The organism is Polaromonas sp. YR568 (genome assembly GCF_943369415.1).
Lineage (GTDB): Bacteria > Pseudomonadota > Gammaproteobacteria > Burkholderiales > Burkholderiaceae_C > Polaromonas.
The window spans coordinates 1-57,671 of the sequence record NZ_CALRNF020000030.1; the positions used below are offsets into that span (position 1 = coordinate 1).

Sequence of the window (57,671 nt, forward strand, 5' to 3'; positions counted from 1 at the left end):
ATCGGCGCGCTGACCAACGCCGGCGCCGCGGCCTCGCAGGCGGCGATGGCGGCCCAGGACATGCTGCAGCGCGACCGCGCGGCGGCGCGGCAGAACCTGCCCTCGGTGTTCACCGTGCGTGTGGTTGGCTTCGGCAACGAGCCCATGGAAGCGGGTCCGTCGGGGCCGCGCAAGGACGGTTCACGGCCAGTGAGTGCCAATCCGCAAGGTGTGGTGGAAGTGCTGGGCCAGATGGACCTGCCGCCTTCGCAGATGGAGCTGCTGACCGCCACGGAGCGGCGCAACCTCAAGCGCTGACGGGATGGGGTGGGATAAAGCAGTCCCGGCCCATGGCGTTGGATTAAAAATGGCGGTTTTGGGCCCGTCTATCCGTCTATACAACATGGCCTTCCCAGAAAACACCCCTGCCCAGGCGACCAGCCGGGCGCGCATTGCGGGCGCCGCCGCTCCGCGCTGGCTGCTCACACGGGATGGCTCAGCCACCGTGCCCGAACAGTGCAATGAAGTTCAAGACCCGCTGCCGCCGCAAACCCAAGCCCCGTTGTCCACGCCACTGCAGTGGAGGAGCCCCTGGTGGTTGTGGCAGGGCGTCGCCTGCGCAGCTTCGACTTTGCTGGCGCCGACCTTCCTGGCCATAGGCGGCTTGCTGCTGCGGGATGCCCACAGCGACCACCCGGTGTTCTGGCCCTCGCTGATGCTCAGCGTCGCGCTGGCCAACCTGCTGGCCATGGCGGCCATGAACCAGCTGCACCACCGCCGTCCCTTCAGCGGCCGCAAGCGGCTGGCCGCGGGCTACGGCGTGTTCAGCATGCTGGCGGGCGGCGTGCTGTTCCTGCTGCTGGGCTGGGCCAGCGGTTTTTTGCCCGATTTTGTGCTGCCCCTGTTCGGAGGTGGCGGTTCCCCGCTCAAGGCCCTGTTCTGGAGCCTGGCGTTGGCCCTCTTTTACAGCCTGCTGTCGTTTGCGCACGCGAGCATGTTGTATGCGTGCTTGTGTTTTCGAAATCCGGGGCAAGATGACGGGTGGCTCGACGGGATCGGCTGGCGCCTGGGTTAGCCGGAGCGGCTCAAGCAGGCCCGATGTCAAAATCGGCCCAGATCAGGTGATGGTCCGACGCCTCATCGGCTTTCCCGGTGACGGTGTCAAATGCCTCCCAGGTCCCGGGATGGTAGGAGCCTCTTCTTTCCACGCCCGTGCCCGTCAAGGCCGCCCGAAGTTCCGGTGACATGATGAGATAGTCAATCTTGTCGGAGGGGCGTCCCGTGCCGAAGGTACCCGGCCTGTCGACGGGGTATGACGCATGGTCCTGGATGTCGTGCCAGCCGTCCTGGAACAGCGGCTGGAGGGCCTCGCTTTCCGGCGTGTCGTTCAGGTCGCCGCCTATAAGGACGAATGGGCTGACCTGATCCTTCGCCGTTCTTGCAATCCCGGCCGCGCGGATTCCCTGGGCCCTTCGCCGCTCCTGCGCATCAAGGTCATTGCCGCCGCGTTTTGACTTGAAGTGGTTGGGGCACAGCACGATCAGTTGGCCGTTCGGCAACTGCACCACATACTCGGGACAGTCGCGTGAAAATATGAGTTTCCCGTCGGCCTGGTCGTCCACGTGAGAGCGAATGCCCGTGATAGGGAAACGGCTGAGGATGCCGACATCGATGCCGCGCGAGTCATTGCCGTCTATCACCATCACAAAGGGGAAATCATGGTGAAATTCCCCGCGCAGAACCTGTTCGTTGAAGCGCTGCAGCGCGGGCCGGTTCTCCACTTCCACGCATAGCAGGATGTCGGGATTGACCTCGGTCACCACCCGCGCGGTGTTGAATATCGCAGGCCAGCGCACATCCGTGCGCCTCAGTTCAAACCACCCCGTCCAGTCGCCGACCCCCGCGGCCACGACACTGACCACGCCCGCCCGCGTGCGTTTGAACAGCTGGCCGCGAACCTTGTTGAGATAGACGAGTGCGTTGGCCGGCGGGTTCAGCGAAGAGAATTTGTAGCGTTTGTCCAGCCGCAGCAATTCCGCCTTGTCGGCGTCTGTATACGATGGTTTGCCGGCAATCGCATTGAGGCGGGCATGGTCGTCAATGGCCTGCTGGCCGGTTTGCCCCGCACCTTCTTGCATGGCCGTGGGGCGGGTAAAAAGATTTTCGAGATTGTAGGAAGCTACCCGAACTTTCATCGCTGTCCTCCGGCAAAAGGTGTTTCAAGGTCGAACCGTACCCGGCGGGCTGGTGAGGACACCGTCGCGGCGATGCTGCCGCCAAAAAATGTCCGCGTTATGACACGCGTGTGCGATCAGGACTTTGAAAGAACGGTGTCGCCGTCAACGCATCAGAGTTCGGTGACTTGAACCGCGAGGTCGTGCAGCCTGGCTTTGCCCATGTAATAACGGTCCAGCCGCCACGCCTTGAGTATGTCGATCGCCAGGTCGAAGGCGTCGTAGTCCAGCTGGTAAAGATCGTTCAACTCGAATTTTTCGTCCGACTCGAGGGCGCGTACCAGGCGCGCCAGCGCCGCGGCTTCCGCCGTGGTGGGGTCTTTGGCAATCAGCCTGCGGGCAGCTTGAAATTATGTCGAGCCCATGACGGCGCTGTCTATCGTGAACCGCCAGAAGTAAGGAAATACTTTGTATGCATGCCAATGCCAGTACCCGTCCGATGAGGTGCTATACGCGCACGAGAGAGGCAATCGCCGGTCAATTTCCACTATAGGGATCGAGTTTGCTTAGCCCGAACCCATGGGATCACCCAGGATGCGGATGCGTCGCTTGTTACAAACCCCGACAGACCCTATTCCACGGAGGCAATATTTGCGCGCACTTCGGAGGGCTTCCGACAGCCTTTCAGAACTTTCCGTAACTCGTGATTTCCTGGGCAAAAGTCCGACAGACCCTATTCCCACGGATCAGAATGCCGCCGGCGAAGCCGCCAGGTTTCTTGGTTTGGGGGACGCTCACTTCGCGTAGCGAAGTTATGCGGCCAAGCTCTGCCAGTGCCAGCGGCCTGTCAATGCGGCGGGAGATCGCGTAGCCCACGCCTCACATCCAGGCACCCGAGCGCGAGTTGGGCGTCGAGCTGTTCGAACGCGACCAAAGCGCCCTGAAGCTGAGGTCGGCAATCGGTGGCCGCTTGGTCTTGACTCCGTGTGGTCGAGTTCGGGGAGCTCACTCCAGGCCCGAGTCTGGCTTCAACGCGGCTCGACACGTTTGGCTTCTCGCCATGCGGCCGGAGTCGATCCCACTTCTCGCCGGAACACCGCGTTCAGGTACTGCACTGAGCGGAACCCGGAGGCCTGCGCAATCTCTGCGATGCCCGTGTCTGTGTGGGCCAAAAGCTCGAAGCAGTGTTCCAGTTTGCGCTGCAGGATTTGGTCGTGCACCGAGCGATTGAGGTCGCGGCGGAAATACATTTCCAGCGATGAACGCGACATGCCCATCATCTCGGCCACCTGCTCGGTCTTGATGCCCTGGCAGGCGTACTGGCGTATGTAATAGAGCCCCCGCATCACCGCCGGGCTGTGCTTGACGTCGCGGGCGGTCGACGCCCGGCTCTGGACACCGGCCGGCGGCACCACCACGCGGGTGCCGCGAACCGGCGAGCCGCTCAGCGCCTGATGCAGCAGCTGCGCCGCGCGGCGGCCCATTTCGGCCGTGCCCTGGCTCACGGAGCTGAGCTCGATGCGGGTGAGGTGCTGCCCCAGCGTATCGTTGTCGATGCCGATGATCGCCACCTCGTCGGGCACGGCGATGTCGGCGACGATGCAGGCCTGCAGCAACTGGCGCGCGCGCGCGTCGCTGACGGCGACGATGCCGATCGGCTTGGGCAGGCTGTCCAGCCAGGCGATCAGCTTCTTGGTGGCGCTCCCCCAGGTAGGTGCGCTGGTGGCGAGGCCGCGGTGAATCTCGCCCGAAGCGCCGTTGCGCAGCAGCCATGCCGAAAAAGCCCTCTCGCGCTCCTGGGCCCAGCGGTTGAGCGGGGATTCCGGGAGGCTGTAGCACGCGAATCGCGTCACGCCGGCTTCCACCAGGTGCTCCAGCGCGTGCGCGACCAGCAGCTGGTTGTCCGTGGCCACGTAAGGGACCTGGCCCGGGTAGCTGGAGGGATCCTCGTACGAGCCGCCGATGGCGATGACCGGGACATGGGCGCCCGTGAGCGCCCGCGCGACGGCGGGGTCGTCGTAGTCCGCGATGATGCCGTCGCCCTCCCACTCGTGGATGCCGTCCAGCCGGAAGCGGAAGTCCTCCTCCAGGAACAGGTCCCAGGCCACCCGCGTCTGTTTCACATAGTCGCCGATGCCGATCAGGATCTCGCGGTCGTAGACCTTGCTGGCGTGGAACAACAGGGCCACGCGCAGGACCGCGGGGCCGTTTTTCCGGCCGGGCCGGCGCGGGGTCGGGCTTTTTGTCATGGAGGGCCGATCTTGGCACATCAAGCCAATTGCTGCGATGCAGAAAGAAATTTCGTAAGCCGCACTCGGCAATTTCGCAAGCCGCGGCGCGGGCGCACCCGCTAGCATCGCCACTCTGCTTGTCGCGGTGGGGCACTCCTCCCATCGCGCGAAGGCGCGCCCTCCATGGGCGCGAAGCAGAAAACGGCTTCCGGGGAAACCAACGAGGAAATCGATGACTGAGCCAACCCGCTACCCGAGTCTCAACGGCAAGAGCGTGCTCATCTCCGGCGGCGCTACGGGGATAGGCGCTTGCCTCGTGGAGCATTTCGCCGCGCAGGGCGCCCGGGTGGGGTTTGTCGACATCGACACGGAAGGCGCCGTGGCTTTGCTGGCCAGGCTCGAAGGTGAAGGGCTGCGCGGAGTCCATTTCGAGGAATGCGATGTGACCGACATCCCCCGCCTGCGCGGCGCCATAGGCGTGCTCCGCCGGCACATCGGCCCCATCCAGGTGCTGGTGAACAACGCGGCGAATGACCAGCGCCACCTGATTGAAGAGACCACGCCCGAGTCATGGGATGCCGGCGTGGCAGTCAACCTCAAGCATTACTTTTTTGCCGCGCAGGAGGTTTTCAAGGACATGAAAGCCCTGGGCGGGGGCTCCATCATCAATTTCGGCTCGGTGAGCTGGATGGTCAAGACGGGCGGGATGCCTGTGTACACCACCTGCAAGGCCGCGGCGCAGGGACTCACCCGAAGCCTTGCGCGCGACTTCGGCCCGCATCGCATCCGCGTCAACACGGTGGTCCCGGGTTGGGTCATGACCGAAAAGCAGGTCCGGCTGTGGGTGACCCCGCAAACGAAGATCGAACTGGCGAAGGCGCAATGCCTGCCCGGCGAACTGGCGCCCGGGGACCTCGCGCGCGCCGTGCTCTTTCTTGCCTCCGATGACAGCAGCATGATGACGGCGCAGGACCTGGTCGTCGACGGTGGCTGGACATGAACGCTCCGGCGGCGCGCGATCTCATCCTGGTGACGGGCGCGGCCGGAAAAGTCGGGCGGGCCTTCATCGAGCGTCTGCTGGGCGATGCACGCTACGACGGGTTCCGGCTTCGCGCGCTGTGCCACAAGCGGACCTTGCCTCCGCATCCCCGGGTCGAATCGGTGCAGGGCTCCATCCAGCATAGAGACGACGTCCGCCGCGCGCTGGAAGGCGCCACGCACGTGCTGCACCTGGCGACCAGCAAGGAGACGCCGGACGATGTGATGGATGTGGCGGTCAAGGGCATGTTCTGGCTGCTCGAGGAATGCCGCGCCAGCAGCACATTCCGGCAGTTCCTGCTGGTGGGTGGAGATGCCGCGGTGGGCCACTTCTACTATCCGCACAGCGTTCCCGTCGTCGAGAGCCAGCCGCACAGCGCCTACCCGGGGTGTTATGCCCTGTCCAAGGTGATCGAGGAAGTGATGCTGGAGCAATACCAGATCCAGTACGGGCTTAACGGCTGCTGCCTGCGCGCGCCCTGGATCATGGAAAAGGACGATTTCCGTTATTCGCTGTCCTTCGGCGACGACGTTTTCGGCGGTCCCCGCTGGCACGAGCTGGTAGGGGCGGCGAGGGCGCTCGAATACATGGCCGCCGAAGCCATCCCTGTGATGCTGGATCCGCAAGGCAAACCGGTGAAGCGCAACTTCGTGCATGTGGACGACCTGGTGGAGGCGCTTGTGTTGGCGCTCGATGCGCCGCAGGCCAGGCACCAGCGCATGAACGTCTGCATGGATGAGCCCGTCGATTACGGGGCGCTGGGCGACTACCTGGCGCGCACGCGCGGAACGCCGCTGGTTCCCGTGCCCACCCCCTACCACTCGACCTGGCTGGACAACAGCAAGGCGAAATTTCTCCTGGGCTGGCGTCCGCGCTACGACATGGCGCGCCTGGTGGAGGCCGCGTGGGCCTACCAGCGTTCGGCCGGGGAGCCCCGGGTCGTCTGGTATCCCGGATAGGAACACCCGCTCCACCCGCCGCCGCACCGGGAGGAGCAGGGAAAGCAGAAAGATCGGGTGCCGGCGCGCTTAGCCCAAACCAATATCAGGAGACAAGACATGAGACTTCTTACGCGACGCACATTCACGGCAGGCCTGGCCGGCGCCGGCCTCGCGCTGGCATGGAGCCCGTTTGCCCGGGCCCAGGCCGCAGGCAAAAAACTGGTGATCGGCTTTGCCCAGACGGGCGCCGAGAGCGAATGGCGCACCGCCAATACCGACTCGGTCAAAGCCGCGGCCAAGGCGGCCGGCCACGAATTGAAGTTTTCCGATGCGCAGCAGAAACAGGAGAACCAGATCAAGGCGATCCGCTCCTTCATCACCCAGAAAGTGGACGTCATCATCCTGGCGCCGCTGGTCACGACAGGCTGGGACACCGTGCTGAAGGAGGCCAAGGCCGCGAAGATTCCCGTGATCCTGGAGAGCCGCAACGTGGTGGTGAAGGACCCGTCCACCTGGACCACTTTCATCGGCTCCGACTTCGTCGAGGAAGGCCGGCGGGCGGCGAAATGGCTTCTCGACAACACGAAGAGCACCACAGGCCCCGTCAACATCGTCGAGCTCCAGGGAACGGTCGGTTCGGACCCCGCGATCGACCGCAAGAAAGGATTCGACGAGGTCATCAAGACGAATCCGCGCTACAAGGTCATCCGCTCCCAGACCGGCGACTTCACGCGCGCCAAAGGCAAGGAAGTGATGGAAGCCTTCCTGAAGGCCGAGGGCAAAAAGATCAACGTCCTTTACGCGCACAACGACGACATGGCCATAGGCGCAATCCAGGCCATCGAGGAGGCGGGCCTCAAGCCCGGCAAGGACATCCTCGTCATCGGTGTCGACGCCGTGAAGGGCGCTTTCGAAGCCATGATCGCGGGCAAGATGAACGTCAGCGTGGAGTGCAACCCGCTTCTGGGGCCGCAACTGATGGAGGCAGCGGCGAAGGCCGCCGCGGGCCAGCCCCTGGAGCGCTGGATCAAGACCATAGAGGGCGTATTCCCCGCGGAAATCGCGGCCAAGGAGTTTCCCAACCGCAAGTACTAGTGAGTACCAGCGAAGTACTGGCGAAACGGTTTTGCATTCGTAGGGCGACAGGAAAGCGGCTGGCCTGGAAGTCGCGGCCCATTACGACCCACCCGCGCGGTTTCGCGATCGCGCGCATGCCGCCAGGCCGGCAAAAAAACGATCAGGAGACAGCCATGCATACAAGACGAGACGTCCTTGCCGCAAGCGCCGGTGCAGCACTGGTGGGTATTGCGGGGCGCGCGGCGGCGCAGACCTACGAACCCGCCTGCTTCAAGCCTTTTTCCGCCGGCACCAGGACCATCCAGTACCCGGCCAGGAAGGGCCCCTACCGCATCGCCCTGGCCAACGGCTACGCGGGCAACAGCTGGCGCATCCAGATGATCAAGTCGCTCAAGGCCTACGCGGCGACGCCTGAGATGAAGGCCCACATCAAAGAGCTGAAGGTGGTTTCCACCGGCACCGACGTCGCCGCGCAGCTGGGCGCCGTCGACAACTTCATCAACGCGGGTTTCGACGCCATCCTCACCATCGCGGTGTCGCCCACGTCCTTCAAGCCGGTGATCAAGCGCGCCAGGGACGCGGGCGTGGTGCTGATCCCCTTCGACAACGTGCTGGACACCGACGAGGTCATCCAGGTCAATGAGGACCAGTTTGAGATGGGCCGCCTCATGGGGCGATGGCTGGAGAAAAACGGCGTCACCAGCGGCAAGGTGCTTGAAATCCGCGGGCTCCCGGGAAACTCGGTCGACCGCGACCGGCATCTGGGTTTTCGCGAGATCATGGAAAAGCACAAGGGCGTGCAGATCGTCGAGGTGGTCGGCAACTGGGACGACGGCACTTCCCAGAAGGTGGCGGCGGACGCCATCGCCGTGCACGGCCGCTTCAACGGCATCTACACCCAGGCCGGCTCCAACGGCACGGTCCGCGCGCTCATCGAGGCCAAACATCCCTTCGTGCCTATCGGCGCCGAGGGTGAGAACGGCTTTCGCAAGATGGTCTACGCGCATAACAAGGACGGGCTCAAGGGCGCTTCGGCCGCGCAGTCGCCCGGCCTGGTGGCGGTGGCGTTGAAGGCGGCCATCGCCGCGCTGCAGGGGCAGAAGCTGCCCCAGTACATCTCGGTGCCCATCCCCTATGTGGAATACCAGCAGATGGAGCCGGGAAAGAACTTCTACCCCGAGCTGCCGGATACCTTCTATGTGGCCAATGAGTTCCCGCCGTGCAACATCAACATCACGGCGCCGGACATCATGAAGCAGAGCGAAGGCAACACCTGAAGGAAGGCGCCATGCTCGAGGCCTTGCTGCAGCTCCAGGGAGTCTCCAAGCGCTATGCGGGCGTGCGCGCGCTGGACGGCGCGGACCTCACCTGCCATGCCGGTGAAATCCATGCCGTTCTCGGTGAAAACGGCGCGGGCAAGTCCACCCTGATCAAGACCATCGCCGGGGTGGTGCAGCCCGATGCCGGCCGCATCCTCATGGAGGGAGCCGAACTGCGCCTGGTTTCGCCGAACGTGGCCCGAGACCACGGGATCGCCTGCGTGTTCCAGGAGTTGTCCCTGGTGCCTGACCTCTCGGTGGCGGAGAACATCTTCCTGGCGCGGCCGCCGCGCCGGCGCGGGCTGATCGACGCCAGGGCCCAGCAAGAGCAGGCGCTGGCGTTGCTGGACAGGCTGGGTTGCGGCGACATCCATCCCAGGGAGCGCGTGCGCGACCTGCCGCTTTCCAGGCGCCAGCTGATCGAGATCGCCAAGGCGCTGAGCCTTCAGCCGCGGCTGCTCATCCTCGATGAGGCGACCTCCGCCTTGAGCGGTGAGGACGTGGAGCGGCTCTACAAGCTCCTGTTCGAGCTGCGGGCGAGCGGTGTGGGCTGCCTGTTCATTTCACACCGCATGCATGAGGTCAAGGCGCTGGCCGATACCTGCTCGGTGTTTCGCAGCGGCCGGCGCGTGGACACCTTCCCCAGCGCAAGCCGCTCCGATGAGGAGGTGGTGCAGCTGATGATAGGCCGCGATGTCGCCAGGTCCTATCCGCCGAAAACCGGTCCCGCGCCCTGGGCCCAGCCCGCCATCAGCGTGGAGGGCCTGAGCTGGCCCCCCGAGCTCCACGACATTTCGCTGGAAATCAAGGCGGGTGAAATCGTCGGGCTGGGAGGGCTGGACGGGCAGGGCCAGCGGGAGCTGCTGCTGGCCCTGTTCGGTGTGCTCAAGGGCGTCCAGGGAAAGGTGCGGGTGTTCGGCGAACAACGCGGCCTGGCGCCGTACAGATGCAGGGATCCGGAGCTGGGCATCGCGCTGATCCCGGAGGACCGCAAGACGGAGGGGCTGATCCTGCCCATGAGCATCCGGGAGAACATGAGCCTGGCCAGCTTGCCGGCGCTCGGGCGCCTGGGCATCCTCAGCGCGGCGGCGGAGCACTCCGCCGTGGCGCGGATGGTGGAGCAGCTGCGCATCAAGATCGGCTCCACGCAAGACCCGGTGCAGACCTTGTCGGGCGGGAACCAGCAGAAGGTGGTGATCGCCAAATGGCTCATGACCCGGCCGCGCGTGCTGCTGCTCAATGACCCGACCCGCGGCATCGACGTGGCCACCAAGCAGGAGCTGTATGCGCTGCTGCGCCGGCTCGCCGGCGAGGGCGTGGCCGTGCTGCTGTATTCCACCGACTACGAGGAGCTGGTCGGCCTGGCCGACCGTGTGCTCATCATGTATGAGGGCCGGATCGCCCGCACGCTGGCCGGCGGCGAGATCAGCGAGCATGCGATCGTGGCCTCTTCGCTCAATGTTTCGCTCAACGACTCGCTTGACGTTCCCTCCGGCGGCCGGGAGGCCGCCATGGCATGACCCGCCGCGGCGAATGGGCCATGGCATTGCGGCGCAACGGCGGGCCGCTGGCCGCCCTGGCGGTGTTCGCCCTGATGTTTGCGCTGTTCCTGCTGGAGCATCCGCGCTCGATCTCCGTGGCCATCGTGACCACCGCCTCCAACAAGGCGGTGCTGCTGGCCATCGTGGCGATGGCGCAGACCTTGCCTGTCATCACCCGGGGACTGGACCTTTCCGTCGGCATGGTGATGGTGCTGACCGGATGCCTCGCCTCCACGGTGGTGAACGGTGCGCCCTGGCAGGTGGCCCTGGGCGTCGTGCTGGTGCTGGCCTGCGGCGCGGCGGCGGGCGCCCTCAACGGCGCCATCGTGGTGTTCGGGCGCCTTCAGCCCATCATCGTCACGCTCGCCACCGGCGCGGTGTACTTCGGCTTTGCGCTGCTGCTGCGGCCCGCGCCCGGCGGCGAGGTCAGCGAGGGGCTGGCGGACGCCCTGACCGGCCGGCTGTTCGGGGTGGTCCCGGCCACCCTGGTCCTGCTGGCCGCGCTGCTCGTGTTGGGGTGGATGCCTTTGCGGCGGACGGTGACAGGGCGCGCATGTTATGCCGTCGGCTCGTCGGAGCAGGCCGCCTACCTTTCCGGCGTTCCGTCCGGGCGCGCCAAATTCCTCGCCTACACCCTCGCCGGGCTGCTGTCGGGTGTCGCCGGGCTGCTGCTGTCGCTGATCGCGCTGTCGGGCGAGGCCAGCGGCCCGCAGGCGGGGCTCTATACCCTCAACTCCATCGCGGCGGTCGTGATAGGCGGCACCTCGCTGTACGGCGGCACCGGCGGGATGGTCGGCTCCATCCTCGGCGCCTTCGTGCTGCGCACCATCGGCGACCTGCTGTTCGTCTTCAACGCGCCGGCGCTGTGGCAGCCGCTGTTCGAGGGCCTGATCCTGCTGGGCGCCGTGTGCATGGGCGCGGCGCGCGTGCTGCGCGTCAGAAACCGCCTGGAGCTTTTCTGATGAACGCGAGTGAAGTGATCGCCGCACAGCATTCGTCCGTGGCCGGCGAGCGGCCCCTGCGGCCCTTGCGGCGGCTGCTGCTGAACCCGCCCGCCGTGGTCGCGCTGTGCTGCCTGGCGCTGCTGCTGGCCGGCAGTGCCGTGAACCGCAACTTCCTGATGCCAGCCTACCTGCTGCAGCAACTGCAGATCGCCGCTTTCCTCGGGCTTGCCGCGGCGGGCTTGATGGCCGTCATCCTGCTGGGCCACATCGACCTGTCCGTGCCGTGGACCATCACCACCGGCGCCATGATGGCCGCCGCCGCGGGGGCGGCCTTCGGGCCCGGGTGGGCCATTCCCGCCGGCCTGCTCTGCGGAGCGCTGATCGGATTGGTGAACGGCCTGGGCGTGGCTTTCCTGCGGATTCCCTCGATGATTTTCACGCTCGGCGCGAATGCCGTGCTGCAGGGCCTGATGGTGCTGTACACGGGCGGCCATGCACCGCAGGACGCGGCCACCCCGCTGATGCGCGACCTGGCCGTGGGCAGGACGGTGGGCCTGCCCAACGCGGTGCTGGCCTGGGCGGCCGTCTCGCTGCTGGTGTACCTGCTGCTGACGCGTACGGCGGCCGGCCGCTACGTCTACGTGATCGGCAACAGCGAGCGCGCCGCCTACCTCAGCGGCGTGCGCACCGCCGGGATGACGGTCGCCTGTTTCGTCGCCTGCGGCACGCTGGCCGCATTCGCGGGCGTGCTGCTGGCCGGGTATTCGGGCAACGCCTACCAGGCCATGGGCGATCCCTACCTGCTGCCGGCGATCGCGGCCGTGGTGCTGGGCGGCACCAACATTCTGGGCGGGCGCGGCAGCTACCTGGGCACGGTCGCCGGTGTGGTGTTCATCGTGTTGTTGCAAAGCATGCTGGCGGTCTTGCAGATGCCCGAAGCGGGCCGGCAGATCATTTATGGAGCGCTGATCCTGGCCATGCTGCTCTTGTATGGAAGATCGGCCAAAGTGAGATAAGGTGAGGTAAGGCAAGGTGAAATGAGCATGGGTGAACACTACGGCATTCGCGGCGAGTTCCGCCTGTACGACGCGCGCTTTCGCGGCGTGGCGCCGCCCAACGGCTTTGTCGAGAAGCTCTACACCGGCGCGCGCTGGGCCGAAGGGCCTGTATATTTCCCCGCGGGCGATTTCCTGCTGTTCAGCGATATCCCCAACAACCGCATCCTGCGCTGGGTGCCCGATGGCGCCGGGCCCGGATGTGTCGTGGAGTTCCGCAAGCCCTCTGATTTCACCAACGGCAACACGCGCGACGGCAAGGGCCGCCTGCTGAGTTGTGAACATGGCACGCGCTGCGTCAGCCGCACCGAACATGACGGGCGCCGCACGGTGATCGCCTCCTCGTTCCAGGGCAAGAAACTCAACTCGCCCAACGACCTGGTGGCAGGACCCGACGGGGCCCTGTGGTTCTCCGACCCGACTTACGGCATCCTTTCCGACTACGAGGGTTATACGGCGGAGCCCGAGTACGGAGGCCGCTACGTGTTCCGCGTCGATCCCGCCAGCGGCCGGGTGGACGCGGCCGCGACCGATTTTGTCCAGCCGAACGGGCTGGCATTCTCGCCTGACGGAAAGCGGCTGTACATCGCGGACTCGGGGGCCTCGCACGACCCTGGGGGGCCGCGCCATATCCGTTCGTTCGAGGTGGAAGAAGGCCGGTTGCGCGGAGGCGAAGTGTTCGCAACGGTGGACACCGGTATCCCGGACGGGCTGCGCGTGGATGCCCTGGGCAATGTGTGGACCAGTGCCGGCGACGGTGTCCACTGCTTCACGCCGCGGGGCGAGCTGCTCGGCAAGATCCTCATTCCGGAGCCGGTGGCCAATCTCGAGTTCGGCGGTCCCCGGGGTAACAGATTGTTCATCACGGCGACCACTTCACTGTATGCCTGCTACCTGGCGGTGTCCGGCGCCGGCGCCCACGCACCACGGCCCGGCTGAGGCGTGTTCCGGTGCCGGGCCAGGCACCCTCACGCCGATTTGCACAGGTTCACGTCAATTGCTGCAATGCAGAAAGAAATTTCATAAGCCGCGCTCGCCAAATTCGCAAACTTGCGCGGCGGCGCAGGGGCTAGCATCGCCACTTTGATTGTTCCGGCGCAGACATGACCTCCTTCGAATCCCTACCTCAGGTCCTCTATGAGGGCCCGCAGTCAACGAATCCGCTGGCCTACCGCCATTACGACGCCAAGGAGCGCGTGCTGGGCAAGACGATGGAGCAGCATTTGCGGCTCGCCGTCTGCTACTGGCATACCTTTGTGTGGCCGGGTAACGACGTGTTCGGGCAGGCGACCTTCGCGCGGCCCTGGCACGTGCCCGGCGACGAGCTGACGCTGGCGCGCCGCAAAGCCGACGCCGCCTTCGGCCTGATCTCGCGGCTGGGCGTGCCCTTCTACACTTTTCACGACACCGACGTGGCGCCGGAGGGCGCGAGCCTGGCGGACTACCGCGGCAACCTCTCGGCCATGGTGGACGTGCTGGCGCAGAAGCAGCAGGAGACGGGCATAGCGCTGCTGTGGGGCACGGCCAACCTCTTCAGCCATCCGCGCTACGCCGCCGGGGCCGCGAGCAATCCCGACCCCGAAGTCTTCGCCTATGCCGCGACGCAGGTCTTCAGCGCGCTCAATGCCACCCACCGGCTGGGCGGCGCCAACTATGTGATGTGGGGCGGCCGTGAAGGCTACGACACGCTGCTCAACACCGACCTGCGGCACGAGCGCCGCCAGCTCGGCCGCTTCATGCAGATGGTGGTGGAGCACAAGCACAAGATCGGTTTCCAGGGCCAGTTGCTGATTGAGCCCAAGCCGCTTGAGCCCACCAAGCACCAGTACGACTACGACAGCGCCACGGTCTACGGTTTCCTCAAGGAATTCGGCCTGGAGCACGAGATCAAGCTGAACATCGAGGCCAACCACGCCACCCTGGCGGGCCACAGCTTCCAGCATGAAATCGCCACGGCCGCTTCGCTGGGCATCTTCGGCAGCATCGACGCCAACCGGGGCGATCCGCAAAACGGCTGGGACACCGACCAGTTCCCCAACAGCGTGGAAGACCTCACCCTGGCGATGTATGAAATCCTGCGCGCCGGCGGCGTCGGCAGCGGCGGCTTCAACTTTGATGCCAAGGTGCGCCGCCAGAGCATGGATCCGGTGGACCTGCTGCATGGCCACGCCGGCGCCATCGACGCGCTGGCCCTGGCGCTCAAGAGCGCCGCACGGCTCATAGCGGCCGGTGAGCTCGAGCGCTTTCGCGCCGAGCGTTATGCCCGCTGGGAGGGCGACCTGGGCCGCGGCATCCTGGGCGGGGACATGAAGCTCAGCGAGGTCGCCGAATACGCGTTTGTGCAGGACCTCAGGCCCCGGCCGGTGAGCGGCCGGCAGGAGTGGCTGGAAAATCGCGTGAACGCCGCGATCTTCGATCCCGTCGCCTGAACGGAGCTCCCGCCATGAACCCGGCCGTCGGCTTCCAGCAGGTGACAAAGCGCTTCGGCCCCGTGCAGGTGCTGCACGGTGTGAGCTTCGCTTTCGCGCCCGGCCGCGTGTACGGCGTGCTGGGCGAGAACGGCGCCGGAAAATCCACGCTGATGAAGATACTGGCCGGCTACGAACAGGCCAGCGAGGGTTCGGTGGAGATCGCCGGCCAGGCCGTGAGTTTCCGCGGCCCGCGCGACGCCGAAGCCGAAGGCATCGTGATGATCCACCAGGAGTTCAACCTCGCCGACGACCTGACCATCGCCCAGAACATCTTCCTCGGGCACGAGTTGATACGCCATGGTTTTCTGGACGAGGCGGAGATGTCGCGCCGCGCCGAGGCGGCCATGCGCTCGGTGGGGCTCACCTGCAGCCCGGGCCGGCGTGTGCGCGACCTGATCGTGGCCGAAAAGCAGCTGGTGGAGATCGCCAAGGCGCTGAGCCGCAATGCCCGCGTGCTGGTGATGGACGAACCCACCGCCACGCTCACGCCGTCGGAAACCGACCGGCTGTTCGGCCTGATCGCGCAATTGCGCGGCCAGGGCGCCACGGTGCTGTACATCTCTCACAAGCTCGATGAAGTCGAGCGCATCACCGACGAGGTGCTGGTCATGCGCGACGGCCGCCTGGTGGCGCAGCGTCTCACGGGCAGCGTGAGCCGGCACCAGATGGCCAGCCTCATGGTGGGCCGTGAACTCAGCGACCTGTTCCCGCCGCGGCAGCCCGTGACGGCCGGCGCGCCCGTGCTGCTCAAGGTGGAGGGCCTGCAGGTGCCCGGCTGGGCAAAGGACGTGAACTTTCAGGTGCGCTCCGGTGAGATCCTGGGTTTCGCCGGGCTGGTCGGCGCCGGGCGAACCGAGTTGTTCGAGGGCTTGCTGGGCCTGCGCCCGTCGAGCTGCGCGGCGGTGGAAATCAAGGGCCGCACCTGGACGCGGCGCAGCCCGCGCTCGGCCGCGCGCCTGGGACTGACCTACCTGAGCGAGGACCGCAAGGGCCGCGGCCTGCACCTGCGCATGGGCCTGGCGGAGAACCTCACGCTGATGGCGCTGGAGCAATACGCCCGGCCCTGGCTAGCCCCCGCGGCGGAGCGCGCGGCCCTGAAGCAGGCCAGCGAGGCCTTCGGCATCCGCGCGCCGGCCGGTGTGCCGGCCTCGGCGCTGTCCGGCGGCAACCAGCAGAAACTGGCGCTGGCCCGCGTGCTGCAGCCGCAGCCGCAAGTCGTGGTGCTTGACGAGCCCACGCGCGGCGTGGACGTGGGCGCCAAGCGCGACATCTATTTCCTGATCCAGCGCCTGGCCGCCGAGGGCCGCGCCGTGGTCATCGTCTCGTCCGAACTGCTGGAGCTCATCGGCCTGTGCCACCGCGTCATCGTCATGCGCCAGGGCAGGCTGGCGGCCGAGCTGCCGCAGGACCAGCTTACCGAAGAACTGCTGATCGCCCATGCAACTGGAACCCACTAAGCCCATGGCCGGCGCAGCGCCGGCGCCTATGGCCGCGCGCCGGTGGTCCGGCCTGCGCGGCGGCGGCCCGCTGGCGGGCCTGGTCCTGGTGTGCCTGCTCGGCGCCATGCTGAACGAGAACTTCGCCAGCCTGGACAACATCATGAACGTCCTCACGCGCACGGCCTTCATCGGCATCATCGCCGTGGGCATGTGCTTCGTGATCATCTCCGGCGGCATTGACCTTTCCGTGGGCTCCATGGCGGCATTGATCGCGGGCACCATGATCCTGCTGATGAACGCCGCCGCGGGCGCCGGCTGGCCGCCGCTGGCCGCCATCCTGGCCGGCATGGCCTGCGCCATCGCGCTCGGTGCGCTGTTCGGCCTGGCCCATGGCCTGCTGATCACCAAGGGGCGCATCGAACCCTTTATCGTGACCTTGGGTACCCTGGGCATCTTCCGCGCCTACCTGACCTACTTTTCCAACGGCGGCGCGATCACGCTGGACGGCACGCTGGCCACCGCCTACGGCCCGGTCTACTACGGCAGCTGGCTGGGCGTGCCGGTGCCGGTGTGGGTCTTCATCGTGGTCGCGTTGCTGGGCGGTTTGATCCTGAACCGGACCGCCTACGGCCGCTATGTGCAGGCCATAGGCTCCAACGAGCAGGTGGCGCGCTACGCGGCCGTGGACGTGGACCGCGTGAAGGTGCTCACCTACATGCTGCTGGGCATCTGCGTGGGCATCGCCACCGTGCTCTACGTGCCGCGCCTGGGGTCGGCGTCGCCGGCCACGGGCCTGCTCTGGGAGCTCGAAGCGATCGCGGCGGTGATCGTCGGCGGCACGGCGCTCAAGGGCGGCGCCGGCAGCATCACCGGCACCGTGATCGGTGCGGTGCTGCTTTCGGTGATCAGCAACATCCTGAATCTCACCAGCATCATCAGCGTGTACCTGAACGCCGCGGTGCAGGGCTTCGTGATCATCGCCGTGGCGTTTTTCCAGCGCGGGCGCAAATGAGGCATTCCACCGGCGGCACTGCCGTCTTTTCAGCCAACCCAAAGAGGAGACAAACCATGAAACCGATCACCCAACTGCTCGCGGCAGGCGCCGCGGCCCTGGCCTTGTTCGGCACCGCGCCGGCGGCGCTGGCGCAGAACAAGCCGCACATCGGCGTGTCCATCCCGGCCGCCACCCACGGCTGGACGGGCGGGGTGGTGTACTGGGCCAACCGCACCAAGACGGAGCTGGAAAAGCAATACCCCGGCCTGAAGGTCACCGTCAAGACCGCCGGCTCCGCCGCGGAGCAGGCCAACCAGGTGCAGGACCTGCAGACGGCCAACAAGATCGACACGCTGGTCATCCTGCCCTTCGAGTCGGCCCCGCTGACGCAGCCCGTGGCCCAGGTCAAAGGCAAGGGCGTGTACGTGACGGTGGTCGACCGCGGCCTGACCGACCCCGGCGCACAGGACGCCTACGTCGCGGGCGACAACCCCGGCTTCGGCAAGGTGTCGGGCGAATACCTCGCCAAGGCACTGGGCGGCAAGGGTAACGTCGTCGTGCTGCGCGGCATCCCGACGGTCATCGACAACCAGCGCGTGGACGCGTTCATGGCCGTGATGAAGGGCCAGCCGGGCATCAAGGTGCTGGACGCCAAGCACGGCAACTGGAACCGCGACGACGCCTTCAAGGTGATGCAGGACTTCCTGACGCGCTTCAAGCAGATCGACGCCGTCTGGGCTTCCGACGACGACATGGCCGTCGGTGTGCAGAAGGCCATCGAGCAGGCCAAGCGGACCGACGTCAAGCTGGTGCTGGGAGGCGCAGGCTCCAAGGACTACATCAAGAAGGTGATGGACGGCGACAAAGTCGTGACGGCCGACGTCACCTACTCGCCCAGCATGATCGCCGACGCGATGAAGCTCACCGCGGCCGCGCGCGTCAAGGGCGAGAAGCTGCCGGCCTCCACCATCATCCCCTCGGTGCTGGTGACCAGGGACAACGCCAGGCAATACTATTTCCCCGACTCACCGTTCTGAGGCAGCCATGGCCAGACCCGTCACACTTTTTACCGGACAGTGGGCCGACCTGCCGCTGGCCGAACTCGCACCCCTGGCGCGCGGCATGGGCTATGACGGGCTCGAGCTGGCCTGCTGGGGCGACCATTTCAACGTGCAGGAAGCGCTGGCGAGCGAACGCTACGCGCAGGACAAGCGCGCGCTGCTGGAGAAGCACGGCCTGCGCTGTTTCGCCATCGGCAGCCACCTGGTGGGCCAGGCGGTGTGCGACCTGATCGATGAGCGTCACAAGGCCATCCTGCCCGCGCATGTCTGGGGCGACGGCGATCCGGAAGGCGTGCGCAAGCGCGCCGCGCGCGAGATGCAGGACACCGCCCTTGCGGCCGCCAGGCTTGGTGTGAAAGTCGTCACCGGCTTCACGGGCTCGTCGGTCTGGCATTCGCTGTATGCCTTCCCGCCGACCTCGCAGGAATACTGGGAGCAAGGCTTTCGCGACTTCGCGCAACGCTGGAAACCCATCCTGGACGCCTTCGAATCCGTGGGCGTGAACTTCGCCCTGGAAGTCCACCCCACCGAGATCGCTTTCGACACCGCCTCGGCGCAGCGCGCCGTCGAAGCCGTGGCGGGGCACAAGCGCTTCGGCTTTAATTTCGATCCCAGCCACCTGGGCTACCAGGGGGTGGATTACGTGAAGTTCCTGCGCACCTTCCATGACCGCATCTACCACGTGCACATGAAAGATGTGTGGTGGGGCAAAGGCGACGGCACCGTGGGCGTGTTCGGCGGCCACACCAGCTTCGGCGACGCGCGCCGCCATTGGGACTTCCGCAGCGTGGGCCGCGGCATGATCGACTTCGAGTCCATCATCGTGGCCCTGAACGACATCGGCTATGCCGGCCCGCTGAGCGTGGAATGGGAGGACAGCCGCATGGACCGGGTGCACGGCGCCACCGAAAGCGCCGCCTATTCCAGACGCCTGGACTTCAAGCCGGCGGCCGGCGCCTTCGACGCGGTCTTCGACAAGGCCAGGCAGGGCGGGATGGCCGGGTCATGAAAAAGCTGCGTTATGCCATGGTGGGCGGCGGGCAGGGCGCTTTCATCGGCGCCGTGCACCGCAAGGCCATGGCGCTGGATGGGCAGATGGAGCTGGTGGCTGGCGCGCTGTCGTCCGACGCCGAGCGCGCGCGCACCTCAGGCCGGGAACTCGGCCTGCGCCCGGAGCGCAACCACGGCCGCTGGCAGGACCTGCTGGCCGACGAGCTCAAGCGGCCGGCGCAGGACCGTATCGACTTCGTCTCCATCGTCACGCCCAACCATGTGCACTTCCCGGTGGCGCTGGCCTTCGCCGAGGCGGGCATCCACGTGGTCTGCGACAAGCCGCTGGTGCACAGCAGCGAAGAGGCCCAGGCGCTGGAGCGTGCCGTGCAGCGCAGCGGCTGCGTCTTCGGGGTGACCTACAACTACACCGGCTATCCCATGGTGCGTGAAGCCCGCGAGCTGGTGGCCAAAGGCGTGATCGGCGAAGTGCGCAAGGTCATCGTCGAATACAACCAGGGCTGGCTTGCCACCAGGCTGGAAGCGACGGGGCAGAAGCAGGCCGACTGGCGCACCGACCCCGCGCGCAGCGGCCTGGCCGGCGCCATCGGCGACATCGGCTCGCACGCCGAGAACCTGGTGGCGACCGTCACCGGGCTGGAACTGGACAGCCTCTGCGCGGACCTGACCGCCTTTGTGCCCGGGCGCCGGCTGGACGACGACGGCAATGCGCTGCTGCGCTTCAGCAACGGCGCCAGGGGTGTGCTTATCGCCTCGCAGATCGAGGTGGGGTGCGAAAACGACCTGCGCCTTAGGGTGTTCGGCACGCAAGGCACGCTGACCTGGCACCAGGAAGAGCCGAACCGGCTCATTCACTCGCCCATCGACGGGCCCGCGCGCGTGCTGACCCGCGGCTCTCCCTGGCTGGGCGAGGCCGCGCGCCGCGCCACACGCCTGCCGACCGGCCATCCCGAGGCCTTCCTCGAAGCCTTCGCGAACGTCTATCTCGGCGTGGCCGCGGACATCCGCGCGCTGCAGGCCGGCGTGGCGCCGGATCCGCTGGATGCCGACTATCCGCGCCTGGCCGATGGCGCGCGCGGCGTGCGCTTCATCGAAAAAGTGGTGGAGTCCGCCGGCAGCCAGGCCAAGTGGACGCCGATGCGCTGACGCATGTTCCTCGGCATCGATCTCGGGACTTCCAGCGTCAAGGCCGTCGTGCTGGACCGCCGACACCAGGTGTTGGCCGTCGGCACGGCGCCGCTGGCGGTCGACCAGCCGCAGCCGCTGTGGCGCGAGCAGGATCCCGATGCCTGGTGGCGCGCTTGTGATGGCGCCGTCCGGGAAGCGCTGGCCGGATTGGCGGCGGCGGGGCATAGCCCTGGCGATCTGGAGTGCATCGGCCTGACCGGCCAGATGCACGGTGCCACCCTGCTCGATGCGCAGGACCAGGTCCTGCGCCCCTGCATGCTCTGGAACGACGGGCGCTCCGCCGCGGAATGCGAGTTGCTGGAAAGCGAGGTGCCCCGGTCGCGGCAGATCACCGGCAATATGATGATGCCCGGCTTCACGGCGCCCAAGCTCTTGTGGGTGGCGCGCCATGAGCCGGCGGTGTTCGAGCGCGTGCGCCATGTGCTGTTGCCCAAGGACTGGCTGCGCTGGCGCATGACCGGCGAATACGCCACCGACATGTCGGATGCGGCCGGCACGCTGTGGCTTGACGTTGCCAGGCGCGACTGGAGCGACGAGCTGCTGGCCGCCTGCGGTCTGTCGCGCGAGCACATGCCGTCACTGCACGAAGGGCCGGAGCCGACGGGCAGCCTGCGTGCGGATATTGCGCAGCGCTGGGGCTTGCGCTCCATCCCGGTGGCCGCCGGTGCGAGCGACAACGCCGCCGGCGCGCTCGGCGCCGGTGTGTTCCGCGCCGGCGACGCCATGCTGTCGCTGGGCACTTCGGGCGTGGTCTTCGTCGCCACGCGTGAATTCGTCTCCAATCCCGCGCAAGCCGTGCACAGCTTCTGCCATGCCTTGCCGCAGGCCTGGCACCTGATGTCGGTCATGCTGTCGGCGGCTTCGTGCCTGGATTTCACCGCCTCCCTGCTCGGCGAGCGCGACGTGGAACGGCTGCTGGCCGAGGCCGAGGCGCGCGGCTTGAGACCGTCCACGCCGCTGTTCCTGCCCTACCTGAACGGGGAGCGCACGCCGCACAACAACCCGCAGGCCCAGGCCGTGTTCTTCGGCCTGAATGCCGGCACCTCACGCGCCGACCTGGTCAATGCCACCCTGGAAGGCGTGTGCCATGGGCTGGCCCAAGGCATCGCGGCCTTGCAGGCCACCGGCGCCGGGCTTGAGCAGGTCAGCCTGATCGGCGGCGGCTCGCGCAGCGCCTACTGGGCCCGGATGCTGGCCGACGCCACGGGGCTGGAAGTGATCCGGCGCGAGGATTCCGCCGTGGGTCCCGCCCTGGGCGCGGCCCGGCTGGCCTGGCTTTGTGTGGACAAGGCCGGCGCGCAGGATGTCCTCAAGGCGCCCGCGGCATTGGACAGCTACGTGCCCCGGCCCGCCGAGCAAGCACGATGGAAAGAGCGCGCGGCGCGTTTTGCGTCGCTTTACGCCGGTGTGGCCCCCTTGTACGGTTCGAGCGCGGCGCTGGATTGAGCCCGGTTTTTCGGGCCTTTCGCAGACGTGCTTCCATAAGTCGTGGCGCAACGGGTACCGGCACAGGACATGAATGCGTCTGTTGCAAAGCCCGACAGACCTTATTCCCGCGGAACACAATGCTGCCTCGGCGAAGCCGCCAGGCTTATTGATTTGGGCGGGGAACTCATATTGCGAGGTGATGTGATGTGGTCACCACACGCCCTCGTAATCTTGCCAAGTCTGTGACCGTCGAATGACGGTCCCCGGTGCGCGCCGGCACCCTGCAGAACTTGAGGGTCTTTAGGTATTTGCACCAATTTATTAAATTCAAGAAAATTGGTGTAAAAAAGACTTTTTGATTTTTGAATCAATATAAGTCATTGAAATTAAACAGTTTGCACCAATAATATGTAAATGAAAAATTTGGTGCAATTATGAAAATTCCGCGCATTCCGGCAGCCGCAGCCAAGCAGGTCGTGGATTCAGTGCGTGTATACCGGCAGTACATGCGCTTGCTGGATGAATTGAAGGAAGTTGAAGGCAGCATGCTCTGGAAACAGGCGGGTGCCTACGAATATCTGGCGCGGAAGGTAAAGGGCAAGTTTTCTTATCTGGGGCCGCGTAACGCGCAGACAGAGGCGCAGTACACGGCCTTCGCCCAGAGAAAATCAAAACTCTCGGAGCGCGCACGGGCACTCAAGCAATCGGTACTGACATGCCAGCGAATGAACAAAGCTGTGCGCGCCGGGTCGGTTCCCACACCTGTGATCAATGCCCTTGGCGCATTGGAAGACGCCGGACTTTCCCGCCAATGCGTGGTGTTGGGTGCGCCCGCGCTTTACGCCTACAGTCAAATTTCCGGCGTTCAACTGGAAAGCGCAATTGCAGAAGGCATGAACGATGTGCTCACTGACGCCAGGACCCACCTCGTCCTGATGCTGGAGAAAGGCGATACAAGTTCAGCCAAAGTTATCGCACAACTCCGCAAGGGCGCAGAAGCGGATGTACAAATCGACCCCGTAGGTACGGGCCAACACACGTGGCTGGCACTTGAGTTGAAATGGGCGGAGGATGTGCCTTCACGCCCGGCGAGTGACGGCTACTGGTTAGCGCTGGCTCCTTACCTGATTCCCATTCTGGAAAAATCCCCCCGATTCGAACAAGTCGTCATCGGCAAGACCGGCAAGATGGCGACCATGTCCACCGTCGATCCGCTGTTTTTTGCGGCACTCAACACGGCGATCGACCATGCAAATACGCAAGCCTCGGGGACGTCTTTTGCAGCGCACATTTCGGCAAAACTGGTCGAATCCATGATCACCGCGTACCTCGTCGAACCGAAGATGGACCCGGCAACATGCAGCGAAGCGGTGAGCACCATCGCGCGTCGCACAGACAACTTCAAGGAGATGTGATGCCGTACACCGACATGGACGAATCCACGCTTGAACATATCCGGGATGCCACCACGTCCTATCTCCAGCTTCGAGATGCCAAGGCCGCGACGGCAGGCAGGAATTTCCGGCTGGAGTGGGTCGAAACTAGCGGCGTCTCTCGTCTGCATAAGTACGGGCAAAGCGGGGAATTGATCAAGGACCTGGGTCCCAGAAACGACGTGTTGAGCGGGATAAAAGAAAAATTTGACCTGGGTGCTGCTAACCAACGCGAGTTGCTTGATCGGTCGGAGCAGGCGGTGCGCATCGCAACAGGCTTGAACGTAGCCCGCGGTATGGGCCGAGTCCCCACCATCGCCGTGAAGATCCTGGATGTGTTGTGGCAAAGGCAGCTCATGGCGTACTACCTGGTGATCGGCACCTACGCGATGTACGCCTATGAGGCGGCAGCAGGCGTGGTGTTTGATGAGCCAACCATGGCCACCAACGACGTTGACCTGCTCTACAACGTCGACAAGAAAATGAAATTCGCCGAACTCGTCAAGGATAAAACCACCATGCTGGAGGTTTTGCAGGAAGCCGATCCCACATTCGAGCGGGACGAGGAACAAAAAGAGTCCGCGAAAAACAGGGATTCTTTCGCTGTGGACCTGTTGCGCCAGGAAGCGTTTGAACGGTTTGGCGATGCATTCTCGATTTCAGGAATCGATGGCGACTTGTACCCCGTGCAGGCAAAAAGGGCCAAGCACTTATTGAGCGCACCGGTATTTGAACAGGTGGTTGTAGGAGTCGATGGCTCCATGACCCTGATGAAAACCATCGATCCCAAAACGTTTGCAGGCTTCAAAGGGTGGATGGCAAACCTGCCGGACAGGGAGCCGCTCAAGAAAATCCGCGACAAATTGCAGAGTGAAGCGATTCACGCATTGCTTGTAGAAGGGCGCCTGCAGTCGAAGATCTAGCCAGGGGCTTCAAGCCGAGCCCGCGGCGGCGTCCTCTACGTGCTGGCAGACGCCGACAGCCACATCGAAAGCAGCGAAGGCCTGCACGTGATCCGTATGTCCGAACACTACGGCGTACTCAGCCCGCTGCTGCACGTGGTGCCGCTGCAGCTGCTGGCGTATCACACGGCTGTGGCGCGAGGCTTGGGGGACGCCCACTTCGCGAAGCGAAGTTATGCGGCCACACAAACCTCTCTCCGCAACCTGGCTAAATCCGTCACTGTCGAGTGACGGATTTGCGCGGCATGAAATGCCGCGCGTCGCAGTCCCCAGGTTTCCTGGTTTGGGGAGCACTCATATCAGGAAGCCATGTCCTTTGGTCTGGCGGGTACTGGTGACGCGGATGGCAAAGGTTTCGAACGGTTTAAAGTCAAACGGATAAATCTCCCGTGGGGGAAATGGTCCACCCGGCGGGTTTCGTTGTATGGCGAACCGGTGGCGACGTTCATGACCGGGAATGGCGGGCGCCTGTTACGCCTGTCAACGTGACGCGAACCCACCAGCCCGGTCAATCAGGCAGTCAGGTCCACCAGGTCCACTTCCTTGTGGCTCAAGCGGTCGTCGAAGAACCCAAAGCCCGCTTGAGCTGTGTCTGGGCGATGGCAAGCCCGGATTCCCGGGCGCGGTCGACGACCGGCGCCAGGCGGCGCAATTTTTTCTGGGCATGGTCCTTGGCGATGTCGGCCAGGCGGTGCTCAAGAAAAGGGTTCAGCAGCCGGTCCCGCAATTCCTCCAGGTAGATCCGGGCCTCAGGGCCCGTCCCTTCTTTTTCAAACACCGGAAGGACCTCGTCGATCCACACGGCTTCCAGCGGCGTGCGCATCGCCGGGGTGCGCATGGCTTGCACCACCGTCATGTCAGCCGGCCCCTGCAGTGTCTGCCAGAGTTCGGCAAGCACCGTGTGCCCCAGATTCAACAGCCAGAGCTTGCGTTGCTCGAAGCCCGCGAGCGCGTCGGTGACCACCATGGCGGCATGGGTGCAGGGCAGGACCATGCGGGGCGTGCGTTCGATGGCCCACAGCGCATAGGGTTCCGCCACCGCACCGGCGGGCTCAAGCGGAGAAGACACAATGCGGTCGACGAGCGAGTTGACCCACACGCAATGCGCCTGCACATAGCGCAGAAAGGCAGGCGTAGCGCCCCATTCCCGGGCCAGTGCTGTGACCAGCGTGCGCAGGGTGTCGCCGTTGCGGCTCACCAGCTCGCACGGGTAGAGTGTGAGCGGCGCCTCGGGCTGCGCCTGCCAGCGGTGATGCAAGAGCGCCACCAGCTTGGCCGGGTAGCTGCGGGGTGTGCTGGCGGTTGTACGCAGCAGGTGCGCCGAGTCGCTGTCATCCCGCGCATAGCCCGCGTCTGCGGTGTTGGAGACGATGACCTGCACCGGTCCGGCCATGGCTTCGCGCATCAGCGCCCAGTCGCGGTCGGCATGCCAGACGGTGCGCACGGCGTTCGCCCGTACCGTCTCTTCGACGGGCTGCCCGCGCTGCATGCCGCGCAGCTCCACGCGGTAGCCCTGGGCAAGTGCCGCAGCGCGCGCGCTGCTTTGCGCACTGTTTGTGCTTTGCACCACCGTGATGGCGCCCAGCGCCTGGCCTTGGGCCAGCGCCTGGGACACAAACAGGTCCACATGCGCCTGCAAAAAACGCCCGGTGCCAAACTGCAGAATCGGGGTGCTCACATGTGCCTCGCGCTCAGCATTCAATCAGCGCCTTGACAACGCCCTGTGTCGGGTCGAGCAGCCTGGCAAAGCCTGTGGGCACCTCGGCCAGCGGCATGCGGTGGGTGTTGAGTGCGGCGGTCGGAACCTTCCCCGCGCGCATCGCGTCGAGAACGGTTTCAAAGTCCTCCATGGTTGCATTTCGGCTGCCCAGCAAGGTGGCCTCGCGCTTGTGAAACTCGGGGTCGGAGAACGTGATGCTGTCACGTACCACCGACACCATCACATACTTGCCGCCGTGCGCGATGAACTGGAAGCCGCGCTCCATGGCCCGCGCATTGCCGGTGGCATCAAAAACCACATCATAAAAGTCGCCGTTCGTCAGAGCGCCCAGTTCCGTCTGGTCGTTCGGCCCGATCAGCACGCCGGCGTGCGCCCCCAGGTGTTCCAGGCAAAACGCGACGCGCTCGGGCCGTGTGTCCAGCGCCGTCACCTGGCCGCCGCGAAGGCCGGCAAACAGCAGCGCTGCCATGCCGATGGGACCGGTGCCCACCACCAGCACACGCTGGCCGGGCTGCACATCTGCGCGGCGCACCGCGTGGGCGCCGATCGCCAGAAACTCCACCATGGCGGCCTGGTCCAGCGTCACGCCTTCTGCCTTGCGCACAAATTGGGCCGGGACGGCCAGGTATTCGGTGAAGGCGCCGTCACGGTGAACACCCAGTACCTGGATGTTCACGCAGCAGTTGGTTTTACCCTGGCGGCAAGCCACGCACCGGCCGCACGACAGGTAGGGCATGACAAACACGGCGGCCCCGGGCTGCAGCGTGCTGCCGGGCGGGGCCGCTTCCACCGTGCCGGAAATCTCGTGGCCCATCACGCGCGGGTAGTCCAGGTAGGGCTGGTTGCCGGTGAAGATGTGCAGGTCAGTGCCGCAAACGCCCACACGCCGTATGCGCAGCAGCACCTCGTTGTCGGCGCGGGCGGGTCTGTCCCCTTCGATGGCGCGCAGCACGCCTGGGGTTTCGCAAATAACAGTCAGCATAAAAATCCTTCGGTCAGGCAGGGTTGGTCGAGGTTCACGTCAGTCAAGCTGGTACAGGCGACGGGCATTGCCGCCGAAGATCGCGGCCATGCCTTCGGCGTCCATGCCCGCGTGGGCCTGGCACATGGCGTTGGCCATGCTCCACCAGGCCGCGTAGTCGGCGGCGAGCTCCAGCACCGGCCAATCGCTGCCCCATATCAGGCGCTGTGGGCCAAAGCTGTCGAGCAGGTGCTCGACATACGGGCCGAGTGCGTGGGCAGTGGGCTGGGTGCCAGCCTCCGTCAGCAGCCCGGAGAGCTTGCAGTGGACCTGGGGCAGGGCGGCAAGCGAGCTCATTTCGGTGCGCCAGGGTTCCAGCCGGCCACGCGCAATGTCGGGCTTGGCCGCGTGGTCAATCACGATGGGCAACGCCGGGTGGCGCCCGGCCAGCGCCAGCAACGCGCCCAGATGCCGGGGCAGCACCAGCGCGTCAAACACCAGCGCGTGGTCCTGCATGGCGCGCAAGGCCGGGTCCAGCGCCGGGTTGGTAATCCATTCGGTGTCGGGCAGGTCCTGCAGCATGGGACGCAGGCCCTTGAGCTTGCGGTGACGTGCGAGCTCTGCAATTTGTGCCGGGGCGTCATCGGCCAGCAGGTCCACCCAGCCCACCACGCCCAGCACAAAGTCCGTGTGCCCGGCAATATCGAGCAGGTCATGCGTGTCTGCTACGGTGGGCAGCGATTGCACCAGCACGGTGCCGGTGATCCGGGCCGCGGCCAGCGCCGCCTGCAAATCGGCGGGGCCAAAGTCGCGATGGATGGCGGCCAGCGTGGCTGGCGGCCAGTGCCCGACGCGGTCGGCCAGCTTCCAGAAATGCTGATGGGCATCGATACGCATGGTGGTCTCAGGCGGGCACGGGTGCGGCCGGGTTCAGCAAGCCACGGTCGCGCAGGGCCTGCCACAGGGCGGGAGGAATGTCCTGCGCCAGCCAGGCCACGTTCTGCTGCAGCTGCGCGGCGGTTTCGGCCCCGGTCACGCAGCACACCACGGCAGGGTGCGCCAGCGGAAACTGCAGCGCGGCCGCCTGCAGTGGCACGCTGAATTCCTCGCAGGTTTGCGCCAGCGCCTTCACGCGCGCCACCACTGCGGGCGGGGCTTCGGCGTAGTTGAATTTCGTGTTGCCGGCCAGGATGCCGGAATTGAATGGCCCGGCCGCCACGATGGCGTTGCCGCGGCGCCGGCAGTGGTCAAGCAAGGGCGTCAGGCAGTCCTGCTCAAGCAGGGTGTACCGCCCGGCCAGCATGGTGCAGTCCAGGTCGAATTCCTGCATGCCGTCCATCACCACCCGCCATTCGTTCACACCCAGGCCTACTGCCCTGGTGGCGCCGCTGCCGCGCAATTCGTCCAGCGCTCGAAAGCCGCCGCCGGTCGTCAGTTGCTGCCAATGGTGCGCATGCTGCTCGCCATGGGTGTCGCGCCCGATGTCGTGCACATACAGGATGTCGATGTGGGCCAGGCCCAGACGCTGCAGGCTGTCTTCGAAGGAGCGCATCACGCCGCTGTAGCTGTAGTCGTAAACGGGCCGGAAGGGGTAGGGATTGGCCCAGCCGCCGTCACCCGGCGCCACGCCGGCATCGGGGCGCAGCAGGCGCCCGACCTTGGTGCTGACCACGTACTCGTGGCGCGGCCGCTCTGCCAGCTGGGCACCCAGCCGGTGTTCCGAGCGTGTGTAGCCGTAGTAGGGCGCGGTATCAAAGTAGCGAACGCCCGCTGCCCAGGCACTGCCAAAGACGTCCTCCACCTCGCGTGCGCTGGTGGCGCGGTACAGGCCGCCCATTTGCGAGCAGCCCAGGCCCAGGGCGGTCAGCCGCAGGTTCACGCGGGGAAGTGTTTTCAGATCCGAGGTGTGCATATGCCCGGCCTCCGGCAGGCAGTGCCGGAAGTGTCCTTGGGTTGGAGTGGCTTAGTAGAGAACGTTCTTGGCGGCGGGGCTGTCGATGTTCTTTTTGGTGACCATCAAAACGCCGGTGTCGCGGAAGGCCGGCACCTTCTTGCCGGAGATGATTTCCGCCACGGTCTTCACTCCCAGGCTGCCCATCTCGAAGGCGCTTTGCACGGCGATCGCTTCGATGGTGCCGTCTTTCACAAAGCCTTGCAGGTCGGCGTTGCCGTCAAAGCCGATGGCCACGACCTTGCCGGCCTTGCCGGCTTGTGCCAGCGCGCGGCCCATGCCGATCGCGGTGGGTTCGTTGGCGCCAAAGATGCCCTTCAGGTCAGGGTTGGCCGCCAGCACGTCGGTGGTCTGGTTCAGCGCGGTACCCATCTGTGAGTTGGAATAGAAAGGCCCCACGATCTGCAGCTTGGAGTGCTTCTTGACGTAGTCGGTGAAGCCACCCACGCGGGCGATTTCGGAGCCCGAACCGGCGGTGTAAGACATGATGGCGATCTTGCCGGTGGTGCCCACCTTGTCGATCAGTGTCTTGGCCGACATCTCGCCGGCGGTCTTGTTGTCGGTCGCCAGGAAGGACTGGTAATAGGCCTTGGCGGCGTCGGATGCGGCGGAGTCGATCAGCACGACGGGGATTTTGGCTTCCCACGCTTTTTTGAGTGCGGGGGTCAGGGCGTCCGGGTCCGAGGGGGCGAGCACAATGCCGGCGACTTTGCGGTTGATGGCGTTTTCGACCAGCGCGACCTGGCCCGCAAGGTCTGTGTCGGATGCGCCCCCCTGGAAAGTGGCGGTGTAGCCTTTGAGGCCTCCGATGGCGCTTTCGGAGCCCTTCCTGACGTTTTGCCAGAAGTCGGAGTTGGCGGTCTTGACGATCACGGCAATTTCCTTGTCGGCGGCTGCGGCCATCGACGATGCGACCAGCAGGGTGGAGGCAATCAGGGTGGTGACGAGTTTTTTCATTTCATTCCTCTTGAGTTAGTCTTTACGGAGGTTGTCTCTTGAAGTCCCGGTAAGCCCTGCCGGTAGGGATCACTTGCGATGGCGCATCTGGTCAATCCATACGGCAAGCAGGATGACGACGCCAATCAGAATTTGTTGGGTGAAAGCCGAGACTCCGGCCATGTTCAGGCCGTTGCGCAGGATGCCGATCACAAACGCGCCGATCACGGTGCCCGAAACGGTGCCCACACCGCCGGTGAGCGACGTGCCGCCGATCACTGCGGCGGCAATTGCGTCCAGCTCGTACATCAGGCCCTCGCTGGGCTGCGCCGTCACGAGGCGCGACATCAGGACACAGCCGGTCAGCCCGGCCAGCAAGCCCGAGAGCACATAGGCAAACAGGGTCACACCTTTGACGTTCACCCCCGAAAGCCGGGCGGCCTCCATGTTCGAGCCGATGGCATAGAGGTGTCGCCCCAGCGTCGCGCGGTTCAGCAAAATGGACACCGCGACGGCCAGCACGACCATCAGCACCACGGGATAAGGGATGCCGACAAAGGTGACATCGGGAAAGCCGTCAGCCCCCACCTTGGCAATCCGGAACAGGGTGCCGTTGCCCAGCTCGCCAAAGCTGTCGCCCAGCCCGCCAATGGCGCGCGCATCGGTGATCTGCAACGCCACGCCGCGTGCCACCAGCATCATGCCCAGCGTGGCAATGAAGGGCGGCAGCTTGAGCACCGTGACGCAAAGGCCGTTGATGAGGCCGCACAGGCCGCCCACCAGAATTCCGCCCAACATGCCGAGTGGAACAGGCACGCCGGCCTTCACCAGCATCGCGGCCACCACACCGGCCAGCGCCAGAATGGCTCCCACGGACAGGTCGATGCCCCCGGTGATGATCACGCAGGTGGCGGCAATGCCCAGGTAGGCAATCGAGGTCACCTGCAGGGCCACGGTCATGCCATTGCCCACACTGAAAAACGCATTGCTGGTGAAGGAAAAAATCACGATCAGGCCGAGCAAACTTGCCAGCGCCGCAAATTTCTGGAACAGGTCTTTTTGTTGTTCAGTCATAGGTCTATTCGGAAAAATTCAAAAGGAATGTCAGAAAGCAGGCGGCACGCTGCGGCCGGAGGCGTAATGCATGACGTCCTCCTGGCTGGTCTCGCGGGTGTTGCGCACGGTTACCAGCCGGCCTTCATGAAAGACCGCGACGCGGTCGGTCATGCCCATGATTTCGGGGAGTTCGGAGCTGATCATCACCACGCCGATGCCCTCGCTCGCCAGGCGGTCCAGCAGCTGGTAAATCGCGTACTTGGCACCCACGTCAATGCCGCGTGTGGGTTCGTCAAAAAAGAGCACGCGCGATTCGCGGAACAGCCATTTGCCGATCACCAGCTTTTGCTGGTTGCCGCCCGACAGCAGGCGCACGACCTGGTCACTACCGGGCGTGCGGATGTCCAGCGCGTCGATGTAGTGGCGCGCAGCCTCCTGCTCTTTCGCAAACCGGATCATCCCTGCCGCGTTCGACACCGCGTCCATGTGGGCCAGCGTGACGTTCTGTGCCACCGTCATCTTCAGCGCCAGGCCGTCGTGCTTGCGGTCTTCCGACAGGTAGGCCAGACCGTGCCGCACGGCGTCGCGCGGCGATTTGATCGCCAGCAGCTGGTCACCGAGGAACACCTGGCCCGCGTCGATGGCATCGGCACCAAAGATGGCACGCGCCACTTCGGTGCGGCCTGCGCCCATCAGCCCTGCGAAACCCAGAATCTCGCCACGGCGCAGTTCGAAGTTCACGTCGTGAAACACCCCCTGGCGCGTCAGGCCCTGCACGCGCAACAGCACCTCGGTGGTGGGCACGGACCGGCGCGCGGGAAACACATCGTCCAGCGAACGACCCACCATCTTCGCTACGATCCGCTCCACGCTGGTATCGGCAAAACAGTCGGTGCTGACATAGCGGCCATCGCGCAGCACCGTCACACGATCCACGATTTGCGCCAGCTCGTCGAGCCGGTGCGAGATGTAGACGATGCCCACGCCTGCATGTTTGAGCTCGTGGATGATGGCAAACAGTTTTTCGGTTTCCGACTCGGTGAGCGACGAAGTCGGCTCGTCCATGATCAGCACCTGCGCGTTGAGCGAGAGTGCCTTGGCAATCTCCACCATTTGCTGCTGCGCCACCGACAGGGTCTTGACCATGGCGTCAGGCGAAATATTCACGCCCAGCCGGGTCAGGCATTGCTGGGCATTGCGGCGCAGCGCGGTGCGGTCGATCAGCCAGCCCTTTCGCGGCTCGCGCGCCAGAAAGATGTTTTCAGCCACCGAGAGGTGGGGCACCAGGTTCAATTCCTGGTGGATGATGGCAATGCCTGCGGCCTCGGACTCGGCGGTGGACTGGAACCGGCAAGCCTCACCGCAGTAGTGCAAGGCGCCGGCGTCGGGCTGGTACTGGCCGCTGATCACCTTCATCAGGGTGGATTTGCCCGCGCCGTTCTCGCCGCACACCGCATGCACTTCGCCGCGCCGGATCTCCAGGCTCACATCGTCCAGCGCAAGCACGCCGGGGAAGCGTTTGGTAATGCCCTCCAGACGCAACAGCACGTCTGCGGCCGCCTCCGGGCGGGTGGCTTGGGGACGGACGGGATCGGACACGGAAGGCAGCAATGCAAACTCCTGTGAGCGCTCAAGGGCTGGGCAGGAGCTTGTTTTGCAGTCTGCAAATTGGTAAGGCCACCTGACCCGAAAGTCGGTATTTGGCCTTACCGGGACAGGCCTGCGTATTGGTAATTACCCCCGATTCGCTATGCAATACCGAGAATCAACCGCCATAAAGCCCGGTACGCGGGCATTGCGCGCAGTCTCGCCGCGGCGGCGTGCCTGCGCGTCGGGTTCAACTCATGACCATTCGCTGCGGTTGTTCTCCACCCAGCGCTGTTCCGAGGCCTGCAGGTGCATGCGTACGGCGGTTTGCGCCGCCAGCACATCGCGGTTTTCCAGTGCGCGCAGGATGGCCTCGTGCTCTTGCAGCGCGGCGGCCCACGTCTGGCCCGATTCGGAATGCGCACGCAACCGCGCTGAAATGGGGCTGTGCCGCCCGTCAAACAGCTCGCCGATCAGGCGCTCCAGCACGGCGTTGCCGGTCATGGCCGCAATGGCGAGGTGAAATTGCCGGTCAAACGCCAGTGGGGAGCGGTTCTGCCCCATGGCGGCCAGCATGTTGTCCAGGATATGGCGCAGCGCCACCAGCGCGGCGGGTGTGACTTTGGCGCATGCCAGCAGCACCACGGTGCCCTCAATGGCGGCGCGGGCCTGCATCAGCTCGATCGGGCTTTCCCCCAGGGTGGGCAGCGCCTGCGGCTTGCGCTGCGCCACACTGCACACATACACGCCGGCGCCCATGCGCACTTCAACGCTGCCCTCAATCTCCAGCGCGATCAGCGCCTCGCGGACTGAGGGGCGCGAGACGCCCAGCTGCTGGGCGAGATCCCGTTCGGGGGGCAGGCGCGCGCCGGGTGCGTAGTTGCCCTTGTCGATGAAGGTGCGTATCTGGTCGGCAATTTGTTGGTACAACCGGCGGTTGTCGAGCTGTTTGAGTTGCTCCAGCATGGGATCCTCCGCTTGGGCTGCGGTTAGTGAGGGCCGGCGGGGCGCCGGGTTAAAGGCCCTCGTGTCAGGCCAATTTTGCATGGTTTCCACATTGGCCTTGCCAATTGGGCCCAATTCGCGCTATTGCTGCTGTGCACACATCACCGTTCAACCGCTTTCCACCATGGCTCGCGGGACCCGCAACTTTGCGGTTCAGGGCGTTACCGAGGTTGGCAAAGTGCGTGCGTAGCTTCATCGTCCTGGCCTACTTTGCAAGGTCCTCACGGTGGTGGGAATCCCCCTGATGCATACACCTGCCCGCCCCTGGTTGACCGGTATCGCTAGCGCTCCAGCCACCTGAAAGGCCTTGGCCAATTCCGTGGGCCGCTGCAGCTTTGCCGATGCGCATCCGGGATATGGACGCCCTGCCTGTTACAGATCCCGACAGACCTTATTCCGCGGCGGCAATCATTTGCGCCAACTTGGACGAGTTGCGTTTTCCAGAAAGGAATACCACAGGGAATATTTAGCGTTTGAATGCTTCAGGTTGTATCGACAGACTCAAGGTTCTCATAACTATTAGGAGGTTTTCATGAAATCAGCTGTAGTCAAGGTACTCACCCGAGCTCTTCCGCTTGCCATCGCGATCTGGGGCACTACGCCATTTCTCGCTAATGCGGCCCCTCTGTCCATTGGATTGGCCGCGGATGTCACGTCGATGGATCCCCACTTCCACCTGTATGTGCCTAATCAAAATATTGCTGATCACGTTTATGACCGACTAATCATCCGCGATGACAAGTTGGCAATGACGCCCGGCCTGGCGTTGTCGTGGAAGGCGATTGACGAACTCACATGGGAATTAAAACTTAGGGGAAACGTCAAATTTCACGACGGATCGCCCTTCACCTCTGAGGACGTGAAGTTCACCTTGGAGCGGGTGCCCACTGTCAAAGATAGCCCTGGTCTTTTTACGACTTACACCCGTGCATTTGCATCGGTCGAGGCCGTAGATCCGTTGACGGTTCGTATCAAAACGACGAAGCCGCATCCCCTCGCTCCGAACGATCTGGCAATCATTCCGATCATCAGCAAAAAGGCCGCCACCGGCGCGACAACTGCAGACTTCAACAGTGGCAAGGCCGCAATCGGGACGGGGCCTTACAAGTTGACTCGATTTGCTCGAGGTGATCGCATTGAACTTGCGCGAAACGATGCTTACTGGGGCGTCAAACCCAGCTGGGAAACAGTGACCTTCCGGATTATGACTAATGACGCAAGTCGAGTATCCGCTTTGCTTTCGGGGGACGTGCAGGCAATTGACAGCGTGCCTGTGGCAGACATGTCCCGAATCAAAAAAGAGCCATCGCTTCAAACTGTGGCGAGGACCGGCTATCGATTGATCTATCTGGCGGTTAACCAAAGTGAAGGTGCCAGCGTGCATTTTTCAGATAAGAAGGGTGCGCCACTGAATGTTAATCCGCTGCGTGACCTGAAAGTTCGTCGTGCAATCGATAAAGCCATTTCGCGTGAGTCGCTTCTCGGACGCGTGATGGATGGGGCTGCGACCACTACGGGACAGCTGATCAACTCTGGTCTGCCTGGCTACATATCGGATCTGCCAACTTCCAAATATGACCCGGAGGGCGCTCGAAAACTGCTGGCCGAAGCAGGCTATCCTGACGGCTTCAACATGACGCTGAGTGGCCCAAACAATCGCTATTTGATGGACGATCAACTTCTTCAAGCCATCGCCCAGATGCTTGCACGAGTAGGCATTACTGCCAAAGTCGAAGCGATGCCTGCGGCTACGTTCTTCCCGAAAAACAACAAAGGCGAATTCGCGCTGTCTCTAGTTGGGTGGGCCCCCGATTCTGCCGAGGCATCTTCTCCGTTGAGGGCATTGATTGCTTCCAAAGACCCAGCCAAGGGCTACGGAAACTTCAACGTGGGATATTCCAACAAAACCGTCGATGAGTTGATCGACCGTGCGATGGTTACCATCGTAGATTCGAGCCGCGAGAAGCTCTTGCAACAAGCAACCAGGATGGCGATGGATGATGTTGCGGTAATTCCGTTGCACCATCAGGCAACCATCTGGGGCATGAGCCGGACCGTCGCCTATCCCGGACGGGCAGATGAACGCACTTACGCGTTCCGCTTTACACCAAACGCCGTCGCTTCGAAACCCTAACTTCGGCGGCTTTCAAGAAGGCAAACCCAGCACTTCCCGCTGGGTTTGCTTCGCTTCTTCTACTAGCCATGAGCGAAGCGCTGCGACTGACTTCAACTCTGCTTGATGTTCCGGCACAACAAAGAAATAGCCGAATTTACTTTTAATACCTATCGATAGCGGGTTAACCAATTTTCCGCCTGCGAGTTCCGACGTTATCCAGATCCGCGGGACGAGCGCTAGACCTAGCCCGCCTACAGCTGCACGTATGAGGATATTGTAAAACTCATACATAGATGCCTGCGGCGCTTGCCCAAGTTTCGCCGAGGTGGCTAACTGAGGGATGGACTCGCTAAGTTCATCCCAGGCGTGGGGTACTTGAAAGTGTTGGAGCCAAGGAAATCTGATGATGTCCGCGGGCGTTGAAAGACCGCCCTTCCGTTCAAGCAGCTCCGGACTACCTACAAGGAGCATTTCCCGCCCAAAAAGGTAGTCGGCAACATAGCCCGGCCAAATTCCAGCGCCAATACGGAAATCACCATCAAGCTTTAGTTGTTTTTGTCCATCGCTGGAGAGCATGGGTGTGAATACAACTTCGATATCCGGATGTGCTCGAGCGAATTTTGGAAAGCGGTCCATGAGCCACCTTTCGCCTAATGTGGCGAACACATGCAGCGTCAGTTTGGTTACCCCTCCGCAATCCATCACATTCTCCGTTGCCTTTTCTAGGGATGTCAGCAATGGTGATATTTCACGATAGAAGGATTCACCGATAGGGGTAAGCATCAGCCCGCGATTGCCTCGCATGAACATTGCTCTCCCAAGCTGATCTTCGAGCGCTTTTATCTGTTTGCTTACTGCACTTTGCGTCAGAAATAGTTCCTCTGCAGCACGTGTAAACGACAGATATCTTGCGGTGGCTTCGAATACGCGAAGCATTGTCATGGACGGCAATGTGACTTTAGAGCGCGCCATCAGTGGGCATGAGTAAACAGCATGGTGCGACAACTATATGTCGTTCGACATTCCGTCGTCAATCCGAATAATCCTCCACAAGGAGACAAAATGCTATTTTCATTCTTAATAAAAAGAACACTTCAGGCCATAGTCGTCTTGTTCGTCATGTCGGTACTCGTCTTTGCCGGGGTGTATGCAATTGGCAATCCAGCAGAGATTCTTGTCAGCCCCAATGCAAGTGATGTGGAGAAGCTTGAAACTATCTCCCGACTAGGTCTTGATAAGCCTCTGCATATCCAGTACTTCAAGTTCGTTGGGAATGCGCTGCAAGGAGATCTAGGACAAAGCTTCGCATACGGCAGTTCCGCAATCGATTTGATCCTGGAGCGCCTTCCTGCGACCATGGAGCTGGCGTTCGGCGCGATGATCATTGCATTGGTGCTGGGCTTGCCTCTGGGATTATGGGCAGGCCTTCACCCCGAATCACCCAGCTCCCGGCTGGTCATGGGTTCGTCAATTGTTGGGTTTTCGCTCCCAACATTCTGGGTGGGTTTGGTTCTGATCATGCTGTTCTCCGTCCAGCTTGGTTTCTTGCCAAGCGGTGGACGTGGTCCTACGTCCCTACTGTTCGGCATTCCCGTCAGCTTTTTGTCATTCGAAGGTCTGCGGCATCTTGCGCTGCCCGCACTGAATCTCGCGTTATTCAACATCAGCTTGATCATCCGCCTCACTAAAGCTGGTACGCAAGAGGCGATGCTGACGGACTATGTCAAGTTCGCACGGGCTAAAGGATTGTCAAACTCGCGCATCGTTGGCGTCCACGTCCTAAAAAACATCCTTATACCCATCATCACTGTGGTAGCGCTGCAGTTTGGATCGGTGATCGCGTTTGCGATCGTGACGGAGACCATCTTCTCCTGGCCCGGCATGGGAAAGCTGATTATCGATTCGATAAACACGCTTGACCGCCCCGTTGTAGTGGCCTACCTCTTGATCATTGTGACGATGTTTGTGTTTATCAATTTGATTGTGGATCTACTTTATTCCGCCCTAGACCCGAGGGTCCGGCTCGCCTAGACGCTCGCCGCAATCGGAGGAAGCCAAATGAAAAAAATGCCGGCTGATTCCGTTCGACACGATCGCGATGGCGTTTTTGGCGGTCATCTGATTTTCACGGCCGTGCTGACTGCCTAACGCCGCCTTTCTTTACAGGTAAACACCATGTCTGAATCTCTTTACAACCAGATTGTTTCCAAATTTCTGGCCAACAAAGTGGCCATGACCGCATTGGTGGTTTTGTTGCTCCTTTCACTCGGCGCTCTATTCGCTCCATTCATCGCTCCTCAAAACCCCTATGACCTGGCGGCATTGAGTCTTGAGGATTCGCGCCTGGCACCGGCCTCTAGAGGCGCTACAAACTTCTGGTATGTCTTGGGGACAGATGACCAGGGTCGAGACATGCTGTCTGCCATTCTCTTCGGACTGCGTACGAGTCTGTGGATAGGCGTTACATCCACAGTCATTGCCCTCTTTTTGGGAGGAATTCTTGGACTTCTGGCTGGCTATCACGGAGGAAAGGTCGATGCCTTGATCATGCGGGTTGCTGATCTGCAGCTCTCATTTCCCGCCATTCTGATCGCGCTAATTTTATTGGCTGTATTGGGGCAAGGCGCCGAAAAAATTCTCACCGCACTTGTAGCTGTGCAATGGGCGTTTTACGCGCGAACGGCGAGAAGTGCCGCATTGGTGGAGCGAAACAAGGAGTACGTCGAAGCGGCTGTATGCCTGGGCTTCACAACCCGGCAAATTGTTTTCAACCAGGTGTTGCCAAATTGCCTGCCTCCGTTAATCGTCGTTGCGGCGCTCCAAGTCGCCTCCGCGATTTCGCTTGAGGCCACGCTCTCGTTCCTCGGCATAGGACTCCCGATCACCGAGCCTTCGCTTGGGCTGCTTATAGCGAACGGATTTCAATACATGTTGTCGGGCAATTACTGGATAAGTTTCTACCCTGGCATTGCACTACTCCTTACGGTTATGGCCATCAACCTGGTAGCCGACCACTTACGGGATGTATTGAATCCCAAACTCCAAACACTGTAAGGTGACGCATGAACACAACGGTATTAGAGGTTCATAACCTCACAACAGAATTTCGAACGAAGGCCGGTCCGGTTATCGCTGTCAACGACGTTAGTTTCAAACTTCTGCGCGGGGAAATTCTCGGGCTCGTAGGGGAATCCGGATCCGGGAAAAGCCAGACCGGCTATTCAATCCTGAATTTGGTCGACAGCCCCGGTCGCGTAGTTTCGGGGAAAGTGATTCTGAGGGGTCAGGACCTTAGCGGGTATTCCGAATCGCAGTGGCGACATATTCGTGGCAAGAGGATCGCGATGATCTTTCAAGACCCGATGCTGACATTGAATCCCGTACTCCGTGTCGATACTCAAATGATAGAGACGGTTCAAGCTCATCAAAAAGTGAGTAGATCCCAAGCCAGGCAGGCCGCACGCGAGGCGCTCGTCAAGGTTGGCATTGCATCGCCAGATGAGCGATTAGAGGCTTACCCGCACCAATTTTCGGGAGGCATGAGACAACGGGTCGCTATCGCTATTGCGCTTCTTCACGAACCTGAAGTCATCATTGCAGATGAGCCAACCACCGCACTCGACGTCACAATACAGGAGCAAATCCTAGCCGAAATGCAAGGCTTATGTCGCAACTCTGGAACGGCAATGGTCTGGATCACTCACGATCTTTCCGTCATCGCCGGCCTTGCCGACTCTGTCGCAGTGATGTACGCCGGTCGCATAGTCGAATACGGTCAGGTGCAGGACGTGATATCTCGTCCAGAGCACCCCTATACCGTCGGGCTGATCAACAGTGCGCCATCTCGCAACGAGCGAGGCGTCCCTATTCACCAAATTCCCGGAAATACACCTCACCTGGCGCAGCTCCCCCCAGGTTGCCCGTTCAATTTGCGTTGCAGCAAGGCAAAGCAGGAATGCTTTCGTATGCCTCCGCTGTCGCCGCGCGAGAGCGGGCGCCAACTAAGATGTTTTTTCCCCTATGAGTATCGAAAGAAGGAGGCAACATGAGCAACACCGTTCTTGAACTGCGTGAAGTCTCGAAGATATTCATTAAGCGGGTAGACCCCATCAGCCAATTCACAAATATGCTGGGAAAACCCCTGGGATTTAGACCAGTCACTGGTCACACCGTCAATGCAGTAGATAACGTGGATTTGGCTGTAGCTGAAGGTGAAGTTGTCGGATTGGTAGGGGAGTCCGGTTGTGGGAAATCCACACTAGGTCGGCTGATGGCCGGTCTTCAAGATCCTACGCGTGGTTCGCGGATTTGGCGAGGTATCCCCGTCGCTGAATTGAACGCGCAAGAGCGCAAAGCACAAAGAATGGAAATTCAGATGATTTTCCAAGACCCTTACGCCAGCCTAAACCCGCGGCTAAAGGTCATAGACATCATTGGTGACGCACCAGTGACGCAAAAAATCATCACTAAAAGCGACAAGGCTAACTACGTAAATAGCATTTTGCAAAAGGTCGGCCTCCCAGCTGGACTGCTGGATCGCTTTCCCCATCAGTTTTCAGGCGGCCAGCGGGCCCGCATCGGTATTGCACGAGCATTGGCTGTGAATCCAAAGTTGCTTGTTTGCGACGAGTCTGTCGCGGCCTTGGATGTATCGATACAGGCCCAGGTCCTGAACCTCTTCATCAAACTGAGACAGGATCTCGGACTCACATATGTATTCATCAGCCACGACCTGGGAGTTGTGAAGCACATCAGCGATCGTGTCGTCGTCATGTATTTAGGGCGCGTTGTGGAAGTTGCACCGACGGTGGAGTTGTTTAGTCGACAACATCATCCTTATACGGCGGCCTTGCTGCAAGCAGCACCGACTTTGACCTCAGGGCGCAAGAAATTCATGCCCGTCCTGGGGGAAATTCCTAGTCCGCTCAATCCACCCACTGGCTGTCATTTTCACCCGCGATGCCCCCACGCGATGACCAGGTGTAAGACTGAGGCCCCGCAGTTGAGAATGATCGCAATGGGCCGTTTGACTGCTTGCCATCTGAATGATTGAAATGTATGAATAAAAAACCGTCTTCGCCCAAGCGTGAGCCAACTTCCCAGACAGTTTCGATCGTCAAAACACTCGTCGCTTTCGACACTGTTTCCCGTAATTCCAACCTGCCGCTGATCGACTGGATCAGCGATTATCTTTTGAAGCATGGCGTAAAGTCGCGTCTAACTTTTGATGAAGGGCGCAAGAAAGCCAATTTGTTTGCGACGCTGGGTTCGGGGACCAGTGGTGGTCTCATTCTCTCTGGGCACACCGATACCGTGCCGGTTGATGGCCAGAAGTGGAAAACGGCGCCGTTTGAAGCAATCGTTTCCGATGCCAACATATACGGCCGCGGTGCTGCCGATATGAAAGGCTTTATTGGAGTCTGCCTGGCTGCAGTACCCAAAATTCTTGCGGCCGATATAGACTCTCCCGTGCATCTGGCCTTGACTTTTGACGAAGAGACCTCAATGCTCGGCGTTCGTAGCTTAATAGCAGATTTACGCGATGCTGACATCCAGCCTCATGGATGCATCATTGGCGAACCAACCAGTATGCGCGCGGTGATAGGTCATAAGGGGCGACGGCATCTAAGCTGCAGCGTTCGCGGCAAGGCGGCCCATTCGTCTCTTGCCCCTCAAGGTGTTAACGCCATTGAGCACGCGGCAAAAATAATCGTCTACCTTAAAGGTATGGCCGACCGCCATAAGGCATTTGAACAACGTCACTACGGTTACGACGTGCCCTATTCGACAATACAAACAAACATGACCCAGGGTGGGCTGAGCGCAAATACGGTGCCGGCAGAGTGCACTTTTGACTTTGACATCAGAAATTTGCCATGGACGGACGTAGATAGCCTGGAAGCTGAAATCCGCGCTTTTGCAAAAGACCATGTACTCCCTGAAATGCGCAAGGACTTCGCAGAAAGTGCAATAACATTCAAAACTGAATCAGAGTTGCCCGCTTTCGGAGCCGCGTCACCTGAAGAGGGGCTTAATGAGGGGACGTCAAAACTTCTTTCACGTATGCGTCGAAAGGACACGCCACTGAGTTACGTAGGATTTGGTACAGAAGCAAGCTGGTTTCAAGACGCGGGCATCCCAACGGTGGTGTGCGGTCCCGGGTCGATTGAGCAAGCTCACAAGCCTGACGAATATGTGTCTCTCGATCAGCTAGCTCAATGCGAATCTTTCATTGCTGAGCTTCTTCTGGGCTGATGAAGCCACTCCCTCTTCGGCAGACAGAACTGGACAGCCTGCTCCAAAAAATTCACCTGCACGTCAATTCGGCACCACGTCGCGGACAGGTAGCGACCTACATTCCTGCATTAGCCTCTGTCGATGCCAATAAATTTGGGCTGGCAGTGGCGACTCTGGATGGAAATGTTTCATCGGTCGGGGATGCGGCGGAGCCGTTTTCCATACAAAGCATTTCCAAACTTTTCGCTCTGGTGCTTGCTTGCAAGACCATAGGGTCTGATCTTTGGATTCGAGTGGACCGTATGCCAAGCTCAAACCAATTCAACTCACTGATTGAGCTGGAGATCGAATCCGGCAAGCCACGAAATCCCTTTGTGAATGCGGGCGCCCTTGTTGTCTCAGACTGCCTCAGTAGTCGGTTTGTTCAAATGGAAAGCGCCGTTGTACATCTCATACGCGAGTTAACCGGCAACCCTGAGATCAATTACGATCGCGCGGTTGCGGCGAGTGAAATGGCAGTCGCTCATCGAAATATGGCGGCCGCATATCTCATGAAAAGCTTCAGCAACTTTGCAAATCCGGTAGATCAGGTTCTCAAAGCTTACTGTGCCCAGTGCGCAATTCGAAGCAGCTGTATTGATCTCGCGCGTGGCGCCTTGTTTTTGGCTAATCGTGGCGTGTGCCCGTCCACAAAAAAAGTGGTGATCAGCCCGACACAGACGCACCAAGTTTGTTCTCTTATGACCAGTAGCGGAACTTATGAGTCGTCTGGGGAAACATCCTTCACGATCGGCCTACCCGTGAAAAGCGGTGTAGGCGGGGGCCTCTTGGGAATCATTCCCGGATATGGTGCGATTTGCGCATGGTCTCCATCCCTTGATCAAAGTGGCACTTCCGTGGCTGGATTGGACGCGTTGCAGCAGTTCGTCGCCGAAACTGATTGTTCGGTGTTTCTGTAAATCCGTACCGCGGCACCATTGACCGAGGCGGTTCGAGAGGCCTTCACGCGGCAGGTGAAATCTCGGACGAATGGGACGGCGGGGACGCTTACATCGCTTGGCGAGGTGATGCGGTCACACGAACCTCTCTCCCCGCAATTTTGCAAAGCGTGACTGTCGAATGACAGTCACGGGTGCGCGTCAGCGCACTGCGTGTTGAACGCTGCTTGCCCGCCTACCTGCCCGTCGCCGGCGGCAGCAGTTGGCCTTCATGCCGTGGTACAGCGCCTGGGCGATGCTGTCGGCTTCGGTGTTGCGGTTGCCGAGGTCCAGGCGGGCCCACATCTGCTGAAGATGCTGTCCATCAATGCGACCGCACCGTCGCCGAAATCTGATCCACTTATGACTCGCTTTCCGTCTCCACTCTCGCGGAATGCAAGAGAATCGTTGCCGCCGGGCCCTCGTCCGGCAAACTAACCTAAAAAGCGACCCGCAAGCCGAGGTTGGCGCCCCAGGCGTCCGCGGCTCCCTTGCTCAAGCCCTTGCTGACGCTCAGGCCGGCAAACAGGGTGGTGTTTACGCCGACCTGGGCGTTGATACCGCCGCCCAACTGCGCGCTGGTGCCGAGGGAATCCGACGCGAATGAGACGCCCCCGGCCGTGATGTTGCGGTCTTTCAGAAATTCGTGGAGCAGGTTGCCTTCGGCGTACAGCGTCCACTGGCGGGGCGTGTTGGCATTGAAGGTTTTCTTGAGGCGGGCACCCACGCGCCCGCGCAGGCTTTCTCCGTCCTGCAGGTCGACCGTGACGCTGTCCACGTCGATGAACGTGTCGAATTTGATCTTCTGATAGGACAGCTGCGCCTGAGGCTCGATGACCAGGCCGCCACCGAGGTCCATTGGGTAGCCGCCTTCAACCGACAGGCCCAGGCCCAATCCATCGGGCGACCCCACACGGCCGCGCTCGCGGGTCTGGATCCTGGAGGTGTAGTCCGTGAGTTGCGCGACGCCATCGAGATACCAGCCCGCCGCCGACCGGTAGGTCGAGGTCAGGGCAAACGTCGTGCCCTTCAAGTCCACCTGGGCGCTGGATGCGGAAGCCCGCAATTTGGACTGGCCGCGGCTGAGCGCACCACCGATGCGCAAAGTGGCGCCGCCCTCCATGTCATGCCCGAACACATAGCCTCCGGCCTGGAGGTAGTCGATGTCCTGCTCATAGCCCGACGCGCGGTTACCGTCAACATCGCTGCGGGAGCCGTTCACACGCACAAAGAATGCACGCTCGCGCTCCTCGCTGCTGCTGCCGCGGGTCGTGGCCAGGTCGCGCAACTCGCCTTGCCGCGTGTGCACGGAGTCCATCAGTGAGGCCCCATAGCGCACGGCGCCGGTGGGCATGGCCTGGTAGCCGGCAATCTGCGGCACGGCAACGGGCCTGCCGCTGGCGTCCACCACCGATTGCAAGCGGTAGTCATAAAACGGCACGGCGCCGAGTGAAGGGTCTGCCTGGCTGGCAGCCGAACTCGCGGGGTTGAACACCCGCAGCTGGTACTGGTACGGCCCGGCGGCGGCATACCCACCGGCCAGCTGGAACGTGGTGGCCGTGCTGGTGCCGCCCACCTGGACGATGGAGATGCCGTCGGTGTTGCCCGATCCGGTCAGGGCACCCGCGCCGCCCGTCGTGATGATCTGTATGTTGGTCGTGCCGCTCGCGTTTCCCGTGATCACGAGCCTGTCCGCAGGGGAGCCCGTGCCTGCGAGCACGCCCTCGATTTCAAGCGTTCCGCCGCTTCCCACGTAGTTGCCCGCGATCAGCAGCGTGCCGATCGAGTTGCCCGGTGCGATGGTGCCGCCGGTGAAGTTCGTCGTGTTGCCGACCCTGCCCGTGCCCTGCAAGCGCCCGCCGAGCACGTTCACGGCGCCGGTGAGCGTGCCGTTGACGGAGAGGGTTCCGCCTTCAATCGCTGTGGTTGTGATCGTGGAGGTATTGCCGAGCACCAGCGTGCCGCCCTTCACGTTCAGGGTGTTGGCTGCCACGGTGCCGTCGAGCCGCACGGCACCCGAATTCATGACGATGCCGTTCATGCCGCTGATGGCATAGGCCGCGCCGTGGGTGAAGCTGTTCGTACCGAGGTTCAGGTTCAGGGCATCGGCGCCGTCGCCGGTGATGTTGCCGTTGATCGCCCCGCCGGTGACGGTAAGCGTGTCGGTGCCACCGCCGAGCACGATGGCGCCATTCAGGGTGCCTGCAGTGGTGATGACCGAATTGCCGCCGATTTCGTCGACACCATCGCGGTTCAAGTCGCCGTCCCGCAGTGCCACGCCGGAGGCGCCTCCATTGAGCACTACACCCGCGCCGATGTTGACCGTACCGCCTCCGGCGCCCGAGGTATGAACAGCGGCGCCGAAGCCGCTGCCGCCTGTCACGGTGCCGCCTGAAATGTCGACCGTATACGTGCCGGTACCGATCGAGGCGAGGATGCCGTCGCCGTTATTTCCGGTGGCGGCGACCGTGCCGCCGCTCATCTGGAGCAGGGTTGATCCTGTGCCGCCGTTTCGCGCCCATAAACCGTTGCTGTTGGTCCCCGAGGCTAGAACGGAACCGCCACTCATGGTGAGGCTCGACGTACCGATACGTGCAGCACTCGCGATCGACGATTGGGCGCCTGAGCCGACTGCCTGGATAGCGCCACCTGTGATCAGGACAGTGGTGTTGCCTGTCCCAGTGGGAGTCGTTAGCGTGGCAATGATCCCGCCGCCCGTTCCGGTATTCAGGACCTGTCCGCCGGTCAACGTCACCTGCGCACTCCCTGTCGTCTGGGCGACGCCCGCCGACACGGTGTTGGCCGCCCCGGTTGTGGTGAGCGTTCCGCTTTGGACGTTGACAGAGGAAATCCCGCCCACGCCTTGGTTGGTGATCGCCACGGCGGAGCCCGTGGTGGTGATCGTGTTGACGTTGGTCACATTGACGGTCAGCTGCGGAGCTATCGGGCCGACCACGGCTTGAAGTGATACCCCTTGAGCGCCCGTCACCACCATGGCCGGGTTGGCCAGATTGAGCGTCAGCCCGTTGGAGCCCGTATAGGCGATGCCGGCCGCATAGTTCGCGGCGGCGCAGGTCAGCGTGTCCTGGCCCGATACCTCTACACCGCACTCATTGGCGGCACGTGCGATCTGGGGAGAGGCGGCGAGCAGTGCGACTGCGAATGCTGTGGCTGAAATCGCAAACCCGGAGGCTTTGTTTGTAGCGGGGCCGCCTGGCGCGGCCGCTGGATATTTCTTCTGGCTGGACATGAGACGTTTGAGCCCCGGGTTGCCTTCGCGCAATTGCATCTGAAATCCCTCCAATAATGTTCGCGGATTATCAGAGTACATATCAGTTACAACAACCCGTCACATGTGCATAAAGTCCCGATCGCGGATATTTTTTCGACGGTTGTGGGTTGATAGAGACAGGAAACTGGGGCAGTGAATGGTCAATGTGAGATGACTCGACAGCAAGTCATCTCAGCACGCCAGGTATTTTTCGTCTTGCTATCGGTCGGATGCACTTTGCCAGTGTGCGCGAGGAAATGCTGTGCCCGCACGACCGCCCGCGGGAGCCTCTATTCGTGGTCATCCAGCAAAATGTCGTCGGGGCCCAGAGTCTCCGGTACAGCCCACGTTGCATCGCGCAGTGAACGTTGAACGTGGCCTTCCACTCCCAGGAGCGTTGCGAAAATCGCCATCCGGATCGGGACGCCGTTGTCGGTTTGCCGGAAGATTGCAAGGCGCGGGTCTCCATCCAGGTCGGTGCTCAGATCGTAGGCGCCCGGGCGACCGTCTCGCGGAAGTGGATGCATGACGACGACATCCTTCCTGCAGCTGGAATCCATGAGCTGCCGATTGACCTGGAAAGAGGCAAGGTAGTTGTCAACACTCTCTCCCGTAAACCGTTCCTTTTGTATTCTCGTGGTGTAGAGGACGTCCGCATCGCCCAGCGAATTCGCGAGCGAGCTCGCGAGCACGACTGAATGTCCGCGGCCTTCGATCAAGCCGCATATATCGTCCGGCATTTCCAGGGAGGGTGGCGCGATCAAGGTGAACTTCAAGTTCTTGTAGAGAGACAGCAGCTTGCTCAATGAGTGCGCCGTGCGCCCGTATTTCAGGTCTCCCACGATCGCGATGTGCGCACCGTCAACCAGCTTGCCGAGCCTGGAGAATTCCCGCTGAACCGTGTACAGATCGATGAGCGCCTGGGTTGGGTGTTCGCCGGCGCCATCGCCGCCATTGATCACCGGCACGTTCGTTGCCCGGGCGAACCCGCCGACCGACCCTTGCTCCGGGTGCCTGATGACAACGACGTCGGCATACCCGCTGACAACCCGGCTGGTGTCGTGCAGTGACTCCCCCTTTGCCATCGAAGAGAACGTGAAGCCCGTCGTATCGCAAACCGAGCCGCCGAGCCGGCTGAAGGCTGATGCAAAACTGAGCCGCGTTCGTGTGCTTGCTTCAAAGAAAAGATTTGCCAGGACGGCGCCTTCCAAAACGCGCGTCACTTTCCGGCGCCTGGCAATCGGTTGCATGGCGTCGGCCAGCGTGCACAGCGCCTCCGCCGACTCGCGCGAGAACTGGTCCACCGACAGAAGATGGCTGAGTTTCCCGAAGCGCTGAAGCTTGCCCGCCGCGTCATCGCCAAGGCCGGACGCGCCATGCACTGCGGCGTCACCTGCGGGCAACTCAAGCTTCCCCAGGATCTCTGAAACGAATCGTTTTGCGACTTCCGGCATCGCCCGGAATTCGCTGGATTCGTCCGGCAGGAGCCAGGTATCCAGAGCCCGCCGGGTGCAACCGATTCTCTGGGAGAAGGCCTCACGGGTCAGATTTAATCTACGCATTGCGTCGCGCAAGAGGGCTTGTTGGGGCATTAACATGGTCAAATAATATACGCAATGAGCGATAGTCGCAAGAGCTTGCTACGCATTGCGTATAATTTTCTGAATTGGCGCAAGGTGAATTTTCGAAGTCATTGCAAGGCTGCAGATCGCTCACTTCTCGCAGCGAAGTTGTGCGGCACACAAGCCTTCTCACCCCCCGCAATCCTGCAAAGAGCGTGATTGTCGAATGACAGTCACGCTGCGCGACAGCGCACTTATTCCGCGCAATTAAGGTCGTAAACACGGCTCCAGCATGTTGAATTCCGCTGAAGTCCGGCCCGGGTTTTCCCATCGGGCGTTGCGACGAGCCATCACGTTCCTTCGTGGAGGTCGCGTCCAAGACTCCACAGCCGCAGCGCGATATGGATTTCCAGCGCGCGCGTCGCATTGCCCCAATGCCCGATCAGGTCTTCGACGGTGGCCAGCCGCTGCCGCATGGTGTTGACGTGGATGCCCAGGCGCTCGGCCGCGGCCCTGGCGTTCTGGTTGCTGTCGAAATAGCTCAGCAGCGTGGTCGCCAGTTCCGAGCCGCGCTTCTGGTCGTGCGCCGTCAGCGCGCCTATGGTGGTGTCCAGGAAGGCGGCCAGGCTGGCCCGGTCGTGCGTTTCGAACAGGGTCGAATACAGGGCCAGCTCGTTTTGGCCGACGATGCGCCCGCGCACGCCCAGGCGCCCCAGCACTGGCAGGGCCCGCCGCAAGGTCAGGTGCGCGGCCGGTATGTCGGCGGGGCCGGCGAGGGGCCGCGACACCACACCGCGGTAGTCGGCGCCGAGGTTGGCGCTCGCCAGCCCGGCGACGGTGCGGCGCACGTCCTCGGCCTGCGTCGTCGCGCAGAGGATGGTGAGCACGCCTTCCATCTCGTCGAACACCGTGTTGGGCAGCAGGTTCGCCGCGCGCAGCCGCCTGGATTCCTGCGCGGCCTGCGGGTCGCCCATTTCCACCAGGATCAGGGAGCAGGGCTGCGACAACTCCAGGCCGAAACGGCCGGCGCGCTCGCAGAGGATGACGAGGTCGTCCTGGCGCGGTGAGGCCAGCGCCCGCAGCAGGGCCGACTGGTCGCGGCTCCGGGTCGCCTCCATGCGTTCCCGGGAGAGCAGCACGATGCCCACGATGCTGGTGCTGCGCTCGAAGGTGCGAACGGCCATTTCATCGAGCTCGCCGCGGCGGAACAGCAGGACGGAGCCGAGCACCCCGTCCCCCGCGATCACCGCGCTGGCGCGGCAGGACTCCCCGTCGATGTCGTAGGCGGCCACCGAGCGGCCGATTTCCCGGCTGCCCCGCAAGGCCTTCACCAGCACGCCGCTGTGGCTGCCATGCGCTTCGTAGCGTTCGGCCGCGGAGTCCGCATAGCCGGGCGCTGTGCCGCGGCCAATGACCTGGTCGCCGTCGTCGAGCACCAGCACGCTGCCCTGCATGAGCCGGGCGATCAATTCGCACAGTTTTCCCAGGGACGCGCCCTGGGCCAGCAGCGAGGTCATCTGCTCGTGCGCCTCGGCGGCCGCCTGCACCTTGGCCGTGTGCCGCTCCAGTTCGGCGCGCGCGGCCTCGGCGCTGGCAAGCGCCGCGCCGGCCTGTTCAAAAGCCAGGGCGTTCTTGATGGCCACGGCCGCATGCGTGGCCAGGGTGGAGAGCACGGAGATGTTCTGCGCCGTGTGCGTGCGGTGGTAGCGGTCGGCGACGAACAGCAGGCCTATCACTTCGTCCTCCCACAACAGCGGCACGCCGACCACCGCCGCAATGCCTTCTTCGCGAAAGCTGGCGTCCAGCGCCGGGTCATGGGGGAAGCGGGTGTCGTTCAGGTAGTCGGGCGTGGTGAAGGGCAAGCGTGTCCTGACGACGACGCTGACGATGCCGAGGTCGCGGCCGGCGACCATTTCCCCGGTGCTGCGCACCAGGGCGCCGTCGGCGGCCAGCACGTGGAAGGCGGCCAGGCCGGTGTCGTAGGCGGAGAGCCAGGCCAGCTGCGCGCCCAGCATGTTGCGCGCGCGCGAGACGATCGCGCCCAGCAGTTCCTTGACGTGCAGGCGGCTGGAGAGGTCGCGCGCCGATTCGATGACCGCCATCATGCCGCTCTCGCGCTGCTGCGACAGGTCGAGCCGGTTGCGAAGCGCCATCGCCATGCGCACGAGCTCGACCAGGCCCGATTTGGCCGGGTTGCTTTCCGGCAGCAGTTCCACCTGGGCGAGCTGGTCGGCGAAGTCCGCCGCGGCGGCTCCCTGGTGCAGCATCCTGACGAGGTCCCAGGCGGTTTCCTGGGCGGCCTCGGCCTCGAACTCGATCGTCATATCCGGCTCCTTGCCCGGCGTGCAATGCCGCCGGACCGCAGAGGCTAACAGACGGGCGTTGCGCGCGCTGCGCGTGCTTTCCCGGGGCAGCCTCGCGCGCGCGGGCCCATTCCCTTCGGGTTTGTACGGAGTCTTCCCCGCACATCTAAACACGGCATCCGGTGTGGGGGCGGCACATTGGATTCGCGGGTGCGATCCGCGACAGTCATGCCAACGCCAACCTGAACACGGATAACCATCGCATGACCATTCTCGACTCGCTCCGGCCCGCGCCCGGCCTGAGAGTCCTTGTGACCGCCGGCGCCAGCGGCATCGGGGCGGTGATCGCCCGCGCGTTCACCGAGGCCGGGGCGCATGTCCACGTCTGCGACATCGACCGCGCCGCGCTGGACCGCCTGTCCGTGCAGGCGCCGGGCATCACCAGCAGCGCCGCGGACGCATCCATCGAGCGCGACGTGGACCTCGTCTTCGACGACGTGCGCGGCACGCTGGGCGGCCTGGACGTGCTGGTCAGCAACGCCGGCATCGCGGGCCCCACGGGGCCGGTCGAAAGCATGGACGCGAGCCTGTGGGAGCGCACGGTCGCCGTCAACCTCCACAGCCAGTTCCTGTTCGCCCGCCGGGCCGTGCCCCTGCTCAAGGAGTCGCGGGCCAACCCCTGCATCGTGGCCATGAGTTCCGTCGCGGGCCGCCTGGGTTACGCGTTCCGCACGCCCTACGCGTCCACCAAGTGGGCGGTGGTGGGGCTGGTGAAGTCGCTGGCGATCGAGCTCGGCCCGCAGGGCGTGCGCGCCAACGCCATCCTGCCCGGGATCGTGGAAGGCGAGCGCATCAACAGCGTCATCGCCGCGCGCGCTGCCGCCACCGGCGTCAGCGCCGACGCGATGCGCGACGAATACATCCGCAAGACCTCCCTGCGGCGCATGGTGAGCGCCGAGGACGTGGCCGCCATGGCGCTCTTCCTGTGCTCGCCCGCGGCCCGCAACATCAGCGGCCAGGCGGTCAGCGTGGACGCCAACATCGAGTATCTGTAACAGCACTTCAACGCAGGAGACATCATCATGAAAAAAAGCAACCGTCCTTCCACTCTCTTCAGCCTGGCCGCGCTGGCCGCCTGCCTGGCATCCGGCGGCGCCCTGGCCGACCCGGTCAAGATCGGCGTGATTGAAACACTCTCGGGCCCGCAGGCCGCCTCGGGCCTGACCTACCGCGCCGCGGCGCGCTACGCCGTCGAGCGCATGAACGCGGAGGGCGGCTGGAACGGCCAGCCCGTGCAACTGCTTGAATATGACAACCAGGGCGGCCCCGGCGGCGCGGCCGACAAGCTGAAGGCGGCCGTGGCCGACGGCGTGCACATCGTGGTGCAGGGCGCCTCGTCCGCGGTGGGCGGGCAGATCACCGAGGACGTGCGCAAACACAACCTGCGCAACCCCGGCAAGGAAATCATCTACGTGAACGTCGGCGCCGAGGCGCTGGAGCTCACGGGCGAGAAATGCCACTTCCACCACTTCCGCTTCAGCGGCAACGCACAGGTGCGCACCAAGGCGCTGGTGCTGGCGATGAAGCAGGCCAACGCGCTGGGCTCGCGGGTTTATTCGATCAACCAGAACTATTCCTGGGGCCAGGACATGGAGCAGGCCATCGTCGACAACGCGCAGCTGGGCGGCTACCAGGTCGTGGAAAAGACGCTGCACGACGTGAACAAGATCCAGGATTTCGCACCCTACGTCGCCAAGATAGGCGCCGCCAAGGCCGACACCGTGATGACGGGCAACTGGTCCAACGACCTGCTGCTGCTGATGAAGGCGACCAAGGCGGCGGGGCTGAAGGCGCGCTTCGGCACCATCTTCCTCGACCAGCCGGGCAACATCGGCAACGCGGGCGACCTGGCGATCGGCCACTTCGTCGCCCACACCTTCAACCCGGAAGCCGGCGGCGCCGAGGGCGAGCGTTTCGTCAACGACTACAAGGCCAGGACCGGCCACCTGCCGGTGGCCACCGAGCCGCAGACCGTCTTCGGGATGGCCATGGTGGCCGATGCGCTCAAGCGGGTGAAGCCCGAGGGCGGCAAGCTCAACGTGAACCAGCTGGCCAAGGCCATGGAAAGCTCACGCGTGAAGACGCCGAACGGTGAAATGACCATGCGCGCGGCCGACCACCAGGCGCTGCTGCCCATTGTGGTGTCCACGGTCGCCAGGGACGCGAAGTACAAGGCCGACGACACCGACATGGGCTTCAAGCCGGTGAAGCTGTTCAGCGCGGCGGAAGCGGCCACGCCGGCGCAGGCCAGCTGCAAGATGCAGCGGCCTTCCTGAAGCCCCGCGGGCCGGCGCCCGGCGCCGGCCCGCATGCCATCAAGACACATGGACACTCTCATCGTTTCCCTGCTGAACGGGGTCATCTACGGCCTGCTGCTTTTTATGGTCTCGGCCGGCCTCACGCTGATCTTCGGGATGATGGGCGTGCTCAATTTCGCGCATGCCTCTTTCTACATGCTGGGCGCCTACTTCGCCTACGCCCTGCAGGGCGTGCTGGGTTTCTGGGGCGCGCTGGCCGTCTCGCCGCTGCTGGTCGGCTTTGTCGGCATGGCGGTCGAGCGCTTCTTCCTGCGCCGGGTGCACCACCACGGCCATGCGCACGAACTGCTGCTGACCTTCGGGCTTTCGTTCATCATCGCCGAGCTGGTCAAGCTGTTTTTCGGCAACTTCCCGGTCAACTACCGCATCCCCGCGTCGCTGGACTTCGCCGCGTTCACCATCGGCAGCGCGAACTACCCGGCCTACCGGGTGCTGATGGGCGGCGTGGCCGTGGCCATGTTTGCCGTGGTCTACCTGCTGCTCACGCGCACCCGGGCCGGCATCGTGGTGCGCTCGGCCATCTACCGGCCGCGCATGGCCGAGGCGCTGGGGCACAACGTGCCCCTGGTCTTCATGGGCGTGTTCGGCGTGGGCGCGGCGCTGGCAGGCTTGGCCGGCGCGGTGGCGGGCGCGTTCTACACGACCAATCCCAACATGGCGCTCGAGCTGGGTGTCATGGTCTTTGTGGTCGTGGTGGTGGGCGGGCTGGGCTCGCTCGAAGGCGCCATGCTGGCCTCGCTGCTGATCGGTGTCGTCACGTCCCTGGCGGTGGCGGTGGATGCGACGCTGGCCGACGCCTTCGCGCTGGTGGGCGCGCGCGCCTGGGCCGAAAGTGTGGGCGGCTTGCTCACGCTGAAGGTTTCCAGCCTGGCCGCCACCATTCCTTTCGCGCTGATGCTGCTGATCCTGCTGGTGCGCCCCACCGGCCTGCTGGGTGAAAAGGCCTGACATGAAATTCCGGTCTGTTCCCGTTCTTGCCGCGCTTGGCGTGCTGCTGCTCGCCGCCGCCCCGGTGCTGCTGTCGCAAGGGCTGTTGAACGCCGCGATCCAGATGCTGATCGCGGTCCTGTTCGCCAGCGCCTACAACGTGCTGTGCGGCCAGGCCGGCATGCTGTCTTTCGGCCATGCCGCCTACTTCGGCGTGGGCGCCTTTGCCACCGTGCACGCCATGAACGCCGTCGGCGGTGCCGGCCTGCTGCCGACGCCGCTGCTGCCGCTGGCCGGCGCGCTGGGCGGGCTGCTCATGGGGGCGGTCGCCGGCTGGTTCGCCACCCAGCGCACCGGCACCTACTTCGCCATGATCACGCTGGCCATCGCCGAGCTGCTGCATGCACTGGCGCCGCACCTCAAGGGGCTTTTCGGCGGGGAAGCCGGTGTCTCGGCCATGCGCATGCCGGCCATGGGCCTGAGCTTCGGCTCGACCTCGCAGGTCTACTACCTGACGCTGGCCTGGGTGCTGGCCTGCCTGGCGCTGCTGTACTTCTTCACCTTCACGCCGGTGGGCCGGCTGGCGCTGGGGCTGCGCGAGAACGGCCACCGCCTGGCCTTCCTGGGCTATGACGTGCACCGCCTGGGCGTGCTGGTGTTTGCCATCTCGGCGATGTTCTCCGGCGTGGCCGGCGGCCTGCAGGTGATCAACAACGAGGCCGCCAACTATGTGGTGCTCGACGCGCACCTGTCGGCTTCGGTCGTCCTCAACACCTACATAGGCGGCGTCAAGCTGTTCCTGGGCCCGGCGCTGGGCGCTTCGATCATGACTTTTTTCGGCTATGCGGCCTCGGACCTCACCCAGTCCTGGCTGCTGTACCAGGGCATCCTGTTTGTCCTGGTGATGATGTTCATGCCCGAGGGCCTGGCGGGCCTCTTCGGCGCGGCGGGGCGCTTGCGCCGGCGCATCGGCACGGCCCGCTTCGTGCCGGTGCTGCTCGCCTGCATGGCCGCCGCCGCGTTGCTGGCTGCCGGCACGGCCTTCACGGTGGAGTTGCTGCAAAGAATGTTTTCGCAGGACTACCGCGCGATGGCCAACGCCAACCCTTACGCGCCCTGGCCACCCATCGCCCTGTTCGGGCGGGCCTGGCCGCCGGCGGCCGTGCTGACCTGGCTGGTGCCCGCGCTGCTGCTGGCGCTCGGCGGCTCGCTGGTGTTGGGTGTGCGGCGCTGGCTCTGCGTGCTGTCGGCGCGCGACGAACAGGATGCAGCGCCGGGCGCGGCCGTGACCGGGACCCCAGGGAGCGCGGCATGAGCGAAGGCATCCTCAGCCTGCGCGGCGTGCGCAAGGCCTTCGGCCCGACCGAGATCATCCGCGGCGTGGACCTGACTTTGCGGCCCGCCGAATGCCACGCGCTGATCGGCCCGAACGGCGCCGGCAAGTCCACCGTGTTCCACCTCATCTCGGGCAACCTCAGGCCGAGTTCCGGCGAGATTGTCTTTGACGGCCGGCGCATCGACGGCCGCTCGCCGCAGGAGGTCAACCGGCTCGGCTTGTCGCGCTCGTTCCAGATCACCAACATCTTCCCGAAACTGACCGTCTTCGAGAACCTGCGCCTGGCCGTGATGCGGCCCTACGGCCTGCAGTACAGGCTGTGGTCGCTGGTCGGCAAGGAGCGGCGCATCAATGAGGAAACGGAGCGGCTGCTCGAGCAGGTGCGCCTGCAGCGGCGCGCGCAGGCGATTGCCGGCGAGATGTCCTATTCGGAGCAGCGCTCGCTGGAGATCGCGATGACGCTGGCCTCCGACCCCAAGGCCATCCTGCTCGACGAACCGATGGCCGGCATGTCCAACGAAGAGACGGCCTACACCGCGGAACTGATACGCAGCGTCACGCGGGGGCGCGCGCTGCTGATCGTGGAACACGACATGAAGGTGGTGTTCTCGCTCAGCGACCGCATCAGCGTCCTGGTCTACGGCGAGGTCATCGCCACCGGCACGCCCGAGGAAATCCGCGCCAACGCGGCGGTGAAGGAAGCCTACCTGGGCGAGGAGGTGGCGGCATGACCATACCCGTCCCGCTGCTGTCGCTGCAGGAGGTGCACGCCCACTACGGCAAGAGCCACATCCTGCACGGCGTCAGCTTCCACGTCGGGCGCAACGAAGTGGTGAGCCTGCTGGGCCGCAACGGCTCCGGGCGCTCCACCACGATGAAAGCCATCATGGGGCTGGTGCCGCCCACCGGCGGGCGCATCCGCCTGATGGAGCGCGACATCACCGGCGCGCGGCCCTATGCGATCTGCCGCGCGGGCGTGGCCTACGTGCCGGAGGAGCGCGAGGTCTTCCACAACCTCACGGTGGACGAGAACTTCCGCATGGGCGAGCAGCCCGCCGCGCCCGGCGCCACGCGCTGGACGGTCGAGGACATGTTCGCCTACTTCCCCCGGCTGAAGGAACGCCGCCACACCAAGGCCGGCAACCTCTCGGGCGGCGAGCAGCAGATGCTGACGATCTGCCGCTCGCTGCTGGGCAATCCCCAGGTCATCCTGGTCGATGAGCCGACCGAGGGCCTGGCGCCCAAGATCGTCACGGCGGTCGGCGAATGCATCAGGGACATGCACCGCAGGGGCGTGTCCGTCGTGCTGGTGGAGCAGAAGCTCGCGATCGCGCTGAAGGTGTCCACGCGCGTCTGCGTGATGGGCCACGGGCGGATCGTGTTTGAAGGAACGCCGCAGCAGCTGGCCTCGGACGAGAAGCTGCTTGCGGATTGGCTGGCCGTTTGACACTGAATGACACTGAAGGAACCCATGGCAAAAGCCCAGGACAAAATCATCATCTCGTGCGCGGTCACCGGCTCGGTGCACACGCCGGCAATGTCACCCTACCTGCCCCTGACGCCGGACGACATCGCGCAGCAGGCCATCGACGCGGCCCAGGCGGGCGCCGCGATCCTGCACCTGCACGCGCGCGACCCCGGCGACGGGCGGCCCACGGCCGACCCGGCGGTCTTCGACCAGTTCGTGCCGCGCATCAAGGCGGCGACGGATGCCGTGATCAACATCACCACCGGCGGCAGCACGCGCATGACGCTGGAAGAACGCCTGGCCTACCCGCTGCAGGCCCAGCCCGAGATGTGCTCGCTGAACATGGGCTCGATGAATTTTTCCATCCATCCGGCGGCGGGCAAGATCCACGAATGGCGCTACGACTGGGAGAAGCCCTACATCGAAGGCATGGAGGACCTGATCTTTCGCAACACCTTTCGCGACATCAAGCGCATCCTGAAACTCCTGGGCGAGGACTGCGGCACCCGCTTCGAGTTCGAGTGCTACGACGTCGGCCACCTGTACAACCTGGCGCACTTCATGGACGAAGGCCTGGTCAAGGGGCCCCTCTTCATCCAGATGATCCACGGCATCCTGGGCGGCATAGGCCCCGACCCGGAAAACCTCGTCTTCATGAAAACCACGGCCGACCGCCTCTTCGGCGACGCCTACCGCTTCTCGGTGCTGGGCGCCGGCCGGCACCAGATGTCGCTGCTCACCATGGGCGCGGTCCTGGGCGGCAACGTGCGCGTCGGCCTGGAAGACAGCCTCTACATCGGCAAGGGCCGGCTGGCGACGTCCTGCGCCGAGCAGGTGCTCAAGATACGCCGCATCCTGGAGGAGCTGTCGCTGGAGATCGCGACGCCCGACGAGGCGCGGGCCATGCTGGGGCTGAAGGGCGCGGACGCGGTCGCCTTCTAGGCGCGCCGGCTTCCCTGCGGCCACCGCCGAACGCTTCACGTCGCACTGTTTGTCCCACCAACCGGAGAACACGATGAACGACCCGCAAACCATCCGCCTGAGCCGGCGCAGCACCCTGCGCACGCTGGCCCGCTCCGCGCTGGTGCTTGCGCCGCTGCCCTGCGTCGCGGCCGCGCCGGCCTTGCGCTACCGGCCCGATCTGCGCGGCCCTTTTCCCATTCCGCCGGCGGAGCGCGGCCTGCTCACCGTCACCGCGCGGCCCTTCTTCAAGGTGTCCAGCGAGGGGCTGCAACTGGAGGGCGCCTCCTTCGACCGCGCCGGCAACCTGCTGTTCGTGGACGTGTTCGGGGGCACGGTCTTCAAGCTGACACCGGGCAAGGTGCTCAGCACGGTGCTGCCCGCCAATGCGCTGGGTTCGGCCGGCATCGCCATCCACAGGGACGGCCGCATCTTTGTGGCCGGCCTCGGAAACTTCGTCGACACCGGCAGCATTTTCTGGATCAACCCGGACGGCAGCGGCCTGACCACCGTCGTGCCGGCCAGCGCCGGTTACCTGCCGGACGACCTGGTGTTCGATGCCGACGGCGGCTTCTACTTCACCGATTTCCGCGGCAGTTCCAGCGATCCCATCGGCGGCGTTTACTACGTGTC

General features: G+C 63.5%; 48 protein-coding genes and 2 pseudogenes (1 of these 50 running past the window's edge). 35 read left to right on the forward strand and 15 right to left on the reverse strand.

The window, feature by feature from the left end:
- Positions 1–297 (forward strand): annotated as a pseudogene (locus ACLV74_RS18060) (hypothetical protein); the annotation flags it as partial.
- Positions 298–382: 85 nt separating this feature from the next.
- Complete coding sequence (locus ACLV74_RS18065; RefSeq protein WP_411880790.1) at positions 383–1,054, forward strand: hypothetical protein; 672 nt, start codon at positions 383–385, stop codon at positions 1,052–1,054.
- A 10-nt stretch (positions 1,055–1,064) separates the two neighbouring features.
- On the opposite strand, the gene ACLV74_RS18070 is transcribed toward ACLV74_RS18065, so the two are convergent.
- The 3 genes from ACLV74_RS18070 to ACLV74_RS18080 form a co-directional block, all read right to left on the reverse strand.
- The gene (locus tag ACLV74_RS18070) at positions 1,065–2,174 is read right to left on the reverse strand and encodes an endonuclease/exonuclease/phosphatase family protein (protein ID WP_411880791.1); all 1,110 of its coding nucleotides are present in this window, start codon (positions 2,172–2,174) and stop codon (positions 1,065–1,067) included.
- A gap of 152 nt (positions 2,175–2,326) precedes the next feature.
- Positions 2,327–2,461, reverse strand: a complete 135-nt coding sequence (locus ACLV74_RS18075) for a hypothetical protein (protein WP_411880792.1) — start codon at positions 2,459–2,461, stop codon at positions 2,327–2,329.
- Positions 2,462–3,181: 720 nt separating this feature from the next.
- Positions 3,182–4,402 carry a XylR family transcriptional regulator gene (locus ACLV74_RS18080; protein WP_411880793.1) on the reverse strand — a complete coding sequence of 407 codons (1,221 nt, stop codon included), beginning with the start codon at positions 4,400–4,402 and terminating at the stop codon, positions 3,182–3,184.
- Positions 4,403–4,616: 214 nt separating this feature from the next.
- Here ACLV74_RS18080 and ACLV74_RS18085 point away from each other — a divergent pair, with 214 nt between their 5' ends.
- The 18 genes and pseudogenes from ACLV74_RS18085 to ACLV74_RS18170 form a co-directional block, all read left to right on the forward strand.
- Positions 4,617–5,384 carry an SDR family NAD(P)-dependent oxidoreductase gene (locus tag ACLV74_RS18085; protein WP_411880794.1) on the forward strand — a complete coding sequence of 256 codons (768 nt, stop codon included), beginning with the start codon at positions 4,617–4,619 and terminating at the stop codon, positions 5,382–5,384.
- Positions 5,381–6,382, forward strand: a complete 1,002-nt coding sequence (locus tag ACLV74_RS18090; RefSeq protein WP_411880795.1) for an NAD-dependent epimerase/dehydratase family protein — start codon at positions 5,381–5,383, stop codon at positions 6,380–6,382. Before ACLV74_RS18085 ends, ACLV74_RS18090 begins: the two co-directional genes overlap by 4 nt.
- A gap of 99 nt (positions 6,383–6,481) precedes the next feature.
- A complete protein-coding gene (locus ACLV74_RS18095; protein WP_411880796.1) occupies positions 6,482–7,459 on the forward strand; it encodes an ABC transporter substrate-binding protein in 978 nt (325 codons plus the stop codon).
- A gap of 155 nt (positions 7,460–7,614) precedes the next feature.
- On the forward strand, positions 7,615–8,718 hold the full coding sequence (locus tag ACLV74_RS18100) for a sugar ABC transporter substrate-binding protein (protein ID WP_411880797.1): 1,104 nt from the start codon (positions 7,615–7,617) through the stop codon (positions 8,716–8,718).
- A gap of 11 nt (positions 8,719–8,729) precedes the next feature.
- A complete protein-coding gene (locus ACLV74_RS18105) occupies positions 8,730–10,280 on the forward strand; it encodes a sugar ABC transporter ATP-binding protein (RefSeq protein WP_411880798.1) in 1,551 nt (516 codons plus the stop codon).
- On the forward strand, positions 10,277–11,263 hold the full coding sequence (locus ACLV74_RS18110; RefSeq protein ID WP_411880799.1) for an ABC transporter permease: 987 nt from the start codon (positions 10,277–10,279) through the stop codon (positions 11,261–11,263). The genes ACLV74_RS18105 and ACLV74_RS18110 overlap by 4 nt, the downstream gene beginning before the upstream one ends.
- Positions 11,263–12,261, forward strand: a complete 999-nt coding sequence (locus ACLV74_RS18115; protein ID WP_411880800.1) for an ABC transporter permease — start codon at positions 11,263–11,265, stop codon at positions 12,259–12,261. The genes ACLV74_RS18110 and ACLV74_RS18115 overlap by 1 nt, the downstream gene beginning before the upstream one ends.
- 21 nt (positions 12,262–12,282) lie before the next feature.
- The gene (locus ACLV74_RS18120; protein ID WP_411880801.1) at positions 12,283–13,239 is read left to right on the forward strand and encodes an SMP-30/gluconolactonase/LRE family protein; all 957 of its coding nucleotides are present in this window, start codon (positions 12,283–12,285) and stop codon (positions 13,237–13,239) included.
- A 164-nt stretch (positions 13,240–13,403) separates the two neighbouring features.
- Positions 13,404–14,729, forward strand: coding sequence for a xylose isomerase (gene xylA, locus ACLV74_RS18125; RefSeq protein ID WP_411880802.1), 1,326 nt, complete (start codon positions 13,404–13,406; stop codon positions 14,727–14,729).
- 14 nt (positions 14,730–14,743) lie between these two features.
- Positions 14,744–16,228, forward strand: a complete 1,485-nt coding sequence (locus tag ACLV74_RS18130; protein WP_411880803.1) for a sugar ABC transporter ATP-binding protein — start codon at positions 14,744–14,746, stop codon at positions 16,226–16,228.
- A complete protein-coding gene (locus ACLV74_RS18135) occupies positions 16,209–17,222 on the forward strand; it encodes an ABC transporter permease (RefSeq protein WP_411880804.1) in 1,014 nt (337 codons plus the stop codon). The genes ACLV74_RS18130 and ACLV74_RS18135 overlap by 20 nt, the downstream gene beginning before the upstream one ends.
- A 56-nt stretch (positions 17,223–17,278) precedes the next feature.
- On the forward strand, positions 17,279–18,241 hold the full coding sequence (locus ACLV74_RS18140) for an ABC transporter substrate-binding protein (RefSeq protein WP_411880805.1): 963 nt from the start codon (positions 17,279–17,281) through the stop codon (positions 18,239–18,241).
- 7 nt (positions 18,242–18,248) lie between these two features.
- Entirely contained in the window at positions 18,249–19,274 is a 1,026-nt protein-coding gene (locus ACLV74_RS18145) for a sugar phosphate isomerase/epimerase family protein (RefSeq protein ID WP_411880806.1), read from the forward strand.
- Positions 19,271–20,422: a Gfo/Idh/MocA family protein gene (locus tag ACLV74_RS18150; protein WP_411880807.1), complete on the forward strand. Its 1,152-nt coding sequence runs from the start codon at positions 19,271–19,273 to the stop codon at positions 20,420–20,422. The genes ACLV74_RS18145 and ACLV74_RS18150 overlap by 4 nt, the downstream gene beginning before the upstream one ends.
- Before the next feature lie 3 nt (positions 20,423–20,425).
- On the forward strand, positions 20,426–21,910 hold the full coding sequence (xylB, locus tag ACLV74_RS18155) for a xylulokinase (RefSeq protein WP_411880808.1): 1,485 nt from the start codon (positions 20,426–20,428) through the stop codon (positions 21,908–21,910).
- A gap of 416 nt (positions 21,911–22,326) precedes the next feature.
- Complete coding sequence (locus tag ACLV74_RS18160; protein WP_411880809.1) at positions 22,327–23,307, forward strand: GSU2403 family nucleotidyltransferase fold protein; 981 nt, start codon at positions 22,327–22,329, stop codon at positions 23,305–23,307.
- Complete coding sequence (locus tag ACLV74_RS18165) at positions 23,307–24,248, forward strand: GSU2403 family nucleotidyltransferase fold protein (RefSeq protein ID WP_411880810.1); 942 nt, start codon at positions 23,307–23,309, stop codon at positions 24,246–24,248. The genes ACLV74_RS18160 and ACLV74_RS18165 overlap by 1 nt, the downstream gene beginning before the upstream one ends.
- 15 nt (positions 24,249–24,263) lie before the next feature.
- Positions 24,264–24,518, forward strand: a pseudogene (locus ACLV74_RS18170) (hypothetical protein); the annotation flags it as partial.
- A 319-nt stretch (positions 24,519–24,837) separates the two neighbouring features.
- Here ACLV74_RS18170 and ACLV74_RS18175 read toward each other — a convergent pair.
- From ACLV74_RS18175 to ACLV74_RS18210, 8 genes are all read right to left on the reverse strand, one after another.
- Positions 24,838–25,965 (reverse strand): mannitol dehydrogenase family protein, encoded by a 1,128-nt coding sequence (locus ACLV74_RS18175; protein WP_411880811.1) that lies wholly within the window; start codon positions 25,963–25,965, stop codon positions 24,838–24,840.
- Between the two features lie 13 nt (positions 25,966–25,978).
- Positions 25,979–26,989: a zinc-binding alcohol dehydrogenase family protein gene (locus ACLV74_RS18180; protein WP_411880812.1), complete on the reverse strand. Its 1,011-nt coding sequence runs from the start codon at positions 26,987–26,989 to the stop codon at positions 25,979–25,981.
- A gap of 39 nt (positions 26,990–27,028) precedes the next feature.
- Positions 27,029–27,865, reverse strand: coding sequence for an amidohydrolase family protein (locus ACLV74_RS18185; protein ID WP_411880813.1), 837 nt, complete (start codon positions 27,863–27,865; stop codon positions 27,029–27,031).
- A 7-nt stretch (positions 27,866–27,872) separates the two neighbouring features.
- The gene (locus ACLV74_RS18190) at positions 27,873–28,880 is read right to left on the reverse strand and encodes an aldo/keto reductase (RefSeq protein ID WP_411880814.1); all 1,008 of its coding nucleotides are present in this window, start codon (positions 28,878–28,880) and stop codon (positions 27,873–27,875) included.
- Positions 28,881–28,931: 51 nt separating this feature from the next.
- On the reverse strand, positions 28,932–29,876 hold the full coding sequence (locus tag ACLV74_RS18195) for an ABC transporter substrate-binding protein (protein WP_411880815.1): 945 nt from the start codon (positions 29,874–29,876) through the stop codon (positions 28,932–28,934).
- A gap of 69 nt (positions 29,877–29,945) precedes the next feature.
- Positions 29,946–30,929, reverse strand: a complete 984-nt coding sequence (locus tag ACLV74_RS18200) for an ABC transporter permease (RefSeq protein WP_411880816.1) — start codon at positions 30,927–30,929, stop codon at positions 29,946–29,948.
- A gap of 30 nt (positions 30,930–30,959) precedes the next feature.
- On the reverse strand, positions 30,960–32,510 hold the full coding sequence (locus tag ACLV74_RS18205; protein WP_411880817.1) for a sugar ABC transporter ATP-binding protein: 1,551 nt from the start codon (positions 32,508–32,510) through the stop codon (positions 30,960–30,962).
- Positions 32,511–32,753: 243 nt separating this feature from the next.
- Entirely contained in the window at positions 32,754–33,464 is a 711-nt protein-coding gene (locus ACLV74_RS18210) for a FadR/GntR family transcriptional regulator (RefSeq protein WP_411880818.1), read from the reverse strand.
- A gap of 571 nt (positions 33,465–34,035) precedes the next feature.
- Between ACLV74_RS18210 and ACLV74_RS18215 the strand changes: the two genes are divergently transcribed.
- Positions 34,036–35,637, forward strand: a complete 1,602-nt coding sequence (locus tag ACLV74_RS18215; protein ID WP_411880819.1) for an ABC transporter substrate-binding protein — start codon at positions 34,036–34,038, stop codon at positions 35,635–35,637.
- 12 nt (positions 35,638–35,649) lie between these two features.
- Here ACLV74_RS18215 and ACLV74_RS18220 read toward each other — a convergent pair whose 3' ends face one another.
- Complete coding sequence (locus tag ACLV74_RS18220; protein WP_411880820.1) at positions 35,650–36,561, reverse strand: LysR family transcriptional regulator; 912 nt, start codon at positions 36,559–36,561, stop codon at positions 35,650–35,652.
- Between the two features lie 120 nt (positions 36,562–36,681).
- Between ACLV74_RS18220 and ACLV74_RS18225 the strand changes: the two genes are divergently transcribed.
- The 6 genes from ACLV74_RS18225 to ACLV74_RS18250 all read left to right on the forward strand — a co-directional run bounded on the left by ACLV74_RS18225 (position 36,682) and on the right by ACLV74_RS18250 (position 42,815).
- Positions 36,682–37,650, forward strand: coding sequence for an ABC transporter permease (locus ACLV74_RS18225; RefSeq protein WP_411880821.1), 969 nt, complete (start codon positions 36,682–36,684; stop codon positions 37,648–37,650).
- Positions 37,651–37,794: 144 nt separating this feature from the next.
- Positions 37,795–38,673, forward strand: coding sequence for an ABC transporter permease (locus ACLV74_RS18230; protein ID WP_411880822.1), 879 nt, complete (start codon positions 37,795–37,797; stop codon positions 38,671–38,673).
- A gap of 8 nt (positions 38,674–38,681) precedes the next feature.
- Positions 38,682–39,668: an ABC transporter ATP-binding protein gene (locus ACLV74_RS18235; RefSeq protein WP_411880823.1), complete on the forward strand. Its 987-nt coding sequence runs from the start codon at positions 38,682–38,684 to the stop codon at positions 39,666–39,668.
- Positions 39,665–40,672, forward strand: coding sequence for an ABC transporter ATP-binding protein (locus ACLV74_RS18240; RefSeq protein ID WP_411880824.1), 1,008 nt, complete (start codon positions 39,665–39,667; stop codon positions 40,670–40,672). Before ACLV74_RS18235 ends, ACLV74_RS18240 begins: the two co-directional genes overlap by 4 nt.
- Before the next feature lie 5 nt (positions 40,673–40,677).
- Positions 40,678–41,874 carry an acetylornithine deacetylase gene (gene argE, locus ACLV74_RS18245; protein ID WP_411880825.1) on the forward strand — a complete coding sequence of 399 codons (1,197 nt, stop codon included), beginning with the start codon at positions 40,678–40,680 and terminating at the stop codon, positions 41,872–41,874.
- Positions 41,874–42,815, forward strand: a complete 942-nt coding sequence (locus ACLV74_RS18250) for a glutaminase (protein ID WP_411880826.1) — start codon at positions 41,874–41,876, stop codon at positions 42,813–42,815. The genes argE and ACLV74_RS18250 overlap by 1 nt, the downstream gene beginning before the upstream one ends.
- A gap of 457 nt (positions 42,816–43,272) precedes the next feature.
- Here the strand turns inward: ACLV74_RS18250 and ACLV74_RS18255 are convergent, their stop codons facing one another.
- From ACLV74_RS18255 to ACLV74_RS18265, 3 genes are all read right to left on the reverse strand, one after another.
- On the reverse strand, positions 43,273–46,122 hold the full coding sequence (locus ACLV74_RS18255; protein ID WP_411880827.1) for an autotransporter outer membrane beta-barrel domain-containing protein: 2,850 nt from the start codon (positions 46,120–46,122) through the stop codon (positions 43,273–43,275).
- A gap of 272 nt (positions 46,123–46,394) precedes the next feature.
- The gene (locus ACLV74_RS18260) at positions 46,395–47,702 is read right to left on the reverse strand and encodes an aspartate carbamoyltransferase (protein ID WP_411880828.1); all 1,308 of its coding nucleotides are present in this window, start codon (positions 47,700–47,702) and stop codon (positions 46,395–46,397) included.
- A gap of 314 nt (positions 47,703–48,016) precedes the next feature.
- On the reverse strand, positions 48,017–49,990 hold the full coding sequence (locus ACLV74_RS18265; RefSeq protein WP_411880829.1) for a GAF domain-containing protein: 1,974 nt from the start codon (positions 49,988–49,990) through the stop codon (positions 48,017–48,019).
- Positions 49,991–50,232: 242 nt separating this feature from the next.
- Between ACLV74_RS18265 and ACLV74_RS18270 the strand changes: the two genes are divergently transcribed.
- The 8 genes from ACLV74_RS18270 to ACLV74_RS18305 all read left to right on the forward strand — a co-directional run.
- Positions 50,233–51,024, forward strand: a complete 792-nt coding sequence (locus tag ACLV74_RS18270) for an SDR family oxidoreductase (RefSeq protein ID WP_411880830.1) — start codon at positions 50,233–50,235, stop codon at positions 51,022–51,024.
- 27 nt (positions 51,025–51,051) lie between these two features.
- A complete protein-coding gene (locus ACLV74_RS18275; RefSeq protein WP_411880831.1) occupies positions 51,052–52,305 on the forward strand; it encodes a branched-chain amino acid ABC transporter substrate-binding protein in 1,254 nt (417 codons plus the stop codon).
- Between the two features lie 48 nt (positions 52,306–52,353).
- Positions 52,354–53,295, forward strand: a complete 942-nt coding sequence (locus ACLV74_RS18280; protein WP_411880832.1) for a branched-chain amino acid ABC transporter permease — start codon at positions 52,354–52,356, stop codon at positions 53,293–53,295.
- A gap of 1 nt (position 53,296) precedes the next feature.
- Positions 53,297–54,589, forward strand: a complete 1,293-nt coding sequence (locus ACLV74_RS18285; RefSeq protein ID WP_411880833.1) for a branched-chain amino acid ABC transporter permease — start codon at positions 53,297–53,299, stop codon at positions 54,587–54,589.
- Positions 54,586–55,341 carry an ABC transporter ATP-binding protein gene (locus ACLV74_RS18290; protein WP_411880834.1) on the forward strand — a complete coding sequence of 252 codons (756 nt, stop codon included), beginning with the start codon at positions 54,586–54,588 and terminating at the stop codon, positions 55,339–55,341. Before ACLV74_RS18285 ends, ACLV74_RS18290 begins: the two co-directional genes overlap by 4 nt.
- Positions 55,338–56,057 carry an ABC transporter ATP-binding protein gene (locus tag ACLV74_RS18295; RefSeq protein WP_411880835.1) on the forward strand — a complete coding sequence of 240 codons (720 nt, stop codon included), beginning with the start codon at positions 55,338–55,340 and terminating at the stop codon, positions 56,055–56,057. Before ACLV74_RS18290 ends, ACLV74_RS18295 begins: the two co-directional genes overlap by 4 nt.
- Before the next feature lie 24 nt (positions 56,058–56,081).
- The gene (locus tag ACLV74_RS18300) at positions 56,082–57,020 is read left to right on the forward strand and encodes a 3-keto-5-aminohexanoate cleavage protein (RefSeq protein WP_411880836.1); all 939 of its coding nucleotides are present in this window, start codon (positions 56,082–56,084) and stop codon (positions 57,018–57,020) included.
- Positions 57,021–57,093: 73 nt separating this feature from the next.
- A protein-coding gene (locus ACLV74_RS18305; RefSeq protein ID WP_411880837.1) for an SMP-30/gluconolactonase/LRE family protein crosses the window boundary here: on the forward strand, positions 57,094–57,671 show its 5' portion. Its footprint extends 469 nt past the window's final position; 578 of the gene's 1,047 nt are visible here — the first part of the coding sequence; its start codon is at positions 57,094–57,096; the stop codon falls past the right edge of the window.

Bases quoted from the DNA above. Each gene is read 5' to 3' on its own strand.
- ACLV74_RS18065 (WP_411880790.1), top strand. From the start codon at position 383: ATGGCCTTCCCAGAAAACACCCCTGCCCAGGCGACCAGCCGGGCGCGC.
- ACLV74_RS18070 (WP_411880791.1), bottom strand. From the start codon at position 2,174: ATGAAAGTTCGGGTAGCTTCCTACAATCTCGAAAATCTTTTTACCCGC.
- ACLV74_RS18080 (WP_411880793.1), bottom strand. From the start codon at position 4,402: ATGACAAAAAGCCCGACCCCGCGCCGGCCCGGCCGGAAAAACGGCCCC.
- ACLV74_RS18085 (WP_411880794.1), top strand. From the start codon at position 4,617: ATGACTGAGCCAACCCGCTACCCGAGTCTCAACGGCAAGAGCGTGCTC.
- ACLV74_RS18090 (WP_411880795.1), top strand. From the start codon at position 5,381: ATGAACGCTCCGGCGGCGCGCGATCTCATCCTGGTGACGGGCGCGGCC.
- ACLV74_RS18095 (WP_411880796.1), top strand. From the start codon at position 6,482: ATGAGACTTCTTACGCGACGCACATTCACGGCAGGCCTGGCCGGCGCC.
- ACLV74_RS18100 (WP_411880797.1), top strand. From the start codon at position 7,615: ATGCATACAAGACGAGACGTCCTTGCCGCAAGCGCCGGTGCAGCACTG.
- ACLV74_RS18105 (WP_411880798.1), top strand. From the start codon at position 8,730: ATGCTCGAGGCCTTGCTGCAGCTCCAGGGAGTCTCCAAGCGCTATGCG.
- ACLV74_RS18110 (WP_411880799.1), top strand. From the start codon at position 10,277: ATGACCCGCCGCGGCGAATGGGCCATGGCATTGCGGCGCAACGGCGGG.
- ACLV74_RS18115 (WP_411880800.1), top strand. From the start codon at position 11,263: ATGAACGCGAGTGAAGTGATCGCCGCACAGCATTCGTCCGTGGCCGGC.
- ACLV74_RS18120 (WP_411880801.1), top strand. From the start codon at position 12,283: ATGAGCATGGGTGAACACTACGGCATTCGCGGCGAGTTCCGCCTGTAC.
- xylA (WP_411880802.1), top strand. From the start codon at position 13,404: ATGACCTCCTTCGAATCCCTACCTCAGGTCCTCTATGAGGGCCCGCAG.
- ACLV74_RS18130 (WP_411880803.1), top strand. From the start codon at position 14,744: ATGAACCCGGCCGTCGGCTTCCAGCAGGTGACAAAGCGCTTCGGCCCC.
- ACLV74_RS18135 (WP_411880804.1), top strand. From the start codon at position 16,209: ATGCAACTGGAACCCACTAAGCCCATGGCCGGCGCAGCGCCGGCGCCT.
- ACLV74_RS18140 (WP_411880805.1), top strand. From the start codon at position 17,279: ATGAAACCGATCACCCAACTGCTCGCGGCAGGCGCCGCGGCCCTGGCC.
- ACLV74_RS18145 (WP_411880806.1), top strand. From the start codon at position 18,249: ATGGCCAGACCCGTCACACTTTTTACCGGACAGTGGGCCGACCTGCCG.
- ACLV74_RS18150 (WP_411880807.1), top strand. From the start codon at position 19,271: ATGAAAAAGCTGCGTTATGCCATGGTGGGCGGCGGGCAGGGCGCTTTC.
- xylB (WP_411880808.1), top strand. From the start codon at position 20,426: ATGTTCCTCGGCATCGATCTCGGGACTTCCAGCGTCAAGGCCGTCGTG.
- ACLV74_RS18160 (WP_411880809.1), top strand. From the start codon at position 22,327: ATGAAAATTCCGCGCATTCCGGCAGCCGCAGCCAAGCAGGTCGTGGAT.
- ACLV74_RS18165 (WP_411880810.1), top strand. From the start codon at position 23,307: ATGCCGTACACCGACATGGACGAATCCACGCTTGAACATATCCGGGAT.
- ACLV74_RS18180 (WP_411880812.1), bottom strand. From the start codon at position 26,989: ATGCTGACTGTTATTTGCGAAACCCCAGGCGTGCTGCGCGCCATCGAA.
- ACLV74_RS18185 (WP_411880813.1), bottom strand. From the start codon at position 27,865: ATGCGTATCGATGCCCATCAGCATTTCTGGAAGCTGGCCGACCGCGTC.
- ACLV74_RS18190 (WP_411880814.1), bottom strand. From the start codon at position 28,880: ATGCACACCTCGGATCTGAAAACACTTCCCCGCGTGAACCTGCGGCTG.
- ACLV74_RS18195 (WP_411880815.1), bottom strand. From the start codon at position 29,876: ATGAAAAAACTCGTCACCACCCTGATTGCCTCCACCCTGCTGGTCGCA.
- ACLV74_RS18200 (WP_411880816.1), bottom strand. From the start codon at position 30,929: ATGACTGAACAACAAAAAGACCTGTTCCAGAAATTTGCGGCGCTGGCA.
- ACLV74_RS18210 (WP_411880818.1), bottom strand. From the start codon at position 33,464: ATGCTGGAGCAACTCAAACAGCTCGACAACCGCCGGTTGTACCAACAA.
- ACLV74_RS18215 (WP_411880819.1), top strand. From the start codon at position 34,036: ATGAAATCAGCTGTAGTCAAGGTACTCACCCGAGCTCTTCCGCTTGCC.
- ACLV74_RS18220 (WP_411880820.1), bottom strand. From the start codon at position 36,561: ATGACAATGCTTCGCGTATTCGAAGCCACCGCAAGATATCTGTCGTTT.
- ACLV74_RS18225 (WP_411880821.1), top strand. From the start codon at position 36,682: ATGCTATTTTCATTCTTAATAAAAAGAACACTTCAGGCCATAGTCGTC.
- ACLV74_RS18230 (WP_411880822.1), top strand. From the start codon at position 37,795: ATGTCTGAATCTCTTTACAACCAGATTGTTTCCAAATTTCTGGCCAAC.
- ACLV74_RS18235 (WP_411880823.1), top strand. From the start codon at position 38,682: ATGAACACAACGGTATTAGAGGTTCATAACCTCACAACAGAATTTCGA.
- ACLV74_RS18240 (WP_411880824.1), top strand. From the start codon at position 39,665: ATGAGCAACACCGTTCTTGAACTGCGTGAAGTCTCGAAGATATTCATT.
- argE (WP_411880825.1), top strand. From the start codon at position 40,678: ATGAATAAAAAACCGTCTTCGCCCAAGCGTGAGCCAACTTCCCAGACA.
- ACLV74_RS18250 (WP_411880826.1), top strand. From the start codon at position 41,874: ATGAAGCCACTCCCTCTTCGGCAGACAGAACTGGACAGCCTGCTCCAA.
- ACLV74_RS18255 (WP_411880827.1), bottom strand. From the start codon at position 46,122: ATGCAATTGCGCGAAGGCAACCCGGGGCTCAAACGTCTCATGTCCAGC.
- ACLV74_RS18260 (WP_411880828.1), bottom strand. From the start codon at position 47,702: ATGTTAATGCCCCAACAAGCCCTCTTGCGCGACGCAATGCGTAGATTA.
- ACLV74_RS18265 (WP_411880829.1), bottom strand. From the start codon at position 49,990: ATGACGATCGAGTTCGAGGCCGAGGCCGCCCAGGAAACCGCCTGGGAC.
- ACLV74_RS18270 (WP_411880830.1), top strand. From the start codon at position 50,233: ATGACCATTCTCGACTCGCTCCGGCCCGCGCCCGGCCTGAGAGTCCTT.
- ACLV74_RS18275 (WP_411880831.1), top strand. From the start codon at position 51,052: ATGAAAAAAAGCAACCGTCCTTCCACTCTCTTCAGCCTGGCCGCGCTG.
- ACLV74_RS18280 (WP_411880832.1), top strand. From the start codon at position 52,354: ATGGACACTCTCATCGTTTCCCTGCTGAACGGGGTCATCTACGGCCTG.
- ACLV74_RS18285 (WP_411880833.1), top strand. From the start codon at position 53,297: ATGAAATTCCGGTCTGTTCCCGTTCTTGCCGCGCTTGGCGTGCTGCTG.
- ACLV74_RS18290 (WP_411880834.1), top strand. From the start codon at position 54,586: ATGAGCGAAGGCATCCTCAGCCTGCGCGGCGTGCGCAAGGCCTTCGGC.
- ACLV74_RS18295 (WP_411880835.1), top strand. From the start codon at position 55,338: ATGACCATACCCGTCCCGCTGCTGTCGCTGCAGGAGGTGCACGCCCAC.
- ACLV74_RS18300 (WP_411880836.1), top strand. From the start codon at position 56,082: ATGGCAAAAGCCCAGGACAAAATCATCATCTCGTGCGCGGTCACCGGC.